Annotated in this window: 58 protein-coding genes (1 of these 58 only partly in view); 29 read left to right on the top strand and 29 right to left on the bottom strand. The window is 63.4% G+C overall.

The window, feature by feature from the left end:
- From FGU65_RS09970 to FGU65_RS09930, 9 genes are all read left to right on the top strand, one after another.
- Positions 1-1,107 carry the 3' portion of a tRNA uridine(34) 5-carboxymethylaminomethyl modification radical SAM/GNAT enzyme Elp3 gene (locus FGU65_RS09970; protein WP_301664314.1) on the top strand. 474 nt of this gene lie to the left of the window's left edge, so the window shows 1,107 of its 1,581 coding nt (coding positions 475-1,581); its start codon lies beyond the left edge, outside the window; its stop codon occupies positions 1,105-1,107.
- Positions 1,104-2,261, top strand: a complete 1,158-nt coding sequence (locus FGU65_RS09965; RefSeq protein WP_301664313.1) for a DNA primase small subunit domain-containing protein — start codon at positions 1,104-1,106, stop codon at positions 2,259-2,261. The genes FGU65_RS09970 and FGU65_RS09965 overlap by 4 nt, the downstream gene beginning before the upstream one ends.
- Entirely contained in the window at positions 2,251-2,895 is a 645-nt protein-coding gene (locus FGU65_RS09960) for a hypothetical protein (protein ID WP_301664312.1), read from the top strand. The genes FGU65_RS09965 and FGU65_RS09960 overlap by 11 nt, the downstream gene beginning before the upstream one ends.
- A gap of 38 nt (positions 2,896-2,933) precedes the next feature.
- Entirely contained in the window at positions 2,934-3,212 is a 279-nt protein-coding gene (locus FGU65_RS09955) for a 50S ribosomal protein L44e (protein ID WP_301664311.1), read from the top strand.
- Positions 3,213-3,216: 4 nt separating this feature from the next.
- Positions 3,217-3,405 carry a 30S ribosomal protein S27e gene (locus FGU65_RS09950; RefSeq protein WP_301664310.1) on the top strand — a complete coding sequence of 63 codons (189 nt, stop codon included), beginning with the start codon at positions 3,217-3,219 and terminating at the stop codon, positions 3,403-3,405.
- A gap of 8 nt (positions 3,406-3,413) precedes the next feature.
- The gene (locus FGU65_RS09945; RefSeq protein ID WP_301664309.1) at positions 3,414-4,193 is read left to right on the top strand and encodes a translation initiation factor IF-2 subunit alpha; all 780 of its coding nucleotides are present in this window, start codon (positions 3,414-3,416) and stop codon (positions 4,191-4,193) included.
- Positions 4,194-4,199: 6 nt separating this feature from the next.
- Complete coding sequence (locus tag FGU65_RS09940; RefSeq protein WP_301664308.1) at positions 4,200-4,361, top strand: RNA-protein complex protein Nop10; 162 nt, start codon at positions 4,200-4,202, stop codon at positions 4,359-4,361.
- Entirely contained in the window at positions 4,349-5,095 is a 747-nt protein-coding gene (locus tag FGU65_RS09935) for a proteasome assembly chaperone family protein (RefSeq protein WP_301664307.1), read from the top strand. The genes FGU65_RS09940 and FGU65_RS09935 overlap by 13 nt, the downstream gene beginning before the upstream one ends.
- Positions 5,096-5,829: 734 nt before the next feature.
- Positions 5,830-6,948, top strand: coding sequence for an endonuclease Q family protein (locus FGU65_RS09930; RefSeq protein WP_301664306.1), 1,119 nt, complete (start codon positions 5,830-5,832; stop codon positions 6,946-6,948).
- 85 nt (positions 6,949-7,033) lie between these two features.
- On the opposite strand, the gene FGU65_RS09925 is transcribed toward FGU65_RS09930, so the two are convergent.
- The gene (locus FGU65_RS09925; RefSeq protein WP_301664305.1) at positions 7,034-7,168 is read right to left on the bottom strand and encodes a hypothetical protein; all 135 of its coding nucleotides are present in this window, start codon (positions 7,166-7,168) and stop codon (positions 7,034-7,036) included.
- A gap of 233 nt (positions 7,169-7,401) precedes the next feature.
- On the opposite strand from FGU65_RS09925, the gene FGU65_RS09920 reads away from it, so the two are divergent.
- Entirely contained in the window at positions 7,402-7,932 is a 531-nt protein-coding gene (locus FGU65_RS09920; protein ID WP_301664304.1) for a cupredoxin domain-containing protein, read from the top strand.
- Positions 7,933-8,082: 150 nt separating this feature from the next.
- Positions 8,083-9,816, top strand: a complete 1,734-nt coding sequence (locus FGU65_RS09915; protein ID WP_301664303.1) for a CHASE4 domain-containing protein — start codon at positions 8,083-8,085, stop codon at positions 9,814-9,816.
- Positions 9,817-9,829: 13 nt separating this feature from the next.
- On the opposite strand, the gene FGU65_RS09910 is transcribed toward FGU65_RS09915, so the two are convergent.
- Positions 9,830-11,164, bottom strand: coding sequence for a cobyrinic acid a,c-diamide synthase CobB (locus tag FGU65_RS09910; RefSeq protein ID WP_301664302.1), 1,335 nt, complete (start codon positions 11,162-11,164; stop codon positions 9,830-9,832).
- A gap of 131 nt (positions 11,165-11,295) precedes the next feature.
- On the opposite strand from FGU65_RS09910, the gene FGU65_RS09905 reads away from it, so the two are divergent.
- The 5 genes from FGU65_RS09905 (at position 11,296) to pyk (ending at position 15,896) form a co-directional block, all read left to right on the top strand.
- A complete protein-coding gene (locus FGU65_RS09905) occupies positions 11,296-11,988 on the top strand; it encodes an energy-coupling factor ABC transporter permease (protein WP_301664301.1) in 693 nt (230 codons plus the stop codon).
- Positions 11,985-12,284 (top strand): energy-coupling factor ABC transporter substrate-binding protein, encoded by a 300-nt coding sequence (locus FGU65_RS09900; protein WP_301664300.1) that lies wholly within the window; start codon positions 11,985-11,987, stop codon positions 12,282-12,284. The genes FGU65_RS09905 and FGU65_RS09900 overlap by 4 nt, the downstream gene beginning before the upstream one ends.
- A 53-nt stretch (positions 12,285-12,337) precedes the next feature.
- Positions 12,338-13,126 carry a cobalt ECF transporter T component CbiQ gene (gene cbiQ / locus FGU65_RS09895; RefSeq protein WP_301664299.1) on the top strand — a complete coding sequence of 263 codons (789 nt, stop codon included), beginning with the start codon at positions 12,338-12,340 and terminating at the stop codon, positions 13,124-13,126.
- Positions 13,127-13,139: 13 nt separating this feature from the next.
- Positions 13,140-14,351, top strand: coding sequence for an energy-coupling factor ABC transporter ATP-binding protein (locus tag FGU65_RS09890; RefSeq protein WP_301664298.1), 1,212 nt, complete (start codon positions 13,140-13,142; stop codon positions 14,349-14,351).
- Positions 14,352-14,456: 105 nt separating this feature from the next.
- Positions 14,457-15,896 carry a pyruvate kinase gene (gene pyk, locus FGU65_RS09885; RefSeq protein ID WP_301664297.1) on the top strand — a complete coding sequence of 480 codons (1,440 nt, stop codon included), beginning with the start codon at positions 14,457-14,459 and terminating at the stop codon, positions 15,894-15,896.
- 48 nt (positions 15,897-15,944) lie between these two features.
- On the opposite strand, the gene FGU65_RS09880 is transcribed toward pyk, so the two are convergent.
- Positions 15,945-16,721: a hypothetical protein gene (locus FGU65_RS09880; RefSeq protein ID WP_301664296.1), complete on the bottom strand. Its 777-nt coding sequence runs from the start codon at positions 16,719-16,721 to the stop codon at positions 15,945-15,947.
- A 96-nt stretch (positions 16,722-16,817) separates the two neighbouring features.
- Positions 16,818-17,366 (bottom strand): diacylglycerol/polyprenol kinase family protein, encoded by a 549-nt coding sequence (locus FGU65_RS09875; RefSeq protein ID WP_301664295.1) that lies wholly within the window; start codon positions 17,364-17,366, stop codon positions 16,818-16,820.
- A 118-nt stretch (positions 17,367-17,484) separates the two neighbouring features.
- On the opposite strand from FGU65_RS09875, the gene FGU65_RS09870 reads away from it, so the two are divergent.
- On the top strand, positions 17,485-19,167 hold the full coding sequence (locus tag FGU65_RS09870; protein ID WP_301664294.1) for a cache domain-containing protein: 1,683 nt from the start codon (positions 17,485-17,487) through the stop codon (positions 19,165-19,167).
- Between the two features lie 78 nt (positions 19,168-19,245).
- On the opposite strand, the gene FGU65_RS09865 is transcribed toward FGU65_RS09870, so the two are convergent.
- Positions 19,246-20,757: a transporter substrate-binding domain-containing protein gene (locus FGU65_RS09865; RefSeq protein ID WP_301664293.1), complete on the bottom strand. Its 1,512-nt coding sequence runs from the start codon at positions 20,755-20,757 to the stop codon at positions 19,246-19,248.
- Positions 20,758-20,861: 104 nt separating this feature from the next.
- Positions 20,862-21,131 (bottom strand): hypothetical protein, encoded by a 270-nt coding sequence (locus tag FGU65_RS09860; RefSeq protein WP_301664292.1) that lies wholly within the window; start codon positions 21,129-21,131, stop codon positions 20,862-20,864.
- Between the two features lie 231 nt (positions 21,132-21,362).
- Between FGU65_RS09860 and FGU65_RS09855 the strand changes: the two genes are divergently transcribed.
- The 3 genes from FGU65_RS09855 to FGU65_RS09845 all read left to right on the top strand — a co-directional run bounded on the left by FGU65_RS09855 (position 21,363) and on the right by FGU65_RS09845 (position 24,317).
- Positions 21,363-22,061, top strand: coding sequence for a small multi-drug export protein (locus FGU65_RS09855; RefSeq protein ID WP_301664291.1), 699 nt, complete (start codon positions 21,363-21,365; stop codon positions 22,059-22,061).
- Between the two features lie 221 nt (positions 22,062-22,282).
- Complete coding sequence (locus tag FGU65_RS09850) at positions 22,283-23,776, top strand: CHASE4 domain-containing protein (RefSeq protein WP_301664290.1); 1,494 nt, start codon at positions 22,283-22,285, stop codon at positions 23,774-23,776.
- A 43-nt stretch (positions 23,777-23,819) separates the two neighbouring features.
- Complete coding sequence (locus tag FGU65_RS09845) at positions 23,820-24,317, top strand: hypothetical protein (RefSeq protein WP_301664289.1); 498 nt, start codon at positions 23,820-23,822, stop codon at positions 24,315-24,317.
- Here FGU65_RS09845 and FGU65_RS09840 read toward each other — a convergent pair.
- Genes FGU65_RS09840 through FGU65_RS09805 form a run of 8 tightly spaced genes read right to left on the bottom strand, consistent with a single transcriptional unit; the run spans position 24,314 to position 29,984 of the window.
- Complete coding sequence (locus FGU65_RS09840) at positions 24,314-24,886, bottom strand: cobalt-precorrin-7 (C(5))-methyltransferase (protein WP_301664288.1); 573 nt, start codon at positions 24,884-24,886, stop codon at positions 24,314-24,316. The two genes, FGU65_RS09845 and FGU65_RS09840, sit on opposite strands and share 4 nt — an antisense overlap.
- Positions 24,883-25,890, bottom strand: a complete 1,008-nt coding sequence (locus tag FGU65_RS09835; RefSeq protein WP_301664287.1) for a cobalt-precorrin-5B (C(1))-methyltransferase — start codon at positions 25,888-25,890, stop codon at positions 24,883-24,885. Before FGU65_RS09835 ends, FGU65_RS09840 begins: the two co-directional genes overlap by 4 nt.
- The gene (locus tag FGU65_RS09830) at positions 25,871-26,551 is read right to left on the bottom strand and encodes a precorrin-8X methylmutase (protein WP_301664286.1); all 681 of its coding nucleotides are present in this window, start codon (positions 26,549-26,551) and stop codon (positions 25,871-25,873) included. Before FGU65_RS09830 ends, FGU65_RS09835 begins: the two co-directional genes overlap by 20 nt.
- Positions 26,499-27,296: a precorrin-3B C(17)-methyltransferase gene (cobJ, locus tag FGU65_RS09825; protein WP_301664285.1), complete on the bottom strand. Its 798-nt coding sequence runs from the start codon at positions 27,294-27,296 to the stop codon at positions 26,499-26,501. The genes FGU65_RS09830 and cobJ overlap by 53 nt, the downstream gene beginning before the upstream one ends.
- Positions 27,265-28,137, bottom strand: a complete 873-nt coding sequence (cbiG, locus tag FGU65_RS09820) for a cobalt-precorrin 5A hydrolase (protein ID WP_301664284.1) — start codon at positions 28,135-28,137, stop codon at positions 27,265-27,267. Before cbiG ends, cobJ begins: the two co-directional genes overlap by 32 nt.
- Positions 28,134-28,850, bottom strand: coding sequence for a precorrin-4 C(11)-methyltransferase (cobM, locus tag FGU65_RS09815; protein ID WP_301664283.1), 717 nt, complete (start codon positions 28,848-28,850; stop codon positions 28,134-28,136). Before cobM ends, cbiG begins: the two co-directional genes overlap by 4 nt.
- Positions 28,843-29,460, bottom strand: a complete 618-nt coding sequence (locus tag FGU65_RS09810) for a cobalt-factor II C(20)-methyltransferase (protein ID WP_301664282.1) — start codon at positions 29,458-29,460, stop codon at positions 28,843-28,845. The genes cobM and FGU65_RS09810 overlap by 8 nt, the downstream gene beginning before the upstream one ends.
- Complete coding sequence (locus FGU65_RS09805; protein ID WP_367652377.1) at positions 29,451-29,984, bottom strand: bifunctional cobalt-precorrin-7 (C(5))-methyltransferase/cobalt-precorrin-6B (C(15))-methyltransferase; 534 nt, start codon at positions 29,982-29,984, stop codon at positions 29,451-29,453. The genes FGU65_RS09810 and FGU65_RS09805 overlap by 10 nt, the downstream gene beginning before the upstream one ends.
- Positions 29,985-30,172: 188 nt before the next feature.
- Here FGU65_RS09805 and FGU65_RS09800 point away from each other — a divergent pair, with 188 nt between their 5' ends.
- Together FGU65_RS09800 and FGU65_RS09795 are read left to right on the top strand one after the other, a co-directional pair.
- Positions 30,173-30,349, top strand: a complete 177-nt coding sequence (locus FGU65_RS09800) for a 4Fe-4S binding protein (protein WP_301664281.1) — start codon at positions 30,173-30,175, stop codon at positions 30,347-30,349.
- Positions 30,339-31,535 carry an NAD(P)/FAD-dependent oxidoreductase gene (locus tag FGU65_RS09795; protein ID WP_301664280.1) on the top strand — a complete coding sequence of 399 codons (1,197 nt, stop codon included), beginning with the start codon at positions 30,339-30,341 and terminating at the stop codon, positions 31,533-31,535. The genes FGU65_RS09800 and FGU65_RS09795 overlap by 11 nt, the downstream gene beginning before the upstream one ends.
- Here the strand turns inward: FGU65_RS09795 and FGU65_RS09790 are convergent.
- Entirely contained in the window at positions 31,524-32,192 is a 669-nt protein-coding gene (locus FGU65_RS09790) for a potassium channel family protein (RefSeq protein ID WP_301664279.1), read from the bottom strand. The two genes, FGU65_RS09795 and FGU65_RS09790, sit on opposite strands and share 12 nt — an antisense overlap.
- Before the next feature lie 59 nt (positions 32,193-32,251).
- On the opposite strand from FGU65_RS09790, the gene rnhB reads away from it, so the two are divergent.
- The 3 genes from rnhB to FGU65_RS09775 all read left to right on the top strand — a co-directional run bounded on the left by rnhB (position 32,252) and on the right by FGU65_RS09775 (position 35,390).
- The gene (gene rnhB / locus FGU65_RS09785; protein WP_301664278.1) at positions 32,252-32,878 is read left to right on the top strand and encodes a ribonuclease HII; all 627 of its coding nucleotides are present in this window, start codon (positions 32,252-32,254) and stop codon (positions 32,876-32,878) included.
- A gap of 55 nt (positions 32,879-32,933) precedes the next feature.
- A complete protein-coding gene (locus FGU65_RS09780; protein WP_301664277.1) occupies positions 32,934-34,301 on the top strand; it encodes a site-2 protease family protein in 1,368 nt (455 codons plus the stop codon).
- A gap of 336 nt (positions 34,302-34,637) precedes the next feature.
- Positions 34,638-35,390, top strand: coding sequence for a class I SAM-dependent methyltransferase (locus FGU65_RS09775; protein WP_301664276.1), 753 nt, complete (start codon positions 34,638-34,640; stop codon positions 35,388-35,390).
- A gap of 205 nt (positions 35,391-35,595) precedes the next feature.
- Here the strand turns inward: FGU65_RS09775 and FGU65_RS09770 are convergent, their stop codons facing one another.
- The 11 genes from FGU65_RS09770 to FGU65_RS09720 form a co-directional block, all read right to left on the bottom strand.
- A complete protein-coding gene (locus FGU65_RS09770; RefSeq protein ID WP_301664275.1) occupies positions 35,596-36,693 on the bottom strand; it encodes an SPFH domain-containing protein in 1,098 nt (365 codons plus the stop codon).
- The gene (locus FGU65_RS09765; protein WP_301664274.1) at positions 36,690-37,151 is read right to left on the bottom strand and encodes an NfeD family protein; all 462 of its coding nucleotides are present in this window, start codon (positions 37,149-37,151) and stop codon (positions 36,690-36,692) included. The genes FGU65_RS09770 and FGU65_RS09765 overlap by 4 nt, the downstream gene beginning before the upstream one ends.
- Before the next feature lie 46 nt (positions 37,152-37,197).
- Positions 37,198-37,815: a hypothetical protein gene (locus tag FGU65_RS09760; protein ID WP_301664273.1), complete on the bottom strand. Its 618-nt coding sequence runs from the start codon at positions 37,813-37,815 to the stop codon at positions 37,198-37,200.
- Positions 37,816-37,833: 18 nt separating this feature from the next.
- Positions 37,834-38,811, bottom strand: coding sequence for a phosphatase PAP2 family protein (locus FGU65_RS09755; protein WP_301664272.1), 978 nt, complete (start codon positions 38,809-38,811; stop codon positions 37,834-37,836).
- A gap of 28 nt (positions 38,812-38,839) precedes the next feature.
- Positions 38,840-39,478 (bottom strand): MarC family protein, encoded by a 639-nt coding sequence (locus tag FGU65_RS09750; RefSeq protein ID WP_301664271.1) that lies wholly within the window; start codon positions 39,476-39,478, stop codon positions 38,840-38,842.
- A 114-nt stretch (positions 39,479-39,592) separates the two neighbouring features.
- Positions 39,593-40,753: a hypothetical protein gene (locus tag FGU65_RS09745; protein ID WP_301664270.1), complete on the bottom strand. Its 1,161-nt coding sequence runs from the start codon at positions 40,751-40,753 to the stop codon at positions 39,593-39,595.
- A gap of 288 nt (positions 40,754-41,041) precedes the next feature.
- Positions 41,042-42,229, bottom strand: a complete 1,188-nt coding sequence (locus tag FGU65_RS09740) for an ABC transporter permease (RefSeq protein ID WP_301664269.1) — start codon at positions 42,227-42,229, stop codon at positions 41,042-41,044.
- Positions 42,230-42,284: 55 nt separating this feature from the next.
- Complete coding sequence (locus tag FGU65_RS09735) at positions 42,285-43,499, bottom strand: ABC transporter permease (protein WP_301664268.1); 1,215 nt, start codon at positions 43,497-43,499, stop codon at positions 42,285-42,287.
- Entirely contained in the window at positions 43,492-44,694 is a 1,203-nt protein-coding gene (locus FGU65_RS09730; protein WP_301664267.1) for an ABC transporter permease, read from the bottom strand. The genes FGU65_RS09735 and FGU65_RS09730 overlap by 8 nt, the downstream gene beginning before the upstream one ends.
- Positions 44,691-45,365 carry an ABC transporter ATP-binding protein gene (locus FGU65_RS09725; protein ID WP_301664266.1) on the bottom strand — a complete coding sequence of 225 codons (675 nt, stop codon included), beginning with the start codon at positions 45,363-45,365 and terminating at the stop codon, positions 44,691-44,693. The genes FGU65_RS09730 and FGU65_RS09725 overlap by 4 nt, the downstream gene beginning before the upstream one ends.
- Positions 45,362-46,480 carry a COG1361 S-layer family protein gene (locus tag FGU65_RS09720; RefSeq protein ID WP_301664265.1) on the bottom strand — a complete coding sequence of 373 codons (1,119 nt, stop codon included), beginning with the start codon at positions 46,478-46,480 and terminating at the stop codon, positions 45,362-45,364. Before FGU65_RS09720 ends, FGU65_RS09725 begins: the two co-directional genes overlap by 4 nt.
- Before the next feature lie 225 nt (positions 46,481-46,705).
- Here FGU65_RS09720 and FGU65_RS09715 point away from each other — a divergent pair, with 225 nt between their 5' ends.
- Positions 46,706-47,389 (top strand): helix-turn-helix domain-containing protein, encoded by a 684-nt coding sequence (locus FGU65_RS09715; RefSeq protein WP_301664264.1) that lies wholly within the window; start codon positions 46,706-46,708, stop codon positions 47,387-47,389.
- 79 nt (positions 47,390-47,468) lie between these two features.
- The gene (locus FGU65_RS09710; RefSeq protein WP_301664459.1) at positions 47,469-49,094 is read left to right on the top strand and encodes a putative manganese-dependent inorganic diphosphatase; all 1,626 of its coding nucleotides are present in this window, start codon (positions 47,469-47,471) and stop codon (positions 49,092-49,094) included.
- Here FGU65_RS09710 and FGU65_RS09705 read toward each other — a convergent pair whose 3' ends face one another.
- The 3 genes from FGU65_RS09705 to FGU65_RS09695 form a co-directional block, all read right to left on the bottom strand.
- Positions 49,095-50,435, bottom strand: coding sequence for an FAD-dependent oxidoreductase (locus tag FGU65_RS09705; RefSeq protein WP_301664263.1), 1,341 nt, complete (start codon positions 50,433-50,435; stop codon positions 49,095-49,097).
- A gap of 10 nt (positions 50,436-50,445) precedes the next feature.
- Complete coding sequence (locus FGU65_RS09700) at positions 50,446-51,411, bottom strand: hypothetical protein (protein WP_301664262.1); 966 nt, start codon at positions 51,409-51,411, stop codon at positions 50,446-50,448.
- Between the two features lie 96 nt (positions 51,412-51,507).
- Positions 51,508-51,990, bottom strand: coding sequence for a hypothetical protein (locus FGU65_RS09695; RefSeq protein WP_301664261.1), 483 nt, complete (start codon positions 51,988-51,990; stop codon positions 51,508-51,510).
- A gap of 584 nt (positions 51,991-52,574) precedes the next feature.
- Between FGU65_RS09695 and FGU65_RS09690 the strand changes: the two genes are divergently transcribed.
- Together FGU65_RS09690 and FGU65_RS09685 are read left to right on the top strand one after the other, a co-directional pair.
- Positions 52,575-52,982 carry a RidA family protein gene (locus tag FGU65_RS09690; RefSeq protein ID WP_301664260.1) on the top strand — a complete coding sequence of 136 codons (408 nt, stop codon included), beginning with the start codon at positions 52,575-52,577 and terminating at the stop codon, positions 52,980-52,982.
- A 305-nt stretch (positions 52,983-53,287) separates the two neighbouring features.
- Complete coding sequence (locus FGU65_RS09685) at positions 53,288-54,232, top strand: DNA adenine methylase (protein WP_301664259.1); 945 nt, start codon at positions 53,288-53,290, stop codon at positions 54,230-54,232.
- Positions 54,233-54,738: the final 506 nt, after the last annotated feature.

The following is a 54,738-nucleotide window of genomic DNA, read 5'->3' as shown; positions in this document are numbered from 1 at the left end:
GAATACCAGCACTGGTTCGTCGGCGCGGCCGTTCAGGCGATGAACGACTACCCGGAGGCCGGGACGCCGCCGCAGGAAGGGTCGGTCGACCTCGACGCGATCTTCACCGCAAACGAGACCGCAGGATCGCGGTGCGTCGCCACCACCTTCGAGACCCGGCCGGACTGGTGCCGGGAGGAGGAGATCAACCGGATGCTCGAGATGGGGGTGACCAAGGTGGAACTCGGCGTCCAGCACGTCGACGACCGTATCCTCGACCACAACCGCCGCGGCCACACCGTCGGGCAGAGCATCGAAGCGAACTGCCTGCTCCGCGATGCCGGGATCAAGGTCGGGTTTCACATCATGCCGAACCTCCCGGGCAGTACGCTCGAGGACGACCGGCGGCTCTTTGACGCGCTCTTTGACGACGACCGGTTCCGGCCGGACTTTCTGAAGATCTACCCGACTCTCGTCACCCCCGGCTCCGAGATTGAGAGCCTCTGGCAGCGCGGCGAGTACAGCCCCTACACCGAGGAAGATCTGATCGATCTCATCGCCTACGGCAAATCCCGTCTCCCCGAGTACGTCCGTCTCCAGCGCATCCAGCGCGACATCCCGGCGAAACTCATCGTCGCCGGTTCGCGGCACAGCAACTTCCGCCAGCTTGCGCAGGAACGGCTTGCCGCACAGGGAGGCCGGTGCCGCTGCATCCGGTGCCGGGAGGTCGGCCGCATGCCGGATCCCGAGGCGGTATCACTATCGACGCTGACCTACGCGAGCTGCGGCGGCACGGAGCGCTTCATCCAGGCAGGCTCTGCAGACGTGCTGGTCGGGTTCGCCCGGCTCCGGTTCCCGGGCAGAACCTTCCGCGCGGAGCTTGCCGGTGCGGCGCTCCTGCGCGAGCTGCATGTCTACGGCAGCATCGTCCCGCTGAGCGGCAAGGCCTCAAAGGAAGAATGGCAGCACCGCAGCTACGGCAACAGGCTTCTTGCTGCCGCGGAAGAGACCGCCCGGGATCACGGCTACAATCGGCTTGCCGTCATGAGCGGCATCGGGGTGCGCCCCTACTACAGGAAACAGGGATATCAACGAGAGGGTCAATATATGATCAAGACGTTAGCATGAAACCCGCCACGCTCGAATTTCTCAAACAACGGTTCACCGATTACTACAAAACCAGTTATATCTCCGTTCCATCATCACTCGAGCAGCGGGAGTGGGGTTTTATCTTCTTTGACACCTCTTCGGACGTACGGATGCGCAGGCACATGGCTTTCTCCGATCCGCGGGAACTTGCCGACTACCTGAAGAATATGGTTCCTGCCCACGTCTACTACTCCACCGCATACTACAGCACCCCGAGCGCGCCGACGATGAACGATAAGGTCTGGACGGGAGCCGACCTGATCTTCGACCTGGACGCCGACCACATCATGCGAGGGCCGTATACGGAGATGCTTGCACGGGTGAAGGAGGAGACCGAGAAACTGATCGCTATGCTGACCGACGAGCTCGGGTTCTCCCCGCGGGACCTCGCGGTGGTCTTCTCAGGCGGGCGCGGCTACCACATCCACATCCAGAGTCTCGCCGTCCGGGGATGGGGAAGTCAGGAGCGGCGCGAGATCATCGATTACGTCTGCGGCACCGGAATTGATCCTGCGGTGATGCTCACGCAAAGCGATGCGGCGCCTGCCGGATGGCGGCAGCGTTACCTCGACGCTCTCCGGGAGCACCTGCTCTGGCTCAAAAGCCTCCCCGAAGAGGAGGGGATCCACACGCTTACCGGCATCAAGGGCGTCGGAAAGAGAGGTGCTGCAGATGCAGCCGCGTTCCTCGCGGAGATCGACGATCTTGCACGCGACCTTGAGGAGTACCGGACCCGCACCCTGCTGGGGAGCCGCATGGTGAAGGCGATCGTCACGGAGGAGGGATCGGCCTTCGAGCAGCGGCTCCGGGAGAAAGGCGCGCACGCAGACGAGCCGGTGACGACCGATATCAAGCGGCTGATCCGGATGCCCGGGTCGCTGCACGGCGGGAGCGGGATGCGGGTCGTCCCGCTCAGCGCCGGGGAACTCGCCGGATTCGAGCCGCTGGAGGATGCAGTGGTCTTCGGCGACCGCAGCGTGAAGGTCGACATGAAGATGGCCATCACCACGGCGATGAACGGAAACACCTACCAGTTGCAGAAGGGCACAAACACCGTCCCGGAGGCCTTGGCGGTCTTCGTCTGCTGCCGGGGGATGGCAGAGATTGCAGGGGAGAAGGCCGATGGATCTTGAAAAACTCCGACAGATACTGCTCGACATGCAGCACTCCGGGCGGCTCTCCGATGTCCCGCATACCTTCTACGACGATACCCGGGAGTACCTCGACCTGCTGAAATCCGCCTACTACGCACTCGAAAAACCCCTGGAGACCGGGGAAGGCTACCGGATCATGGACGAGACCCGCAACGTCAACGACATCGTCCAGGAGATCTTCTCCATCAGGACACGGCAGATCCTCGACCTCGCGTTCCAGCAGTTCGACGGCCAGTACGTCGACCGGGACGAGAGCCGGAAGATGCTGCAGGCAGAGCGGATGATGTTCCAGCAGGTCGTTGACGCCGTCGAGCAGTGCAGGCGGACGCTCGTCTCCGGCGAGGAGTTTTCGACGGCAGGTGCCGCCGCGTCCCTCCTCCCGGCGGAAGAGCAGGAAGTGCACATCCAGGAGCGGAAAAAACCTGCAGCGCGGCAAAAATCTCCGGCCGCTCCCTACGCGCTTGTCCATATCGTGCAGGATATGGACTCGTTCATGGGTGTGGACGGTCGGGTCTACCGGCTGGAGCAGGGAGACATCATAACGATCCCGGAGCAGAACGCAGACGTGCTCTGTGAGCGCAACATAGCCTTAAATATTAGACTTAACAAGTAATATTGGTACTTCGTATCAATTTCACCGAGGATATTTCCATGAAAATGCCAGTAAAGTTTAAAACGTACTGCCCATTCTGCAGGAAGCACGAGATCCACGAGATCGAGAAGGTCAAGAAGGGCAAGCTCCGCCACTTCAACTGGATCGACCGCCAGAAGGCGCGCAGAAGCACCGTCGGGAACATGGGTAAGTTCAACAAGGTGCCGGGCGGCGACAAACCGACGAAGAAGGTCAATCTCCGGTACCGCTGCAGCGTCTGCGGAAAGGCACACCTGCGCCCGGGATTCAGGATTAGCAAATTCGAGCTGACGGAGTGAGCATATGGTACAGATGAACAGGGAGAACCGGAGCAGATTCTATCGGGTCAAGTGCCCGGACTGCGAAAACGAACAGATTATCTTTGAGAAGGCCAGCACCGTTGTGGACTGTGCCGTCTGCGGGCACATCCTTGCAGAGCCCACCGGCGGCAAGGCAAACATAAAAGCTGAAATACTGGCAGCACTTGAGTGAGTACCTATATGCGTGAGAGAGAATGGCCCGATGACGGCGAACTGGTCGTCTGCACGGTGCAGAACGTCAGGGATTTTGCGGCATTCGTAAACCTTGACGAATATGACGGACGACAGGGCCTCATCCCAATATCAGAGATAGCACGGGGCTGGATCAAGTATATACGGGATTACGTACGCGAAGGGCAGAAGGTCGTCTGCAAAGTGCTGAACGTCGATCCCGAACGCGGTCACATCGACCTTTCTCTCAAAGACGTCAACGAGCACCAGCGGCGCGAGAAGATCCACGAGTGGAAGAACGAGCAGAAGGCCGCAAAGTGGATCGGGTTTGTCACCGAGGCGACCGGTGTCGCACGGCAGACCCTCGAGGAGCAGTTCTACCGCGATTACGGGCTTTTATACCCTGCCTTTGAAGACATCGTCGCGACAGGCAGCGAGTCGCTCGACAAATTCAACTTCGACGCCGGGGTGAAGGAGTCGCTGAGCACCGTCGCCCACGAGAACGTCAAGGTCTCGAAGGTCACCATCACCGGCACCCTGGTCCTGACGTCCGCACGCCCCGACGGCGTGAACGTCATCAGGAGAGCACTGCGGAGTGCGCAGCCGAAGATGGACGAAGTCGAGATCGACTTAAATTACGTCGGTGCCCCGAAATACCGGATCAAGGTGACCGCCCCGGACTACAAGACAGCGGAGAAGGCAATCGAGAAGTCGGCGGCCGCTGCGGTCGGGGTCATGGAGCGGGCTGAAGGAACCGGCAAGTTCGTCCGAAAGCAGAAATCCGGTTAATCTGCCATGAGCAACCGCATCCGGCGCTGTGCACACGACCAAACCTATACACTCTCCGAAACCTGTCCGGTCTGCGGGCGTCCCACGCGGACGGCTCATCCCGCACGCTTTTCTCCGCAGGACAGGCATGGGAGATACAGACGGGTGATACGAGAATGGAAAATGTAACTGTCAATTTTTTACGGGATGACGACATCACGGCGCCGGTTCTCATCGAAGGGCTGCCCGGCATCGGGCAGGTCGGGAAACTGACGGCCGAGCATATCATGCATGAACTCGGGGCCGAAAAGATCGCCGAGATCTTCTCGCTCCACTTCCCTCCCCAGGTGATCATCGACGAGGAGGGCGTCTCCCACCTCGTCAGCAACGAGATCTACCGCTACGCCGGTGAGGATGCAACCCTGCTCTTTTTAGTTGGCGACTTTCAGAGCACGTCGGCGGAAGGGCACTATATTCTGACCGAGACCTACCTCGACATCGCAGAAGAACTGGGCGTCCAGCGGATATACACCCTCGGCGGCTACGGCGTCGGCCACCTCGTGGAGAATTCGAGAGTCTTCGCAGCCGTCAATATGCCCGAACTCATACCCGAGGTCGAGGCTGCCGGGGGATCGTTTGAGAATGCGCAGAACGGCGGGGTGATCGTCGGCGCCTCCGGCCTCCTCCTCGGACTCGGCGTGCACCGCGGCATCGAGGGGATCTGCCTGATGGGAGAGACGTCAGGCTACATCGTCGACCCGAAGAGCGCAGAAAGCCTTCTCCATGTCCTGAAAAACCTCCTCAATATCGAGATCGACCCGACACTCCTCCAGCAGCGTGCGGAGGATATGGAGCAGATCATTGCCAAGATCCGGGAGGCCGAAGAGATGAAGGCGGACGAAGAACTCAGTTACATCGGATAAGCGGCAAAAGGCCGGAAAACCCCTTTTTACCAAACAGCGTGCGGATATACGCTATCGGTCTCGTTTGCCGATTCTCACATCGACCATACCCAGGAGTGGCGGCACCGTGCCGGCCCTCGCCTGGGCGACCGGGGCGACGACCCGGTACGGAATGCCTTTCCTCGTGGGACGTGCCCGGACCTGTCGAACCGTGAACGTTTTGAGCCGGATACCGGGACGGCTTCTGCCTCCCGTCCGCTTTCGCGCTCTGAATTGTTCTCTCCCTGTTGATAGGGCTTAAACTCTCTCTTCAGGGACGGGGGAAGCGTACAGGTCACAGGAGAGCACCTCCGCAGCACGCCGGGATCCGGAAATCCGGACTCCGGTCGACCGGTCGAAGCCGATGTAAGGGGCAATGAGACAGCATACCATAGTACCTCCCCGCCAGGCACCCCCCTCACCCGGCGCATCTACCCCTGAATAACCGTGAAGATATTTATAGTTTACCTACACCAATAGCCTGCCGCACCGCCGCGCAGCAGAATACCACATCCTGATCCGGCCTGATCCGGGCAGGGATTCCTCCCGCGCCATAAACCGATCCGGACGTTCCGGAATAAGAGGTACGGAGCCGGCGTACGGCACCCTCGCATCCCCGGGCAGGAACTCCTGCAAAATATGGAAAGACTCACCAAAGCCGCCTTTGGCGACTGAAACATCTATGCACCCGCACGCCGAACCTGTAGGAGACAGCCATGCTCCTCTATGCCGATCTCCACATCCATTCACCCTACTCGATGGCCACGTCCCGAACGATGACGCCCGACGCGCTCCTCAACGCAGCGGGCAGGAAGGGGCTCGGCATCCTCGGGAGCGGCGACGCCCTTCACCCGGCCTGGCGGCAGTGCTGGATTGAGCGCCAGGAGGACGAGACGGAGATCGTCGTCGTTCCCACCACAGAGGTCGAAGACGCCGCCCGCATCCATCACCTGATCGTGATGGAGGATTTTGGCGGGTTCGCAGATCTTGCCGGCCTCCTCGCCGATCACAGCAGAAATCTCGTCACCGCCGGACGGCCGCGGATCAACCTCTCCGGCGAAGCAATCGCAGAGCGGGTGCACGACCTCGGCGGCCTCATCGGCCCTGCGCACGCCTTCACTCCCTGGACGTCACTGTACGCCCATGCCGGATCGGTGCGTGAATGCTACGGCACCGAGCCGATCGACTTCCTGGAACTCGGCCTCTCCGCAGACAGCTCCTACGGCGCCGGCATCGCCGATCTCGCAGGCGTACCCTTTCTCTCGAACTCCGACGCCCACAGCACGGCGCCGCACCGTCTCGGCAGGGAGTTTTCCGGCCTTGCGGTGGCGTCCCGGACACCCGCAGGGGTGCTCGACGCGCTCAGGCAGGGCAGGATCGCCATGAACGCCGGGTTCTTCCCGGAAGAAGGGAAATACAACCGCACCGCCTGCATCGCCTGCTACCGGCAGTACACCCGCCAGGAGGCGGAAGGGCTCGGGTGGCGGTGCCCGGCCGACGGCAAACGGATCAAGAAGGGCGTCGCAGACCGGGCGGCCGAACTCGCCGATACGCCGCCGCAGGAACGGCCGCCGTACCTGCACACCATTCCGCTCGGCGAGATCGTCATGCAGGTGCTCGGGACATGTTCGCCCACGACCCGGAAGTGCATCGCCCTCTACGAGACCCTGCTCGAGACGCTGGGAGACGAGATCGCGATCCTCGTCTCTATCCCGGTGCCGGAGATCGCGGCGGTGCACGCAGGCGTCGGGAGCGCAATCGGCGCACTGCGGTCGGGACAGTTGACCCTGCATCCCGGAGGCGGCGGCAGGTACGGCAGTTTCTCGTTCCCGTGACTTCCCGGCAGAGGCCGGTTTTTTGGGAGCGAGGATGATCTCATCGAGAGCCACGAGGCCGATCACTGTGGCGGTCGGGTGTGCCTCACAGGCTGAACCCGGCAGAGGAGATGCCGGAGAACCGCCGGGCACCGGGATGACGGGAGTGCGCCACCGAGCAACCGGCAAACCTTGTGCAGGCGATTGCCAGGTTCTCTGCCGCCACGAAGATATCCCTCACAATTACACCGTCACCCCAAAACCGCTCGTACAAACATTCGGCCAAAATAGGTCAGGGCTTATCCGGGTTCACTACCGGAGAGTGGGGCCGCGGAGCCGCCGGGCGCAGACCCCGGAAAGCCTCCATCGGGCGGCATAAGCCTGTGCAGCGGTGAGGCGTATCGGCAGAGGCATGCACCACTCAGAATTATCGACAGATAAGTATATTAACTGCCGAATATATCGGGAGCTCTCATGAAGCTAGGGTATGGTGTTCTGGTCATCCTGGTGCTCGGCATCTGCATCGCCGGATGTACGCAGCCTGTGGAGAACCTGACAGAAGAGCCCGGCGCCCCTCTGGGGCTCGGAAATGAAACGCCGACCGAAACCCCGATGGAGACGACGCCGATGGAGACACCGACTGAGACGGCAACACCGATGGAGACGACGCCGATGGAGACACCGACTGAGACGGCAACACCGATGGAGACCCCGGCGGAGAACGAGACGCAGTACATGGTAGCGATCCAGGATGGGAGCTTCGATCCGCCGACTCTGGAGGTTCCCCCCGGCAGCACCGTCGTCTGGACCAACGAAGGCACCATGAATCAGACCGTCACCGGCATCGGCCTTGAGACCAACTTCGACTCAGGGCTTATCGCCCCCGGAGAGACCTTCGATTGGATGTTCACCGCTCCGGGAACCTACAACTACACATCACTGACCACCGGGATGAGCGGCAACATTATCGTAGGAACTGCCGAAGAGACAAACCAGACAGCGTAGTACTCGATCACGCCACTTCCTTTTTTTCCGCCGTTTCCGGCATCCGATATCCGGAAACGGGAGCTTCACGTGCCCGGTGCCATTCAGAAGATATTTCCGCCTCCGGAGCGTTCCTGTACACAGGGCCGTTCGCCACGGAGGAGGATATCGGTGAAGATACGGGCAAAGACCATTCTCATCGTCGCCATCACCCTCGTCGGGCTGATCGCCGTCCTGTACGCCGCCTCCGACGCCTTTGTGCTGAAAGGGTTCGAGACGGTGGAAAAGGAAGACGGACGGCAGAACGTGGAGCGTATGGTTTCCGCCCTGCTCAACGACATCAATATGCTCGATTCTCTCACCAACGAGATGGCATCGTGGAACGAAACGGCCACTCTCCTCGAAGACGACGCACTCGACGATACCTGGACGAAGATCAGCGACCCGACATTCGAACGGCTCGGTGTCAACCTCATCCTGATCCTGGACGGGAACGGGGAGGTCGTTGCCGGGCGGGCATACGACCTCGGGCGCACCGAGGCAGTATCCCTGCCGGACGATCTCGCAGAACACCTCTCGGCGGGCCGCCCGCTTCTCAATACGACGGCGCATCCCTCCGGCACCATGGGTATCCTCGCACTTGCAGAGCAGCCGCTCCTGATCGCATCGCGCCCGGTGATCGGCCATTCCCCTGCGGGGGAGAGCACTATCGGAACGATCGTGATGGGCCGCTACCTCGACGAGAACGAGGTGACCCGCATCTCGATGATCACGTCCCTGCCGGTCGCTCTCTACCGCTATGACGCTCCCGACCTTCCGCCCGACGTGCTGGACGCACGCACTACCCTCTCCACCGGTCTGCCGACGTTCATCGAGCGGCAGGACGGCGACACGGTAGCCGGCAGCGTCCTGACCTGCATCAATCCGCTCGACGGCGATACCCTCTGCGGGTATGCCGTCATCGGCGATATCTACGGGAACCCGGCGTTCCTCATGCGGCTCGCGATCCCGCGCGACATCTATGCACAGGGGACGATCAGCACGGCGTATTTTGTCATCTCGCTCCTCGCCGTCGGCTTTATCTTCGGTGTTCTCACGCTCCTGCTCCTCGACCGGACGGTGCTCTCAAGGCTCTCGTTTCTGAGCACGACCGTGGGCACGATCGAGACGAACCGGGACTTCTCCACCCGTGTCGCACTGCCGGGCAGGGACGAGATCGCGTCGCTTGCAACGGACATCAACCGGATGCTCGACGCCCTTGAGACTGCGCAGAAACGGCTGAAGGGTCAGCTCGTCGAGAGCGAAGAACGCTACCGCCTCTTCTTCAACAGCGGAAACGACGCAGTGTATGTCTTCTGCGTGGACGATGCCAGGATGCCGGGAAGGTTCGTCGAGGTGAACGACGAGGCATGCAGGAGGCTCGGGTACGACCGGGAGAGCCTGCTCTGCCGCTCGCCGGACGGAATCGTCGGCCGCGATGAGGAGGAGATACACGGGAAGATGCAGGAACTTCTTGACCAGCGGCACGTCCTCTACGAGACGGTGCAGCAGACGCGCGACGGAGCCTGCATACCGGTTGAGATCAACGCCCACCTCGTCATGCACGAAGACCGCCCGATCGTCATCGCCATCGCCCGTGACATCTCCGAACGCAAACAGATGGACGAACTGAAACGGCAGGCGTTCGAGCAGATCCAGAAGAACTACGAGCAGTTCGCCATTCTGAACGACCAGATCAGAAACCCCCTGCAGGTCATCGTCGGCCTCGCAGCCATGGACGACGGCGTCCTCGGCGAGAAGATCCTGCAGAACGCCGACGTGATCGACGGGATCGTCGACGAACTCGACCGGGGCTGGATCGAGTCCGAGAAGGTACGGGAGTTTCTCAAAAGGTATTACGGGTGACGGCGGGGATCACTTACGAACGCCGGTAGCGCTCCGCCGCCCGGGTGATGGCCGCCGCAGAATCGTTCGTGAAGTACGCGTGGGTATACTGGCCGAGCGCGTTCTGCACGAAGAGGCCGTCGCGGCCGCCATCTATTCCTTTTCCCCGGGCGAGCGCCAGCGCAAACCGGGCGTCGCGGTCGCAGGCGACCCGCGAGTAGTGGAACTCGTGCCCCCGGTAGACGCTTCCGTGCCCGGACGCAAACGGCCCGCCGGTCACCCGCGCTTCGACGTAGCCGAGCCCCTGGAACCGACCGGTCATCTCGGTCACGGCGGGGAGCACCCCGGCCATGGGATACGCACCGTCATCGCCCTCAATCTTTTCTGTCAGGTAGACGAGGCCGCCGCACTCGCCGTAGACCGGCATGCCGTCGTCTATAGCGCGCTTAATCTCCTCCCTGCACCGGGACGCGGCGAGCGCTGCAGCGTGGAGCTCCGGGTAACCGCCGCCCAGGTAGAGGGCGTCGGCCGTCGGAAGACGGTCGTGCATCGGCGAGAAGAAGATCAGCTCCGCTCCTGCCGCGCGGAGCCGGTCGAAGTTGTCCTGGTAGTAGAAGCAGAAGGCAGGGTCTTGGGCGACTCCGATCGTCACCGCCGACTCGCGGCGGGGCGCATCCGGTGCCGGGCTCTCTGGGAGCGGCGGCGCGGACCGGGCGAGCGCGACGATCCCGTCGAGGTCGCAGGCAGACGCTGCGACCTCCCCGAACGCCGCCATCGCCTCCGTCTCGATCGCCATGGTGAGGCCGAGGTGCCTGCTCGCGACCGTCAGGTCATCCCTTTTCGGCAGCCACCCGAATGCCGGCACCGGCAGACCCGGCTCGATCAGGGCGCGGTGGCGCGGGCTTCCGACCTGATTGAGGACGGCGCCTGCGAGGTTGAGGCAGGGATCGAACCCGGCGTATCCCGAGATCAGGGCGCAGGTGCTCCGGGACATGCCCTTCACATCGACGGTGAGGAGAACCGGAGCGGAAAGGATCTTTGCAACATGCGCCGTGCTTGCCTCGTCGGTCGCATCAAGGCCGTCGTACAACCCCATGACCCCCTCGATAACGGCGATATCGGCGCCCCTGCACGCAGCCGCGAACGTCGCCATGACCCCGTCCTCGCCCATCAGGTATGGGTCGAGGTTGCGGGACGATCGTCCGCAGATGGCGGTATGGTGCGTGGGATCGATGAAGTCGGGTCCCACCTTGAAGGGCTGCACGGTGTAGCCGCGGGCGGTCAGTGCGGCCATCAAACCGCTTGAAAACGTCGTTTTACCGCAGCCGCTGTGCGTTCCTGCGATCACAATGCGGGGTATGTCAAGCATCACGTAGCAATACTGTTGAATACCGGATCAAATAAATATGACTTAACACAACCGAATAATACCAAATAAAATTTAACTAAATCCAAAAAGGTTGCATAACGCAACGGCACCACCCAAAGGAAGCGTGATCCATGCACATTATGGAAGGATTCTTACCAAGCCCCTGGTGGGAGATATGGTTCCTCCTCTCGATACCATTCATCGTCATCGGGCTCTATCAGATAAACAGGCTCGTGAAAGAAAACCGTGAGACGCTGCCGCTTCTCGCCGTAGCAGGGGCATTCGTCTTTGTCCTCTCATCGCTCAAACTGCCGTCGGTGACCGGGAGCTGCTCGCACCCCACCGGAACCGGTCTTGGGGCCATCCTCTTCGGCCCATTCATCGCATCGGTTCTCGGGCTGATCGTCCTCATCTACCAGGCGCTCTTCCTGGCGCACGGCGGGCTCACCACCCTCGGGGCGAACGTCTTCTCGATGGGCATCGCAGGCCCCATCGTCGCCTACCTCATCTACAAAGCCGGGACGCGGGCCGGGATCAACACCTACGTGACCGTCTTCTTCGCCGCCGCGCTCGCCGACCTCTTCACCTACGTCGTCACCTCGGTCCAGCTCGCGCTCGCCTTCCCCGGAGAGGCAGGATTCTTCACGGCGTTCCAGGCGTTCGCCGCGATCTTTGCGGTCACCCAGGTGCCGCTGGCCGTCATCGAAGGCGCCGTCATCGCCCTGGTCTTCAAGTACATCGTCCAGCTCAAACCCGAAATCCTCACAAAGCTGAACCTGCTTCCGGAAGCGACCATCCGGAAGCTCCAGGAGGCGGCGGCATGAAGTACGCGCTCGAGATCGCCGTCACGGCGATCATCGTCATCTTCGCCGCAGTCTTCCTGGTGCAGAACGCGGCCATCCAGGCAGACCTTGCCGAAGGCGAAGAGGCCTGGGGGGGAGCGGACGGGAGCGCCGCGGAGCTCATCGAGTCCTCCGGCTACGAACCCTGGACAAGCCCCCTCTGGGAGCCCCCGAGCGGCGAGATCGAGTCGCTCTTCTTCTCCCTGCAGGCCGCCATCGGCGCGATCGTCATCGGCTACTTCTTCGGCTACTGGCGCGGCAGCAGAAAAACCGCGTAATTTTTTCCCTTCTTGCGCCGACACTATAGGAACCCGAACGAGGGAGATGACCGATGACCATGCACCGGCTGCTCGAAGACTTTGCTCAGGAGAACGCGCTGCGGGACGTCAACCCGGGCGTAAAGATACTCCTTGGTCTTGCAAGCATCCTCCTCTGCATATCGTCTCCGGGACCGGTTACACCCCTGTTCATTGCAGTCTCCCTCTCGGCGGCGACGGTCGGGCTCGCCCGCATCCCGCCCCGGTTCTACGCCCGCCTGCTCCTGGTCCCGGCATCGTTCGCGGTGATGAGCATCGCCGTCATCCTCTTTCTCACCGGGGGAGGTGCGGTGCTGGTCAGCATTCCCCTCCCCATCTTCACCCTCACCGTCACCACCGGCGGAGCGAACCTTGCCTTCCTCCTGGTCGCCCGGGTTCTCGGCGGCATGTGTTCGCTCTTCTTCATATCGCTGACCACGCCGATGACAGATATCTTTACGATCATGCAGCGGCTCCGGTTTCCGACCGTCTTCATCGACCTTGCAATGCTCATCTACCGGTTCATCTTCGTGGTGATCGACGAGGCCGGACAGATCTACCGGTCGCAACGGATGCGTCTCGGATACGGAACGTTTTCGGAGTCGATCAGGTCGTTTGGGATGCTCGCGGGAGCACTCTTCCTGCGGACCTGGGAGAGCGGCGAGCACCTGGTGCGGGCCATGGACGCCCGCTGCTACGACGGCAGGTTCGGACTTCCCGATGAGGCGCCCCCGGTATCCCCCACCTGGGCGCTCGGGGTCGTGCTGTACCTGGGGCTCGTCGCTGGCATCTCCTGGACGACCGCAACTATCACACTCTGCTGACAGGACACATACCATGGAAGGAATTCTGGAGATACAGAACGCGCGATACCGGTATCCGCACGGGCCGGAGGCCCTCCGGGGCGTCAGTATCCGCATCGTGCAGGGCTCGAAAGTCGCTCTCGTCGGCCCGAACGGCGCCGGCAAATCGACACTCTTCCAGCTCTTCAACGGGATGATCCGGCCGGATGCCGGCACCGTCAGCTTCGGCGGGGCGCCGATCGAGTACACGGCAAGAGCGCTGCGAGACCTCCGCCGGCGCGTCGGCCTCGTCTTCCAGAACCCCGACGTCCAGATCATCGCCCCGACGGTCTACCAGGACGTCGCCTTCGGCCCGGTGAACCTCGGTCTCGCCCGGGACGCCATAGACCGTGCGGTCAGGGATGCGCTCTCCGCCGTCGGGCTCGCCGGCTACGAGAAGCGCCCGCCACATCATCTCTCGGGCGGCGAGAAGAAGCGTGTCGCGATCGCCGGCATCCTCGCCATGGAGCCCGACGTGCTGGTCTTCGACGAGCCGACGAGTTCCCTCGACCCGGCGAGCTCCGAGGAGATCATGGAGCTCCTCGACGAACTCGCCACGGACGGCAGGACGATCATCATCTCGACGCACGACGTCGAACTCGCCTACCGGTGGGCGGATCACGTCATCCTGATGGAGCAGGGCATGGTTCTTGCGCGGGGCTCACCCGAAGAGGTCTTCGCGGATCATGCGCTCCTGCGTGCGGCACGCCTCAAACCCCCCCGGATCCTCGATCTCTACCACGAACTCGTGGCGAGGGGCATCGTCGAGGACCGGACGCCGCCGAGAAGCGTCCTTGCGTTCACGGACTGCATCGAACAGCACCTCCACGGCAGCAGCCTTCGGACCGCCCGGGAGGCGGCAGGAACGGTCTACATCTGCAACGTCGATGCCGTCGACGGCGATGCGGTGCGCCGGCTCATCACGGAGAGACCGATCGGGCACACCGGGGCCATGGGCACCAGAGCCAAGGAGTTTGCGAACCGGGAACTCATCCTCCTGGACTTCACCTACGGTGTCATCGACAAGTGCATCCTGAAAAGCCTTATCGGAGAGAGTTCGCTGATCCTCTCGTCAGGCGGGATGATCGATCATACCCACCGGCGGATCGCCGAGTACAGCGCCGAGAGCGGAAGAGCACTCATTGCCGTCACTGTCCCCGAGCCCATGCCGCCCGGATCTGCAGGCAGGCTTCCCGGGTACCTGTGACGGGGCATCGAGCCTCGATGATCCTTTTTCTGCGAGACCCGTCCGGAACACCGATAGGTTCTTGACTGCTACCTGCACTCTCTCCCAGTAACAGGGTGATACGGAATGCTCCTTCCTGACCATAAGACGAAGATTGTCTGCACGATCGGGCCGTCGTCCGAATCAAAACCTGTGCTGCAGAAGATGATGCAGAGCGGCATGAACGTCGCCCGGCTCAATCTGGCTCACGGCGACTTCGACGAGCACAGGCGACGCATCAGGACCATCCGCAGCGTGGCCGAGGAACTCAAGGTGCCCATTGCCATCCTCCTCGATCTGCCGGGGCCGAAGATCCGCATCGGCAGACTGCCGCGCGAACCGATCATGCTGAAGCCCGGAGACATGGTGACCCTGACGACGGGAGCGTCGACCGATGAGCCGGGCGTGATCCCCGTCGACTTTGAAGAATTTCCATCGCTCGTGTCCGAAAACAGCACGATCTACCTTGCCGACGGATTCATCCAGCTCCGGGTTCAGAGGATGATCCCGGACGGAGCGGTATGCATCGTCGTCATCGGGGGGCTCCTCTCCTCGCACAAGGGGATGAACCTGCTCGGGGCAAGCCTCGCCGTCGAGACGCTCACCGAACGCGACCGGGAGGGGCTTGCCTTCGGCATCGCCGAAGGCGTCGATGCATTCAGTGTCTCGTTCATCCGGCGGGCGGAGGACGTCCGGCAGGCGCGGGAGTATGCGGAATCCCTTGCCCCCTGCGTCCGCATCATCGCGAAGATCGAGCGGCGCGAAGCGGTCGAGAACGTCGACGAGATCCTCGCCGAAGCCGACGGCGTGATGATCGCCCGCGGCGACCTCGGCGTGCAGATCCCGATCGAGGAGGTGCCGGTGGTGCAGAAGCGGATCATCCACCAGGCCAACATCAGCGGACGCCCGGTCATCACCGCCACCCAGATGCTCGAGTCCATGACCGAACATATCCGGCCGACCCGGGCGGAGGTGACCGACGTCGCCAACGCCATCCTGGACGGAACCGACGCCGTTATGCTCTCCGGCGAGACGGCGATCGGCTCCTTTCCGGTCGAGACGGTGCAGATGATGGCCGGCATCGCGCGCACAACCGAGGAGCAGCGGCGTGCACTTGCCGGAGGGGGCACCTGCGAAGAGTACTTCCGGCGGGGCAGAGGACGGGCGGGGATGGCGGTCGGCGACGTCGTCTCCTTAAACGTCATCGAAGCGCGGGACGCACTCCGGATACAGTATATCATCACGCCGACCAGGACCGGGAGCACGCCTCGCCGGATATCGCGGTTCAAACCCGAGGGATGGATCCTCTCGTTCAGCAGAAATTTCCGGACGCCGCAGTTCCTATCGTTCTCGTACGGGGTGCAGCCGTTCTTTATCCAGAGCGAGCGGGAAGACTGGCACGAGGAGATCATGGAGTTTCTCAAAGCCTCGGATGTGATCGCACCGGGGGATCGGGTTCTCTTCACCGAAGGTGTCTCCCCCGGGGAGGCGGGCACCGATTCGCTCACCATCCTGACGGTGGAGTGACGGGGATCTCAAAAAAGAGGATACCGGGAGTCAGACACGCCGGTTCGTCTACTTCCAGAGCCACCCGAAGAGGCCGCGGGCGGAGAACTCCTGGCCGGCGAGGCCGGCAAGCCGCTGCTGCTCCTGCTCGAGGCTCTGGATCTGCTCCTGCAGCATCACCCGCGTTGCATCGTCGCAGGTGCCGTTTTCGCTGATACTGGAGAGAACCCGGATCATCTCCCGGTTCCGCTCGATATGCTGCCGGATCAGGCCCGCCGCCTCATCGTCACCGCCGAAGAGCATCCGCATGATGCTGTTTCTCGACCGGATCCGCTCCTCCGCCTGCTCGGTCGCATTGACCGAATCGTTCAGGCTGCGTGCTATTGCCGAGACCTGCGGCCCGATACCGCCGGTCCGGTTCTCCATGGCAAGGAGACTGTGGACGGCATACCGCACCGGATTGACGTGGCTCTTCGTGAGCGACCGGTTCGCCTGCTCCTGCTGGTGCTCCTGCTGCCGCTCTGCGATCCGGAGATGATGCTCGTCCGTCTTCCGGTTCTGCGATCCGTTCAGGAACGGAGCCAGCGGATCGTCGAACGTCTCGTTCGTCGCCGGTGTCGTGTTCCCCTCCGGAGTCCCGTTGATCACTTCGGCCATCAGCATGTGCTGCACCGCAGAACCGGCCTGTCCGGGGCCGTTCTCCTTTCCGTATGCCTTCCCGACGGCGTTACCCTGCCCGTCCGCATTGCCGGGCCCGCCTCCCGCATCACTGCCCCCTTTCTGGGCAGATGCAGGCACGGCGAGGAGGAGAAGGCAGACCATGCATACTGCAATCATTTTCTTCATTTTGCATTCACCTGCTCTCCATAAGCCTCAGGCACGGTCATTTAAACAATTATTGAACCTGCGGGTTCAATCCACGAAATATCGGGAGAAACACCCTCACACAAAGAGGGTCAGGACAAGACAGGCGGCGACCGGCACGACGAGGTTGTCGTCGACCGGGGTTGCAAACTCGACGAGGCCGGCGACGACGGCGGCCGCCAGCGCCGCTCCCGGCGGCACGAGGAGGAGGAGCACCACAAACGTCACCAGGATCCCGGCAGCGGAGCCTTCCAGCGACTTTTTGTTGTAGATCCGGTGTCTCCCGTAGCGCACGCCGACGATCGTCGTCACGCTGTCGAGCAGCGCAAGCACGACGAGGGCGGGAAAGACCACGTCGGTCGGGAAGAAGATCAGGCAGAAGAGTGCCCCGAGAGCGAAGAAGAGCGCGCCCTTGCCCGGGACGGCGTCGCGCCGCTCCAGCCGCTCGAGGATCTGCGAGATGCCGGGGATGGTGTAGCCCCGCTGGACCGCGTCGGAGAGGATGAAACCGGCGAAGAGCGCAATCATGAGAACCGAGATGGTGATCGTACTGTCGAAGAGGAATACAAACCCTGCAATGCCGAGGCCGAAGACCAGGTGGACAAGCTGCCGGGAGGACTCGTTCATTTAAGATATGTGCGCTTTCGTGGGGATTAAACCCTGCGGCATCTCCGCCGCCGCCCGGAGTGCCGCCGGGTCCAGAGGATTCCGGCGCGTTTTTATCCGCCTGCGGTCATCTCTCCGTATGAAACTATCAGCCGGAGCCACGGCCGTTCTCGCGATGATCCTCTGCCTCGTTGCGGCAGGCTGCACGGGCACCACAGAGGAGGCGGCGGCGGTGAACGAAAACGGGACTGCATCGACGGAGGAGCTCGTCGCCTTCGTCGAGCAGGCCTACGAGTTCGCCGGGGTACATGGAAAAGAAGCAGCGATCCGGGAATTCAACGACCCGGACGGCAAGTTCGTCCGCGGCGACCTCTACATCTTCGCCTACGACTACGCAGGCACCACGCTGGCGCTCCCCCACCAACCCGAGATCGTCGGAACCGACCGCCTCGATCTCCGGGACGCAAACGGTGTCCCGTTCATCCGGGAGATGATCGCCGCGACGAAGAACGCAAGCGGGTTTGTCCGCTACCACTATCCGAACCCGGCGGCGGACTTCGCCATCGAACCGAAGCTGAGCTACGTCATGCGCGTCGACGACACCTGGTGGCTGGGCTCCGGCATCTACGGTGAGGAGGCAAAATCCTCCTCCCCGCAGGTCGAGGCGGAGATGCATGCAAAGCAGGAGATCGTCCGGTTCGTCGAGGACGCTGCGGCGTATGCACGCGAAAACGGCAGGGAAGAAGCCCTTGCAGGGTTCATGGATAGAAACGGCCCTTTCGTCATGCGTGAGGTCTACATCTACGCCCTCGACTTCAACGGCACCTGCCTCGCCCTCCCCTACCAGCCGGACCTCGTCGGGACCAGCATGCTCGACCTGCAGGACACCTACGGCGTCAACGTCACCCGGGTGGAGATCGACCTTGCAGAACAGGGCGGCGGGTTCATCTTCTACCACTACCCGAATCCAGCCAACAACCTCACCGTCGAGCCCAAGATGAGCTACGTCCGGAAAGTCGACGACACCTACTGGATAGGGGCCGGGATCTATCTCTCGGACCTGACCGGGAACGGGCTTGCTCTCCGGAATGAGATGCAGGCGCTCCTCGCCGGGATCGAGACGGGGACAAAAGAGGCACTTACGGCACTGGACGCCAACGTCTCGGACGCTGCCCGGCATTTCACCGCTGCCGGCATGGAAGGAGAGGGAACGGACGGCGTGCTCACGTACCTCGCCGCCTCGACGCCTGCAGCGGTGGACGCCGTTACCATCGGACCGGACGGCAGGATCCTGGCGGCCATGCCCGAGGAGTACCAGGGGAGCATCGGCGCCTATATCAGCGAACAGGCGCATATCGTCCGCGTCCTGGAAGACGGCGAACCGGCAATGAGCGGGGTCTTCACCATGGTGGAAGGGTTTGACGCGGCCACAATCGCCTGGCCGGTCACCGCACCGTCAGATGAGGTTCTCGGCGCCGTCTCGCTCGCGTTCAGGCCAGCCCTGCTCCTCGACGCCGTCATTGCCCCGGCAACGAACGGTACCGGTGCGGTGGTGACGGTCATCCAGACGGACGGGCGGGTGCTCTACGACCCCGATCCGGGCGAGATCGGGAAGATGACCTTTGACGACCCGATCTACGCGGACTACCCGGACCTGCAGACGGTTGCACGGCGGGTCGCCGCCGAACCTGCAGGAGCCGGGGGATACGAGTTCCTGGCGACCGGAAGCACAGAGCCGGTGCGCAAGGAGATCATCTGGGGAACGGTCTCTCTCCACGGGACGGAATGGCGGATCGTGGTCACCGAGGAAGCGGCATCCTGACCCGCCGCACGAAAAATCGCTTTTTTTCAGGTTCACCGGAGAGATTGGTCCGGCATGCAGAAAAGGGTCGGGGAGCAGTTACGCTCCGGCGATCTCCCCAAGACCAAACCGCCACCCGGTCAGGGGGGAGGTCGCAAAGATCACCTGCCGCTGCTCCCCTTCGGACGTATACGTCACGGTGCCCTCGTTCTCCGCACGGATCGTCGCCATCGCTTCTGCGGCAGACGCGCTGTCTTCCTGAGCAGAACTCTGGGAGATACGGGCTTCCTCCGCGTGGAGCGCATACGCCCCCTGCAGGTCGAGCGCGAAGAAGAAGAACGGCTCATGGATGTCCAGCGCCTCGCGCATCTCGACGGAGAACTCATCCAGGTACACCGAGGCGCCGAGCACCCCCGTCACCGCACCCTCCTCCACCACCGGAACCGCGACGATGGCGGTGCTCCTGCCGGTCGAGTGGCTGACCACCACCGTGCCGATCGAGACGTTGCCCGCGAGCACGTCCGGGAAGTACGGCCGGCTCATCAGGTTCGAGGCCGCCAGCCCGTCGACCGTCGTATAGTAGGTCCCGTTCGGCAGGGAGTACCAGAGACGCGCGGAGGAGTCTACCTTCTCCGCTTCGGAGAGAAGCGGGGCTATCCGCTCCCAGTCGGCCGACCGCACCTCGTCGGTCGTCGCCAGAGCCTCGAACACCCGGGCGATGCAGGAGAGCCGCTGGTCGGTATACGCGATCATCGATGCGAGCACAACCTCGCCGGGCACTTCAAGCGTCCCGGAGTACGCAGGCAGGTTCCCGGTCCCGGTCTTTTCGCCCTGGTACTCCGCGAGGATGGCGTCGTAACTGCCGTCCCGCTTCATCGCGCTCAGCGTCGCCTGCCAGGCCTCAACCACGGCGGCGGGCGTCCGGTTGTTGAAGGCGATGTAGAGCTCGTCCTCTTTCACCGGGTAGACCGGCATCAGCGACGCAGGGTCGATGCCTGCGGCGAGCGCGGTCTCGGAGGCAGTGTTGCTGCTCCCGAGCCAGAGATCGACCGTGCCGTTCATCAGGGCCCGAACGGCCGCGGTGTCGTCCGCGTAGAGGGCGAGGTTGGTGACGCCGTTCTCGACCAGATACTGGTGGCGGACGTCGTCCTGCACCACGCCGACCGCCCCGGCCTTCCGCACGGCATCAAGGCTCACGGCAGATATCGCGCTGCCGTTCTTTGCGTAGAAGACGTACTCGTAGGTGCCGATAGGCCCTGCCCAGAGGAAAAGCGGTTCGCGTTCGGCGGTTCGGACGATGGGGTACAGCCCCGTATCGGGCTCGCTCAGTGCCGCCCGGTATCCCTCTGCCCACGGCGCCACTTCGATCGTTACGTTCTCGTTCAGACGCCGTGCGATCTCCCGGGCGATCTCGGTGGACTGTCCGGTGACCGCCCCATCCTCATCCACGAAACTGTAGGGCGGAAAGTCCTGAGCATAGAGATTGAGGCTTACATCTCCGATACTCTCCGGCTCCGCACCGGTAGACGTCGACGAAGACGTAGTGCAGCCCGGGCAGAAGAGGCAACCGAGGATGCAGAGCCCTACAAGCAGCAAAAGCGTATGTTTCATCCTAAAAAACACCTCGCGCGGCAACGAGGCGGTACGGCATATGCCCCGTCCCAGATAAACCATTTACTCAGGCCATATTAACATATTTCGATGTCGGAAGGCACTTACCCGCCCTTCACCCGCTGCTCCTCCAGAAACGCCGTCGCCTCCCTGTCGGATATTGCGTAGGTGGCCTGCGCCTCGAGGGCGATGACACGGAGAATGACGGCAACCTCGTCGAGCCTGCGCTTGTGCTCTCCGCGTACGTGCCGCCGCACCTCGTGCAGGCGCTCGAGCGCGGCGGCGACGTTGCATATCGTGCAGAGTGCGCTCTCCCGCGTCCCGATCTCCACGGCAGGGAGAGCCCGAACGGGATCGGATTCTCCGGCATTCATAGTTCAGTCATCCCTGGTACACTCTTGATGCGGCATTGGGTTTGAAGGTATCTCATTCCCGGCCCTGTGGGAGCAGAGCACCCCGCGCTCCGGAGACGGGGACGGCCATCCGCGAGGCATGGGGCCGGGGCTGCCGCAGGAGATCCGACCTCTTCAGCATCGCTTATATGCTGTCAGACTGCACCTGATCATTCACGACAAACCTGTCGGCACACCCAGGGTCTGGTCACTATGGAACTATCAGGAAAGGCGGTATCGGCGTATCTCCAGGCCAGAGGGCCCGTTGCCTATGCGGCCACGAAGTTCGTCCTCCCGCTCGCCATCATTCCCCTGATCCTCGGCCTGCTCTACCTGACCCTGCCGCACGGAGACTTCCTCTTCTTCGCCGGCCTCTCTGCCGGATACTTCATCCCTCCCTTCGGGAAGGAGTCGATCATACCGATCGCCATTCTGGCCGGCCATCCCTGGTGGCTCATCGTCACGCTCCTCGTCGCGCTCGACGCAGCGGTCGCTCTCTTCATCGTCTGGAACTTCGATCTCGCACTGAAGATACCGCTCATCGGCGGCCTGCTGGAGCGGGGGCTCACCATGATGAGCACCTACACGAGGGAGCATCCCGGGCTTCGGAACGTCTCCACCATCGGCCTGTTTCTCTTCGTATTCTTCCCGTTCCAGGGAACCGGCGCGATGAACGGCTCGATCCTGGGCCGCCTCCTCGGGATGGACGCACAACGGGTCTTCGCCTGTGTCATGGCCGGGTCGGTCACCTCCTGCCTCATCATCGCCCTCGGCACCGACGTGATCCTCGACCTCTACCGGGATAGCCCCCTGCTCGGCATCGCCGTGCTGCTCCTCGCCGCCCTCGCCGCCGCCGCTGCATACCTCGGGTGGCGGCGGCACCAGCGGCGGCTCCGGGAGCGGGTGCGGTAAGATAGCATAACGCCCCTCAAAAACGGCACCCGACGTTTTTTCCTCATACCGCACACTATTAGCATAAAATTCGAAGAATCCCCCGTTCCGTCCGCCGAATGTTTTGATACATTAATATGGGCAAACACCCACTATCTGGTACGAAAAACCGCGGCCGTTCCCGGGCTCCGGAAGAGTCGGCCGCCGCCGGACAAGAGAACCAGTCGCTCGTGGTCGCCCCCATGAATCTTCTTACACGCACCCTCATCATCATCGCCCTGGCACTGGCCTGTCTGATGGGAACCCTGATTCTCGTATCGGACACGGTGCTGCTCGAGAGTTATGCCGCCCTCGAGCAGCAGGAGGTTACGAGCCAGGTGCACCGGGCGGCGAGTGCGCTCGAGAACGAGATCGCCACAATCGACACGATAAACGAGGACTGGGCCGCGTGGGACGACACCTACGCCTTCATCGACGACGAAAACGACGAGTACATCGCGTCGAACCTCGTCGATGCGACGTTTACGGGTCTCGGGCTGAACCTGATGCTGTATGCGGACACCTCGGGAGAGATCGTCCACAAAGCCTACTTCGACCTCGCCGCAGAAACCGCCCTGCCGCTCCCGGACGAGATCGCCGGGCAGCTAACCGCCGAACCGCTTCTCACGCATCACCCGGACCCGGAGAGCAGCGCCGCGGGCATCATCAAGCTTCCCGGCGGCCTTATGCTGATCTCCTCACGACCCATCATCACCAGCAACGATGAAGGGCCGGTTCGGGGAGCCCTTATCATGGGCAGGTTCCTCGACGACGATGTGGTTGCGGATATTGCAGAGACGACGCACCTCTCCCTCCGGCTCCTCGACCCGGGGAGTCCCGGCATCCCTGAAGACGTCGTCACCGGCCTGCAGGAGGCAGGGGCCGTCGCCGTGCACCCGGGCGGCCTGAACGCGGTCTCGGGATATACCCTGGCATCCGACCTGCACGGCACCCCAGCGGCCGTCCTTGCGGTTGATATGCCGCGAGCCATCTTCCAGCAGGGGATCGCGACCGTCACGTATATGGTTCTCCTGCTCCTGATCGCCGCCGTCGTATTCGGTCTGGCAACCATCTACCTCCTCCAGAAGAACATCCTCTCGCGGGTAGCCCTCGTCGACAGAAACGTCACTGCCATCGGTTCCTCGGGGGATTTTTCGTCCCGGCTCAGGAGCGAGGGAGACGACGAGATCACCGGGCTGACGGATGCGATCAACGGGATGCTCGGGACGCTCGAACACTACCACCACCACCTCGAAGACCTCGTCCGGGAACGCACCGCCGAGGTCTCGGCGGTGAACGCACACCTCAAGGCCGAGATCGCTGAGCGGCGCCTGGCCGAAGAGGAGCTTGAAAAGTACAAGGAGCACCTGGAGCGGAAAGTCGAGGAGCGGACACGCGACCTGTATGCCGCAGCCGAACTGCTCCGCATGGAGATAGAGGAGCGAAAAGCCCTTGAAGCCGAGAGGACGAAGGCGTTCGAGCAGATCGAACTGAACATGGAGCAGTTCGCGACGCTCAACGATCATATCAGGAACCCCCTGCAGGTCATCGTCGGGATTGCAAGCCTTGACGAAGAAAATGCATCCTCGACGCGCATCATCGAACAGGCGATGACCATCGACGAGATCATCAAACAGCTCGACCGGGGATGGATCGAGTCCGAGAAGATCCGGGCGTTCCTGAAGCGGCACTACTGACCGCACCGAAAAGTCAACAACCCCTGCGGGCGATGGAACCGCGATGCCTGAACTTGACCTCTACTTCGAGAGCAATACACTTCTCCGCGCCGTCGCTCCCATGCTCGGGATCGTCCCGGCGTTCTTCCGATTGGCCGTCCGGACGGGGAAGCCGAAGACTGCCTACTACTGGCCGGACGATCCGAACTGGTCAGACTTCCCGTTTCCTGCCCATGACGGGGTAGTCTACGTCTTCTGCGGCGACGGCCTTGCGTCACGTGCCGCCGGCGGGGCGCTCCATCTCCGTGCGGCGGTCAAGGTGATGAAGGGCGAACGTGCAAGCCCCGAACTCGTCGCACTCCGCATCTGGCACGAGCTCCTCCACGCCGTCGGCCAGCCCGCGGACGATATGATACCGCGTGCGGAAGAGTGGCTCCCACCGGAAGGGCTCGCGGCGTTCCGGGCGGAGCGGGCGCGGAGAAGAAGCGTGGACACGAACTACTGGCAGCAGCAGTTCTACCACTGGCTGACGGTGCGGGCGATCAGGGAGGAGACCGCCTAAAAGTCCCCGGCAACCACGACAAAGAGACCCGCCCGGACATCGGGGAGGTGCCCGGCCGTCCCGAGAGCGATCCGCTCCTCCGGGTAGCCGAGATCTTCACAGACGGCGACCTTCGTCGCGGGCGGCAGCGCCCGCCCGAGTTCCTGGAGCGAGAACGCCGGATCGGCGATGAGAAAGACGATCTTCCCGCGGTTCACCTCCCGCCCCGCCTCTTCGATCGCGTGTGTATGGTCTCTCCCGTGAGCGGCGACGACGGCCGCCCGGGTGAGCGGGAGGCGGAGGCGGGCGAAGGCCACCTGCAGCGAGGAGATGCCGGGCACCACCCTGCCGGGGAGATACCCGAGCCCCGCAAGCATCGGGTCGCCGGTCGAGAGGACGACGGCGTAGTCCGGGAGCTCCCGGAGTTTTCTGTAGTCGGTGATCGTCCGGAGATCGCAGCCGTCCGGGATATGGGCACGCACAAGACCGATCGCACGCTCCGACCCGTAGACGAGCGTCGCTTCCCGCAAAACCGCGATCGCCGCTTCGGTGATCATCCCGGGCCCGCAGCCGGTGCCGACGATTATCATCCGCTCTCTCCGATGATCCGCCCGTCGCGGCCGACGAGCACGACCCGGACGTCCGGGCATCGCTCCGCGAATGCCGCAAGTTCCCGCTGCATGATCTCCTCCCATGCCGGCGACGCCGAGAGATCCTCGACCGTCACATACCCGGTGCCCGTCAGGACGTCCGGGTTGATAAACTTCATGATCAGGCCGGGAAGACCGCAGAGGACGACGTCACCGTGTGCACGGGCAAGCGCTTCACTGATTTTGCTGCCGACCAGCACCGCCTCATGCTCCGGGAAGTAGAGGCGGGAGTAGCGCAGTCCGATTCTGCCGGTCGTCAGCACCGCCCGTTCCGTGCGGGCGACCCGGTCGAGCACCGCTTCGGTGAGGTGGTCGTCCCAGGGCTCGACGAGCCCGGTCGAGCCGAGGACGGAGATGCCGTTCACGACCCCGATCCGGGGATTGAGCGTCAGATGCGCCGTCTCCGCCCCGCGGGGAATGCTCAGCACGACGGTCACGCCTGCAATACCGGTCGTCTCAACTGCCTCGCGGATCGACCGGTCGATGCATGCCATCGCCGGTTCGCTGATCGCCGGATCGCCGGCGGCGTGCCGCGCTGTCTCCCGGGAGAAGGTGCCGATCCCCTCGCCGGGGACAAAGTGGGCTCCCGATGATGCAGGAACGGCGTACGCGGCGAACTCAAGCCCTGCCGTCACGTCACCCGCATAATCCCCGGAGTCCTTCCGGCAGGACGACCGACCCCGGTGGGCGTCCACACCGAGGGTCACGGTGAGCCCGCAAGGCACGGTCACGGCGACCTCCGTGACCTCGCCCTGCTGCAGGGAGAGGACGGCCGCCTTGCACGCCGCAGCCGCCGTCGTCCCGGTGGTGTAGCCGCGCCGGAGCACCGTGCCCGATGCGGTGAGCACACAGAGGCCCTGCTCCACCCGGGGCAGCAGGTCGGGCTGCCGACAGGCCGCCACCCATGCGTCGGGATACTCGAACTCAGTTACCGGGTCCCGCATCGGTGCCACGCTCGGCATAGATGGTGATAATCTCGTTGCACGCCGCGACCGCCACCGGCGTCCCACCACGTGTCCCCGCGTTTGAGACCGACGGGATGGCGAGCGTCCGGATCTCCTCTTTCGACTCGGCGGCGTTCACGAACCCGACCGGCGTGCCGATGACCAGCGCAGGCCGGACACCCTCCCGGATCATGGCGCAGACCAAGAGCAGCGCCGAGGGTGCGTTGCCGATGACGACGATGGCGCCGGCAAGCCGGTCTTTGAGTGCCAGAAACCCGGCGGACGTCCGGGTGATCCCCCGCTCGTGCGCGAGATCCTCGCCAAAGTCGAGGGCGCAGATGACGGGGCTTGCATGCCCTTTCTTCAGGATGCCGGTCTGCACCATCCGGATATCCGTGATGACCGGCGCTCCCGCCGCGAGCGCAGCCACGCCCGCACCGACGGGGTCCTGCGCAAACCGCATCAGGTCGGCCATCGCAAAGTCCCCGACCGCGACCGAACAGCGCTGCCGGATCCGATCCTCCGGCGTTCTGTCCCCGAGCGTGCTGCGTGCCAGAAGCCGGCTCTTTCTCGATATTGCGTATGCCTCGGGGGTGACCGCACCGAGATCAGTATACGTATTTCCGGTGGTATCCCCGTGGCGTGATGATTCCTCTGACATCCGCGTCCCTCCTCCATAGTCTGCTCTCTTCGCCGCCGACGATGGCGATCGACCGCATGTCGACGAAATCAAGCCGGTCTTCGAACGCTTCCAGCGTGGTCACCAGAATCTCTTCACCCTTCCGGAAGGCGTTCTTCACCACGCCCACAGGGGTTGTTGGTGTAGCATGGCGGCGTGCGATGGCGACGGCTTTCGCAAGGTTCTCGGGCCTGCCGTTGCTCCGCGGGTTGTACAGGGCGACCGGCACGCCCATCCGAAACGCGAGGTCGAGCCGTTCTTCGATAACCTCCCAGGGGGTGAGCAGATCCGAGAGGCTGAGCGTGACGAAGTCCCCGGAGAGCGGCGAGCCCAGCCGCGATGCCGCCGAGAGCGCCGCGGTGACGCCCGGAACGACCTCGACCGGGACGGACGAGCCGGAGCGCTCCACGACCTCGAGGACGATGCTCGCCATGCCATAGACCCCGGCGTCCCCGCCGCTCACCATCGCGACGGTCTCATGCTCTGCACGTTCGAGCGCCTTCTTCGCCCGCTCGACCTCCCGGCCCATCGAGCTTGTGATCACCTCTTTTCCCGCGAGCAGCGGCTCGACGAGGTCGAGGTAGAAGGCGTTCCCGATGACAGAGTCCGCCTCGGCGAGCGCTTTAAGAGCCCGGGGCGTCATCTGCTGCAGGTCTCCCGGTCCCGTACTGACGATGTAAAGTCTTCCTCCCGTTCTATCGCGCGACTGCAACGGTAACACTTCCATATATCTGTTTTGCAAGTATCAGTTCTCTTCGCTTCGAGGCGGCGAGCGCACAGGGCTCGGCAACGCCGGCGAGCCCGATCAGGGACGCCCGCGAAGGCCCGATCTCCTGCTCGGCGTTGATCGCCGCATCGTCGATGAAGACCAGGTTTCCCCCAAGCTCCCGGACGGCCTCGCAGAGCCCCGCTTCGTAGCGCTTCTTCGCCGTCGTCGCGTAGACCAGCACCTCGTCCTCCGCAATGCCGGCGGCGGCAAGCCCTTCCCGGATAGCGGCGGCGACCTCCGCGGCCGCGACGCCCTTCCGGCACCCGACGCCGACGGCGTATTCGCCCTTCCGAACGAGCAGGGAGACGCAGGGGCCCGCGATGACGAGCCCCGGGCCGGTGATCGTGTAGAGGGGGAGATCGGCGTCGAGGAGCGCGGCGTTGACGCGCCGGGTCGAGTCGCGGTTGACGACCTCGCAGCCCTCGGCGCGGGCAATCCCCTCCACTGACTCGCGGCCGAGCGCCTCGGTCGCGGTGGTGATCACCGGCGTGATCCCGAAAACCTCAAGCTCCCGGGCAAGGTCGTTTGCGCCGTGGTGCCCGCCGAGAATCGGGACGGCGTAGCGGAGGTCCGGGCCGACGACCACGACCGCCGGGTCCTGCCACTTGCCGGCGAGCAGGGGGGCGACCTGCCGCACCGCGATCCCGGCCGACATCAGGGCGACGATCCGCCGGTAGCGGGCAAACGCCGCCCGGAATGCATCCGGAGTATAGAGAACCACGTCGGCGCCGAGGCCGGCGGCGATCCTCCCTGCATCGGGTTCGAACCGTTCCAGGGCGATGACGGCGGTATCGGTCATGAATAGAGTACCGATCTGCCGAACCCTGAGGTCGCCGGGTCGACAACGCCGCCGATGACGATCAGGGCGGTCTTCTCGATGCCGGCGTCCCGCGCTTTTGCGGCTATGTCGGCGACGGTTCCCCGGACGATCTTCTGGTCGGGCCAGGACGCGTGGTAGACGACCGCCGCCGGCGTCTCGGGCGGGTACTCCACCTTCGCGAGCACCTCCTCCAGCATCTCGGTGCCGAGGAAGACCACCATCGTCGACCCGTGCCGGGAGAGCTCGGCGATCTGATCCTTCTCGAGCGTCGCCCCGGCCGGCCGGGCGATGATGAGGTTCTCCGAGACGTCGCGGAGGGTCAGCTGCGTCTGTAAGGCGGCCGCCGCCGCGAAGAGCGAGGAGACGCCGGGGACGATCTCGGCCTCGATCCCGCGGCGGGAGAGTTCCGTCATCTGCTCGACGATCGCGCCGTAGAGTGCGGGGTCGCCGGAGTGGAGCCTGACGACTTTTTTCCCGGCGGCCACGTGCTCCGCCATCGCGTCGACGAGCTCGGCAAGGCTCATCCCCCAGCTGTCGAGTTTGACGGCCGCGCCCGACCGCTCCACGAGCTCCGGGTTGACGAGCGAACCTGCGTAGATGAGGACGTCCGCCTCCTCGAGGAGACGCATCCCCCGGACGGTGATGAGATCGGGCGCTCCCGGACCCGCACCGACGATGAAGACCTTACCCATAGGACCGCCTCGCGAACATGATGCTGAAGTAGTCGCTCGTCACCGGCAGGTCGGCGGTGCGGTAGACCCGCTGCCCGTCCAGGAACATCCGCTCGACAAGGACGAAGTCGGTATACCCGTCTTTCCGGAGCTCCTCTGCCATCTCTGCCGGCCTTCTGACCTTCATGAAGATCCGAGAATCCGGATCCGGGCCGTCGGAGACCACGAACCCGCCGGCCACCGGGACGCCGGCCACAGCGGCGAACGCGGTGATCGAGCTGATCCCGGGATCGGTGGCGAAGGCGATGCCCGGGTGACGGTCGTCGATGATCTCGCAGAGGCGGGAGAAGGTGGAGTAGAAGTTCGGATCGCCGATGATCCCGAAGACCGCGAGCCCCTTCTCTGCCGCCGGCGCGATCCGGTCGGCGTTCCGCTCCAGGCACTCGCGGATATAGCCCTCGTCGCTGGTCATCGGAAAGTCCAGGATCTCCGCGTCGCCGCGGTAAGGCCGGACAAGGTCGTAGGCCATCCTGCCCGGGACGAAGACCGCGTCCGCCTCGCGGAGCCGCCGGACGGCACGCAGGGTGAGGAGCTCGGGGTCGCCGGGCCCAAGCCCGACGCCTACGAGCACGCCGCCGCACCCCCGACGATGATGTAGACGGGGTTCTGCGGCCGGAACATCACGCCGCCGCCGAGCTCCGCGGACCGGGAGACCTGGACGTGGACGGCCTCCCGGAAGATCCCAAGGCGCTGCATGCAGGAGACGGCCTCGGCGAGCGTCTCCACCAGCACGGCGTTCACCACGATCGTCCGCCGCACCTTCCCGGCGAGGAGGTCGAGCACCTCGGCGAGGCGCTGCGAACCCCCGACGAAGGCGCAGTCGAGCGTGCCGGCGCCGGCCAGGAAGTCGACTGCGTCGCCCTCGAAGAACTCGATCTCCGCGACCCCGGCGTCCGCAGCCGTGGCTCGCGCATACGCGATAGCCTCGGGCCGCCGGTCGACCGCATACACAAAAGCACCCAGGCCCGCTGCGGCGACGGAGACCTTGCCGGTACCGCACCCGATATCGGCAACGACGTCTCCCGGCCGGATCCCGAGTTTCTGGAGGGAAACGGCCATGACTTCATCCTGTGTAGGTCCTCCCTTCAATCCCATAGCATCCCTTGCATAAAATAAATTAAAATTGCGTTAACGATTGATTCTTTGCATTATTGAACGCGGGAGCTAATATGTCTACTGATCCGGCGGAGAATGCGCTTCCACCCCCTGTTCCTCCAGAGGAGCATCTCCTTTGTGAGACGCAAAGTAAAGGGTTTTAGAACTGCAACGACAACATGTAAACGATGCTCACAATAAACCGCGATATATGCGGATACTGCGGGTGCTGCGTCGCCGTCTGCCCGGAGGGCGCGCTCGAGCTGATCGACGCCTACCTCAGCCTCGAAGGCGACTGCATCTCCTGCGGCATCTGTGCCCGGGCATGCCCCCTCGGAGCACTGGAGGTCGTCCATGAAGAATAGGTACGACGTTCTCGTCGTCGGCGGAGGGCCTGCCGGAGCGCTCGCGGCAAGAACCGCCGCAGAGGCCGGACTCTCGGCCTGCCTCGTCGAGAAACGGCCCGCCATCGGCACGCCGGTCCGGTGTGCGGAGGGGATCGGCAAGGAGCTCTTAAAAGACTTCATCGAACCCGACGAGCGCTGGATCGCCGCCGACATCAGGCGCGCCCGGATCATTGCCCCAAGCGGCGACACCATCAAACTGGAGCAGCACCAGGCCGGCAACGAGGTCGGCTACGTCATCGACCGGAAGGTCTTCGACCGCGAACTCGTCTGGCGCGCCGCGGAGGCAGGCTCCGACGTCTTCGTCAAGACCCGGGCGGTCGCTCCCATCATGGAGAACGGCGCCGTGAAGGGTGCCCGCCTCCTCGCCTGCGGCCAGCCCGTCGATGTCCGGGCGGACGTGGTCGTCGCCGCTGACGGCGTCGAGTCCAAGTTCGCGCGCTGGGCCGGCCTCGACACGACCGTGCCCCTCGGCGATATGATGAGCTGCGCCCAGTACCTCATGACCGATATCCCGATCGACGCGGAATCGACCGACTTTTACCTCGGCAGGGATATCGCACCCGAGGGCTACCTCTGGGTCTTCCCGAAGGGCGACCGGACCGCGAACGTCGGTATCGGCATCTCGGGCAGACAGAGCAGGGACGGCAGCAGGGCACGCCATTACCTCGACCGCTTCGTCGCCGAGAACTTCCCGGACGGCAAGGTAATCGAGCACATCGTCGGCGGGGTCTCGGTCTGCAAGCCGCTGCCGTGCACGGTCGCGGACGGCCTGATGATCGCGGGCGATGCCGCACGCGTCGTCGACCCGATCACCGGCGGCGGCATCTTCAACGCGATGTTCACCGGCAGGATGGCAGGACAGGTCGCGTCGGAGTGCATCTCCGCCGGAGACTGCAGCGCCGGCGCGCTGATGAAGTACGACGAGGCGTGGCGCGTCTCCCGCATGGGCAAGACGATCGAGCGGAACTATAAGGTCAAGGACTACTTCGTCACCCTCGACGACGCGAAACTCAACACCCTCGCCGCATCACTCGCCAATATCGATATGAAGGAGTTTAAGGTCTCGACGCTCATCATGGAACTGATCAAGCGCAACCCGAAGATGCTGATGGAACTCCGGGCACTGAAAAATTCACTCGCCTGAGCGCTTCAGCTGCCGGTTGAGCAGTTTCAGCGTCTCATTCTCGGCCTCTTTTTTCGTGAACACCGTGATGACATCCCCGGGGCGGATCCGCACCGTTCCGCTCGGGATGATCAGGTCGCCGCCCGCCCGCCGGATGGCGATGAAGACGAAGTCGCGCACGTCGAGCTCCCGGATCTCGTGGTCGACGATCGGCGCCTCGTCTTCCGCAACAATCTCAAAGATCGTCCCGCCCGGGATGGAGGCCAGCTGCTGCATGTTGGGGTTCTTCGCCCAGTAGTACATCCGGGTGGCCACGAGTTCGTCCGGGTTTTCGCTGATCTTCACCCCGACCTCCTTGAAGAGTTCGGAGTGCTCCTTCTGGTTGACGATCGAGACGACGTTCATGACGTTAAAGCGTTTCGCCAGCCAGCAGGTCATCAGGTTCACTGCATCGTCGCTCGTCGTCGCAACGAGCGCGTCCGCCCGCTCGATACCGGCGTCCTCAAGGACCGACTTGTCGGTGGCGTTCCCGGTGATGGCAAGAACATCGTAGTGTTCGAGGATATCGCTTGCGCGTGCTTCATCCTGGTCGATAACGACGACGCTGTCACCGGCTCCGACCGCAATCGCAGTAAGATTCCGCCCGATACCACCGAGTCCAACGATGATTGTGTACATTCCATCTCGATTCCATCATGAGCATTAAAATACCTTCCGAAAGAAACGACTGATGTACTGTGATATGCGGGGTTGACGAGGCAGGAAAAGGCTCGGTGCTCGGCCCGATGGTCGTCGCTGCCGTGGGGTGCCGGTCGACGGACGACCTTGCAGCGCTGCCGATCAAGGACTCGAAGGGGCTCTCGGCGCGGCAGCGCGAGCGCCTCTACGATGCGATCGTCGGAGACTGCGCCATTGCCGTCATCACCATCGATGCAGACGAGATCGACAACGTCCGGAGCAGGATGACCATGAACGCCTGCGTTGCGGAACTGCACGCATCGGCGCTCTCCGGCCTGAAGCCCGAGTGCGCCTACCTCGACGCCTGCGACGTGAACGCCGAGCGCTTCGGCAGGACGGTGGGCGGCCACCTCTCCTTCCCCTGCCGGATCGTCGCCGAGCACCATGCCGACGCCGTCCACACGATCGTGGGGGCGGCCAGCATCGTCGCCAAGGTCACCCGCGACCGGGCTGTCCGGGATCTTGCAGAGCAGTACGGCGAGATCGGGAGCGGCTATCCTTCCGACGCAAAGACGATCGCGTTTCTGAGAGACTACATCCGGGTTCACGGCCAGCCGCCCGGATGCGCCCGGAAGACCTGGAAGACGGTGGCGAACCTCTACCAGAAGAGCATCCTGGACTTCTGAACGGCGAGGGAGATCCGGCAAGGGTTTTATGATTTCCGGAAGCCTACTCTAAGTGATGAGCTGGCTCCAGATACTCCTGCTGCTGCTGGCAGCATACGCCCTTATTGCTTCCTATATCAAGGAAAAGGGGCTCTTTGCGGATCATATCATGTTTTTTGGCCCAATCATGGCGATCAAGACCGAGAAGGTCGGTTTCTTCGACTGGTTCATCCGCTTCAAGAGGATACTGCAGGGGTACGGCACGCTCGGGGCGGTGATGGTCGTCTTCATCGCGGGATTCTTTACCCTGCTCCTGCTGCTGGCGCTGCCCGGGTTTTTGACCAACACCCCGAGTGCGGAGGGGATTCACGGCATTCAGAACGTCCTCGCCCTCCCCGGGGTCAACGATGCTATCCCCTTCACCGTCGCCGTCTGGCTCGGGCTGGTCGCGACGATCGTCATCCACGAGTTCGGGCACGCGATCCTCGCCCGCGTCGAGGGGATGCGGGTGAAGAGCATGGGGCTGTTGATCGCGGTCATCCCGCTCGGTGCGTTCGTCGAGCCGGACGAGGAGGACGTGGAGCAGGCGAAGGGCATGCCGAAGATCCGGATGTTCGGCGCCGGGATAGCAAACAACCTGGTGGCCGCCGTCGCCTGTTTCGTCGTCATGTTCCTGCTTCTCGGGACTGCGGTGCCGTCGGGAGCGCCGCTGATCGACGGGGTCTACGTAGACTACCCTGCTGCCGATGCCGGCGTCCCGGGGCTTTCGGTGGTGACGGCGGTCAACGGCGTGCCGGTCGCAACCCAGGAAGAGGTGTCGGCGATCATGGATCGGACCAGCCCCGGTGATGAGGTCGCGCTCACCGTCGAAAAGGACGGCGTCCCGGAGACTTATACGATGACGCTCGCCGAGTGGCCGGAGGCGCTCGCAAGCGATCGGGACTCCGGCTTTCTGGGCGTCTACTACTACAACGGCGCGGCCGTCCAGGCACGCCTGGACGCCATCGCGGGGATGGGGCCGCTCGCACCCCTGGTCATGCTGATGGCGCCGTTCGACGCCTTCATCCCGAACGCGGAGACCGGGGCGGTCGATACGCTCGGTCTGAGCGTCCTCCTCGTGGATACGCCGAAGACGATTGGATGGGACGTTCCCTTCCCAGGGTTCTGGGCGATCATCCAGATACTCTTCTGGACGGCGTGGTTCAACTTGGCGGTCGGCACCTTTAACGCGCTGCCGTTCGTCCCCCTGGACGGCGGCTATATCATGAAAGAGGGGATCGAGCGCATCTTCGAGCGGCGCGGATGGTCGCAGTACGCACCGCGGGTCGTGGCGTCGATCAGCATGTTCATGATCCTCATCATCGTCCTCTTCATGACGCTGCCCACCATCAAGGGCATCGTGGTGCCGTTCATCACCGGGACGCTCCTGCCAGCGCTGTTCTGAACGCGACCCCCTTCTAACCCGATTCTTTTTGGCCAGGCCCGGGACCTGCGAAGCAGTACTCGTGCGAAGACCTGACAGGGTTTTGTGCCACAGGCGACCTCCGACCCCGGGAACCATGACGGCAATCGCACCGGAGAGAAGAAAGGAGGTTTTCGAAAGACGGATACCGGCCGGGGGAGAGTCCCAGGAGAGACCTTTCAGGCCCGGTAATTCTCTCATTTTCAGATCGTCCTCACGACGATCAGCATACCGCAAAACAGACCGGTATAAGGAGAACAAGCGTATCTGTGCCGGGACGACCGCAAACTACATGCAATCCTGCAATTGAAATGATATATGGAAGACAATCCGGTTTCTAAGATTTTTGAATCGTTTCCCAGGCAGGGGGCGGGGGATGATGACCACACACAAAAGGCATTTTCCATGATCACAGAACCGCCAACAGGAGGTGGTGAGATCCTGGATGTTGGTTGCGGGAAGGGCGTACAGACGATGGCCCTTGCCCGCCTGTGCCCGTCCTGCAGGATAGTAGCGACAGATATTCACCAGCGTTATCTCGATGCGGTGGATGAAAAAATTGCAGCCGGAGGTTTCTCCGGGAGAATCAAAACGGTCCGTGCATCTATGGACGATCTTCCCTTTGACGAGGAGTCGTTCGACATTCTATGGGCTGAAGGATGCGCATCCATCATAGGCATCGAGAATGCCGTCAGGTACTGGAAAAAACTCCTGAAACAGGGCGGATACATGGTGATCTCGGATATATTCTGGTTTACAGAGACCCCCTCCGATGAGGCGCGGGAATTCTTCGCCGAGTTCCATCCCGCAATGATGATCGAAGAGAAAGGATCTGAGATCATCCGGAATGCCGGACTTGAGATGGTCGGATCCTTCAGGCTCCCTTCACGGGTCTGGGAAGAGAGTTTCTACGGTAACCTGAGGGAGAAGTTTGGAGAGCTCGAAGAGGAATATGCAGATGACGAGGGCGCTCTGATGGTCATTGAGGGGTTGAAAAGGCAGACCAGAATCTTTGAGAAATACCCGGATGAGTTTGGGAATACGTACTATGTGATGAGAAAACCGTTGTGAAATCAGATTAAGGCACTTCTCATCTTTTCACGTTTCATAGACATACAAGGCGTCACCATTCTCAATTCTTCCAGACCCGGCAATCACGATACGATTCAAAATCGCTGTGATCTCTCTTCGTATCAGGAGGATTGGGATGAAGAAGGATCCGATCCAAAATCACTCTCAAAAAGCCGCGAGAGGGGGATCGCCCTCTCCGTCCGCATCAGGGCTGCTCTTCTCCCTCTTTCGTCTTGCGCATCGCCGGGCTCATGGCCGGGCCGAGCTCGCCGGAGATGTCCGTCTCGATGCCCCGTGCAGCCTCTTTGACAACCGCGATCTCCTCTTCTTTTGGGATCTCCCCGAGGATGCTTTCGTCGGTCACGGCCTTCCCTTCGGGCACCTCCCCCATCTCCTCGGTCGCCCCGAGGTACGACGCGACCTGCTTCACCAGGCTCGAGAGCTCGAACGGGAAGATGATCTTCGTCGCCTGGCCGTCGGCCATCTGTTTGAGGGCATCGAGCGAGAGGACGGTGATCGCCCGCCGGTCGAGGGGCTGGGCGCCGACCGAGATGATCCGCAGCCCCTGCGCCTCTCCCTGCGCCCGGAGGATCTGGCTCTGCCGTTCGCCCTCGGCACGCAGGATCTTGCTCTGCCGCTCACCCTCGGCCTCGAGGATGATGCTCTGCCGGCTTCCTTCCGCCCGCAGAATGGCGGCGCGCTTCTCGCCGTCGGCACGGAGGATCGCCGCCCTCCGCTCGCGCTCGGCGGCGGTCTGCTCGGTCATAGCCTGCTTGACGGCGCCGACGGGGTCAACCTCTTTTATCTCCACCCGCTCGACCTTGACACCCCAGGCATCGGTCTCCCGGTCGAGGATGTCCCGCAGGCGGGCGTTGATGACGTCGCGGTTGTAGAGCACCTCGTCAAGCTCCATATCCCCGATGATGCCGCGCAGGCTCGTCTGGGCGAGCGCCACCGTCGCCGCCCGGTAGTTCATCACCTCAAAGAACGCCTTCTCCGGGTCTATCACCCGGACGTAGACGATCGCGTCGACATTCGTCGGCGAGTTGTCCTTGGTGATCACCTCCTGCGAGGGCACGTCCATCACCTGGGTCCGGAGGTCGAGCTTCTCGACCACGGTGATCAGCGGAACGACCCACCGGAACCCAGGGTTCATCCTGCCGATGTACTGCCCGAGGCGGATCTCCAGACCCTGCTGGTACGGCTGCACGATCACCACGCCCTGGGCGAAGATGACGATGATGACGATAATCAGAAAGATGGTGATTATCCCGGTTATCGGAAACTCTCCCGTAGGAATCATAGGCTCTCCTTCTCCTCAACAACGATATGCACCCCTTCCGATCGGAGCACGATAACCCTTTTCCCCACCGGGATGGTGCCGCTCTCCGACCGGGCGCTCCACTCGCTGCTCCCGATCGTCACCTTGCCGGCGAGGGTCTCTTCGTCCACCGTCCGGACGACCATGCCCTCCCGGCCCGCCAGGGAGTCGCGGCTGATCGTCGTCGGCATTCTATCCGGGGTCAGCCGCCCGTACGCCCAGACTGTGATCAGGGCGGTGCCGATGGCGGCGATCACGCCGACGATCAGCCCCCAGACGGAACTGAGGATATCGACACCGAGCAGCAGAAGAATGCCGAGGATGATCAGCACCGTGGCGGGGACGGCGATAAAAAAGCCCGGTTGATACACTTCGATCAGCAGCAGGACAGCTCCCAGTATGATCAGAATCCAGCCGAGAGCGACACCCTCTATGAGCATGAAGGAGGATACGGTTCCTCTCTATAAATACTATCCCGGAACCGGACTAGCCGAGATCCATCACCTGCGTAACCCCCGGCGGCACGGTGCGCGACACCGGCAACGGCTCGCTCCCGGGCGGCGCGATGGTGACGGTGAACTGCTCGTAGGGTGGGAGCGCAGTGCCCGGGTAGACCAGTACCTCGAACTGCTCGCCGGGTTCAAGGATATCGTCGTCGTCCGCCTGCTGTCCCGGTATCCGGTGGAACCTGCGGAGGACCGTCCAGTTCTGCGGGCGGACCGGGACGGCGCTTGTGAGCGGCAGGACTTCCCGGCCGGCTCTGGTCGCGAACGTCACCGTTGCCCTGCTCATATCGACCGCCCCCATGTCCCCGATAAAGAGCCCTATCGTGAAGGAGACCGAGCCCATCCGCCCCGGGTCGGGCTGGTCGCACCAGAGAGAGGCGTCGCCGACGTTCCCGTTCACGCAGGCGTATCCGTAGACGCTGCCTTCGAGGCAGAGCATGCCGCCCGTCTCTTCGAGGCCGGCGACGACCACCCCGCCGGGAACGGCCGGCGGCGCAGCCAGATGCTGCATCGCAAGCGCCACGACGATACCCGCAACGATAACGGTCAGGATCGCTTCGAGGACGGTCACGCCGCTCTCATCCATACCGGTCTTCATCCTACCTATCTTCCGTCTTCATCCTTCTTCCCGTTTTGCCAGGTTCATCCGGTAGAAGACCTCCGGAGCGCCGAACGAGACCCACCCGGCCGCCACCGTCGCCCGGAGGTAGGTGAGGGCGTATGCGGCAAAGCCGTCGCCGTCCGGCACAACGAGCCCGAACCCGAGCCAGATGGCTCCCGCAACGGCGATCCCGAAGAGATACCGGAGGAGCAGCACCCCGGCCCGGGCATCGGCACTGCACATACTGCCGCGGTGCGACTGGAGGGCGGCGCCCGCTGCAAACCCGAAAAGCATGCCCGTCGCGATCAGGCCGTCCCGGGGATAGAGCGGGTCGATCGGCTCGCCCGACCGCGCAAGCGCCTCCGTGACCCATGCCTGCGGGAGGTGCCAGTCCCCGAGGCTCGCGACGGCGGCGAGCGAGAGCGCCAGCAGCCCGAGCGAGGCCAGCGCCGCCGCAAGCACCTGCCGCTGCACCGGCAGGCGGGCGAGCCGGGCGGCGGCCGGCTCTTCGAAGCGGAGGAAGACCGCCAGGACGGCAAGCCCGACCACCCACCCGGCGACGGTGTCCATCGGGAAGTGCACCCCTTCATAGACCCGCGAGACGCCGATGAGGACGACCAGCACCGCGGCGAGGGCGGTCACCCACCACCGCCGGGCCTTTGCGGCGATATAGCCCCAGAACGTTGCTGCCCCCTGCGCATGCGCTGAGGGGAGGCCGAACGAGGGGTAGGTGTTCAGCACCGCGACCTCCCCGCTGACCCAGTAGGGACGCGGCAGGTGGAACGCGATCTTCAGGGCGTCGTTCAGGCCGGCGGTGAGCCCGAGGAGAAGGCCGATGCGGAGGCCGAACCGGGGATCGCGGCACCAGTAGAAGAGCGGGATAACGAGGAGATAGAACTCCGGCAGCCCCAGGAACGAGAAGATGCGCATGGGAATGTCAAGCCAGGCAGCCTGGCTCTGGAGCGCCTGAATGATCCCGATCTGAACCTCCATCCACCCGTTCACGCATATCTTCCTCTCATCATAGATTACTCACTATCTGCGGCAGCGCTTCGGCGATCCCGCTGATGATGAACTGCACCGCAAGCGCCAGAACGATGATGGCCATCAGTTTCGGGATGACGTTGAGCCCTTCCCGCCCGATGTAGCGAAAGATCTCAGGGCCATAAAGCATCCCTGCGTATGAGATGGCGATCGCGAGCAGGATCGCCCCGACGACCACAGCGAGCTGGAGCGGGCCGTTCGAACCGGAGGCGAGCAGGATGACCGTGGTGATCGTGCCGGCCCCGCAGGTGAGCGGGAATGCCAGCGGCACGATGGCGATGTTCTCGAGCTCTTCCCCCGAGTAGGTCTCCTTCCGGGGTTTGAGCATCTCCGTCGCGGTGCTGACGAGCAGAATACCGCCGGCTATCCGGAACGCCGGGACGGTGATCGAGAAGAACGAGAAGAGGAGCTGCCCGGTGAACGCAAAGAAGACCATAACGATCAGCGAGATCTTCAGCGCCTGTCGGATCACCTTCCGACGTTCCGACTCATGCATTCCCTCCAGAAGCGCCGTCGAGACCGCCGTCGTCGATGCGGGGTTGATGATGGCGATCAGCGAGGCGAAGGAGACCAGGGCGAATTCAAGCAGCCCTTCTGTCCCGGATATCGTTGCCATACCCTCCCATCTCCGTGAAACCCGGCCGGCGGACCCTCCGGGGATGCCGCCGGTCGTCCTGTCGGATCTGGTACGGCGATTTATAAGAAGTACGCGGGTTCCCGCCCGGCCGGGTCAGGAGCGCTTCTGCATGGTCGCGAAGGTATCCAGGAGCGATTTTGTGATCTCACCCCCGATCGCTGGCCGGGTCGACTCGAGCCAGATGAAGAAGCCGGCCATATGCGGCGTCCTGCGGCTCTCGAACTTGAATCCGCCCGATCGGTCGGGGACCATCTTGAGGTACTCCCGCCGATCGCGCGCGCGCAGGTAGATGATCGGTTTGTACTCGGGAAGGTTGACCGCCAGCACGACCTTTGAGAACTGTTTTGCGATCGCGTCCGGGTCGTAGCCCTTTCCCTTGATCCGGATGGGATGGTGCTGGTCGAGCATCCGGATGGCGGACGGGTAGAGCCCGCCGAAGAGGACCTTCTTGACGATCGGCGGGATCTCGTCGGCCGCTCTGAGCGCCTCGATCCCCCCGTCCCCGGTCACGGACGCGATGATGCTCTGGAGACGCTCGTCGTGGAGCTGTTTGTAGTCGAACGGCCGGCGGGGCGCAATCTCCGCGATGGGGATCATCTTCGGGTTTTTGATCCGCTGCTTTGCCGGGACGCGCCGGAGATCCCGCGGCCGGATAAGGGATTTGAGGTTCTCGCAGGACGAGGTCGTCAGGAGCACGTTGTCCGGCTCTTTCATGAGCCGCCGGACAACCGCCGTCCGCGAGATGTCGACGGATGAGATCAGCAGGAACGGCACGTTCGGCTGGCCGTAGAGGTAGCCGAAGAGGCGTTTTTTGTAGTGGATCTCTTCCTCGAGTTCCTTGAGGTCGGCGGGGGAAGTGATGATCTCCCCGAAGGCAAACGTCCCGGCATGGTCGATCAGCACCAGGTCGACCTCGGCGAGGTCCTGGCCGTTGCCCCGGACCTTGATATCGCCGATGTTCGAATAGAAGAGCCCGTTCTGCCCGAGCTGGGCACGTTTCGGCCTGCCCGGGGCATCCGCCCCGCGCATCACGACCGACCGGATCAGGTCGGACTGCATGGAGAGGTCAATGACCATCTCGTAGATGATCGCCTCGTACCACCGGCCTTCGGCGGTCCGCATCTGGGGGATATCTTCGGAGAAGAGTTTTTTCCTGTCTGCGGGCCGGAGGTGGCGCAGCGCCCGCATGACGATCTCGCGCGTCGGCTCAAAGGTGCCGAAGGTCTTATTCAGCCAGGTGATCATCTGCAACATATTCTACCTGCATTCCGTCCGCTCGGGCGGTTATTTTCGGGCAGCGATATCGATGGAGGGGATTATCGTTCGCGCGTGATGCCGCAAGGCGGTCCTGGGGGCGAAGCGCGACGTCGTCACCGGCAATGACGCACGGTGGATCCGGGAGTATGCGTGGTGCCAAAGCCGCCCGGGGGCCTGTCCGCATCTCCGGGCGGTCCGGCATGATGCCTCCCAAGTACCAAAGTGGCGTTCATGTATTAAAAAACCTTACCGGGACGGGAGGCGTTAAAGAGATTCGCCGCCCGGCTACTCGAACCGGAGCGCCTGGATGGGATTGAGACGCGAGGCTTTCCAGGCCGGATAGATCCCGGAGGCGATGCTCGTCGCGACCCCGAAGCCCATGCCGTAGAGGATGTAGACAAGGCTTGAGGGGACGAAGAGGAACTCGGGGCGCTGGAGGACGACTGCGTTAACCAGGTAACCGGTGCCGATGCTCATCACCCCGCCGATGATGCTGCCGATCAGCCCGAGGATCAGGGCTTCGTAGAGGAACATCCGCAGCACGTCCTGCTGCCGGGTGCCGATGCTCCGCATCACCCCGATCTCCCGCGTCCGCTCCGAGACCGACATCATCATGACGTTGAGGATGGAGACGCCGGCGACGACGAGCGATATGCTCCCGATGGCGAGGGTGAAGACGGTGATCTGCTCGAATACCTGAAAGAGGCTCTCGAGGATCATCCGCGTGTCCAGGACGTCGACGACGGTCTCCCGCCGGTTGAGCGTCTCCTCGATCGCCGCCTTCACCACGTCGATGTCGCCGACGTCCCTGACCTTCACGATCACCTGGTCGTACTCCTCCTCGTCGTAGACATCGCTGTACCAGGCGTGCGGAACAATCAGGGCAAAGTCCGGGTTGATGTCGAACCCGACGCCGCGCTCCTCGATGACGCCGACCACCCGGAGCGTATTCGAGGCGTTGCTCCCGACCTGGACGCGGGTTCCCGGCTGCATGCCGAATTCCGCTGCAAGAGCGCTGCCGGCAAGCGCACCGCCGGTGCTCCGTGGGTAGATACCGTCCGCAAGATCGAGGAGGGCCGGCATCTCTTCGACCGGCATGGCATAGATCACCGCCGCCCCCGTCTCGCTGCCGACGGCGATCGCATCACCGCCCTGCGCGAGGGGGATCACCGTATTCGGGCCGACCGCCCGCTCGATCTGCCCGACCTGCCGCTCCGAGATGGTATTGCTCGTGACGGCGCCCCCGCCGGGAGGACCCGGGCCGTTTCCGGCGGCGGCGGCGCCGGTGTGCGGGGTAACGATGACGGTGTCGCCGACGTCCGAGATCGTCTCGGTGATCGAGAGGACGAGGCTGTTACCCAGGATCCCGAGGGAGGCGATCGCGATCACCCCGATGACGATCCCGATGACCGCAAGGACCGACCGGAACCAGTGGAGCCTGATGTTCCGCCGGGCGAAGTCGAAGAAGATCATGCCGGTCTCCGGAAGGGTGAGGGGGCGGCCGGAGGGATAACCCTTCCGCCGCCGATCACTCGTAACGGAGGGCTTCGATCGGGCTCTGCTGCGCCGCCTTCCAGGCAGGGTACAGCCCGGCAATGACGCTCGCGGCGATCCCGAAGAGGACGCCGAAGACGATGTAGCCGATCGCGGCCGGAGAGAGGATTGCCGTCCCCCCGTCCGCCGCGACGAACCCGGTCAGGAACCCGGCGACCGATGCGGTGACGTAGTAGCCGACGACGACGCTGACGAGCCCGCCGACGACGCTTCCGGCGATGCCGAGAATAAGGCTCTCGTAGAGGAACATGACCATCACCTCCCGCTTCTCCGCCCCGATGCTCCGCATCAGCCCGATCTCCCGCGTCCGTTCGGTGACGGAGATGATCATCACGTTGAGGATGCTGACGCTCGCGACGAAGAGGGATACCGCACCGATCCCGATGAGGAAGACGCTGATGGCGTCGGAGGTCTCGTAGTAGATCTCCAGGATCTCCCGCGAGTCCAGGACGTCCACCTCTTCCTCCCTCCGGTTGAGCTGCTGCTCGATGGCGGCCTTCACCTCCCCGACCTCGTCGAGGTCGCCGACCTTCACCACGACCTGGCTGTAGCCCTGCTCGTCGTGCCGCCCGGCGTACCACGCCTCGGTGACGATGACGGCATAGTCGGGGTTGATATCGATCCCCATTCCCCGTTCGGCGGCGATGCCGACGACGCGGACGTTCTCGCCTCCGACCTCGATCCGGCTCCCGGGGTGCAGGTCGAACTCGTCCGCCAGCAGCGCGCCGACCATCACGCCCGACGAGGTCGTCTGCGGATAGAGGCCCGCCTCTTTCTCAAGCAGGAAGGGAATGTCCTCCGCCGGCAGCACGTACACCTGGGTATACCCGCCCGTATCGCCGACCGTCACCCGTTCCGAAGCCCGGATCATCGGGATGACCCGGTTCTGCCCGACAGCTTTCTCGATCTCCGCAACGTCCCGCTCCGACAGCCGCGAGGCGAGGGTGTTCCGGGGGTCGAACGGGTCGCCGCTGGACGCCGCGAGGTGCGGGGTGACGAGGACGGTGTCGCTGACGTCCGAGACCAGGCCGCCGAAGAGCGCCGAGAGGCTGCTGCCCATGATCCCGAGCGAGGCGACCGCGATCACCCCGATGACGATCCCGACCGTGGCGAGGCTCGAGCGGACGGCGTGCCGCCGGAGATTCCGCACCGCGAGGCTGGCGAGGATCGTCCGGTAGCCGTCAGTCATGGCGCATCGCCTCGATCGGGAGTTGCTGCGCGGCCTTCCAGGCCGGGTAGAACCCGGCGGCGATGCTCGTCCCTATCCCGAAGAGCATCCCGAAAACGACGAACCCGACGGCCGTTGCGTCAAAGACGGTGAAGTTCTCGCCGAAGGTCGTCCCGGCGGTGAAGACCTCGACCGCGGCGACGCTGATGACGTAGCCGCCGACAGCGCTGAACGCCCCGCCGATGACGCTCCCGACGATGCCGAGGATCGCGGCTTCGTAGAGGAAGAGCCGCAGCACCTCCTGCCGCCGGACGCCGATGCTCCGCATGATCCCTATCTCGCGGATCCGTTCGGTCACCGAGATGTACATGACGTTGAGGATGTTCACGGCGGCGACGATCAGGGAGATCCCCCCGATGCCGAGGAGGAAGACGGTTATCTGCTGGTAGATCTCCTCGTACTGCGCTAAAAGATCCCGTGAATCGACGATGTCGACCGTCTCCTCGCGGCGGTTGAGCTGGTTGTCCACCGCATCCTTCACGGCGTCGATCTCGGCGATATCGCCGACCCGGACGACGACCATGGAGTACTCGTCCTCCGCGCCGAAGTGGTCACGGTACCAGTCCGCCGGCACGACGATGGCGTAGTCGGGGTTGATGTCGAAGGCAAAGCCCCGTTCCGCCAGGACGCCGGTCACCCGCATCTCCTCATCCCCGATCGTGATCCGTGCCCCGGACGCGATGTCGTACTCGTCTGCGAGATACGTCCCGACGAGGGCGCCCGGCTGGTTCGCCCTCGGGTACTGCCCGCCCTCGAGCTCGAGGAGCACCGGGATGTCCTCGACGTCGAGCCCGATCACCTGGGCATAGCCGCTCTCGCCGCCGCCGAAATCCACCTCGTCCGCCCCCTGCAGTACCGGAATCACCCGATGGGGGCTCGCCGCCCGCCGGATCTCGTCCACCTGCCGGGCAGGGATCGCGGCGTCCACCGCCGTCCGCGGGTCACCCGCGAAGGTGTCTCCAAAAGGGGTATGCGGCGTGATCACAATGGTGTCGCCGACGTCGGTGATGAGGTTCGCGACGAGGAGGTTGATGCTGTTGCCCATAATCCCGAGCGAGGCAATCGCTATCACGCCGATGACGATCCCGATGATCGAGAGCGCCGAGCGTATCCAGTGGCGCCTGAGATTCCTGACCGCAAAATTGAAGAATATCATACCAGTCTGCCGTCCACGATCCGGATATGGCGGTGAGCGTATTCGGCGACCTTCGGGTCGTGGGTGACCATCACGATAGTCTTGCCCTCGCCGTTCTCCAGGCGGAGGAGGTCCATGATGGCGGTCCCGGTCTTCGTGTCCAGGTTGCCGGTCGGTTCGTCGCAGAGGAGGAGCTCGGGCTCGTTGACAAGCGCCCGGGCGATGGCGACGCGCTGCTGCTGGCCGCCCGAGAGCTCGCTCGGTTTATGGGAGAAGAGCTCCTCCTCAAGGTCCATCGACCGGAGGACGCGGATCGCCCGCTCCCGGCTCTCGCCCCGCCGCTCGGTCAGGACGACCGGAAACTCCACATTCTCGAGCGCCGAGAGGAGCGGGATCAGGTTGAACTGCTGAAAGATAAACCCGATGTGGTTGCGGCGGAGCCGGGTGAGGACGTCGTCGCTCATGCGGCTGATCTCCTCGCCGTTGATGAAGATCCGCCCCGAGGTCGGGACGTCCAGGCAGCCCATCAGGTTGAGGAGGGTCGATTTTCCCGACCCGGACGGCCCCATCACCGCGACGAACTCACCGGGCTCGACGGTGAGGGTGACGTGGTCGAGCGCGACGACGTCCCCGCCGGGGAGTGAGTAGACCTTCGAGACGTCGTCGAACCGGATGACCGGCTCGTCGCTCATCCGCGTCTCCGCCGGAGGAGGTAGTAGCCGGCGGCCGCGGCCGCGATCACCACCACAAGGGCGACGACGATCGGCAGGAGCGGGAGATCTCCTTCGTCCTCCTCTGCCGTCCGGTTCTCGAGCGCGACCATGCTCTGTTCGGTGAAGAGGTTGCCGTCGTCGTCACGGTACTCGACCACGAGCGGCACCTCCGAGACATTGCCCGCCGTCTCGAAGGTCACCTCGAAGCTCGAAAAGTCGTCGGGGTCGAGCGTCCCGACGACGTAGACCCGGAACGGATCGGTCGGCATCGCCGGAGCGGCGCTCGTCACGATCACCGACCGCGCCGTCTCGAGGCCGGCGTTGGTCACGTCGCCGGTCACCCGCCAGATGCCCGCCTCCTGTATCACCTCGATGCCCGTCAGGACGGGATCGGCACGAATCTTTCCTTCGCCGAGGGTAAGCGGCAGCGCCAGGGTCGTCTCGTGGACGTTCCGGCCGTTCTGGTAGATCACGCGGAACGTGAGGTTCGTCTCCTCCTGCGGAGTGATGTTGAAGAGCGCCACCGCCGCCTGGTCGGGCGCGAGGGTGCCGATAAACGCGCTCGAGGGGATCGCGGTAAACCCGGAACCCTCCGGGACGACCCGGACGCCGGTCACCGCGGTCGACCGGGGGTTGCCGACCCTGACCGCAACGTCCGCCTCCCGTCCTTCCGAGAAGGTGTCGGGCCGATCGACCACCGCCGCCTGCAGCGGTGTGCTCTCCACCCGCACCGGGACCGGGTAGCGGAGGCTGCCGTCGTCCCGGAACTCGAGAACGAACCGCGGGTAGTAGGTCCCGTCGGGGGCGTCCGCCCGGACGGTGAAGGTGAACTGTTTGGTGTTCCCGGCACCGATGTCCCCGACCGAGGGGTAGGGATCGCTCAGCACCACGACCTCGTCGCCGTAGAGCCGGGCGCGGCTGATCGGCACGGGCTCGAGCCCCGTATTCTGCACGGTCACGGTGAGGATCCCTTCGTCCCCCCGCATCAGCACCGCCGGGTCGAGAGAGACCGACGTCACCGTCACGTCCGCCGGTGCCGCGAGCGCCGGAGCGATCAGCAGAAGAACGGCGCAGACTATTGCATATATCGCCATCCTGATTCTCCCGCCGCCCCTCGTTTTACGTATTCCCTTCTGGTCGTTCATCGGATCACACTCTGCATTCCTATCCTCCCCTTGTCCTGCCGCCTGATAGCCTTTTGCAGGCTGCACGCGGGGGGGCGAGGTCATCTCTCCAGACGAAGTATTGCTCTCCCGGCTACATGAGGATTGCCCCGTACATGTACGGGCACTTTATGCTCTGCCGTCTATACCTGATCCATGCGCAAACTGATCGTCGAGATCCGCCCGCGGGTAACCGTTCCCGATGCCCCGCCGGAGCTGCAGGAGAAACTGCGGGAGTGGACGCGCGTCTTTGAGAAGATCGAGTCGGTGACGCTCCTTGAGATCCTGAAGGTGGACTTCGAGAAGGGGCTCAAGCTCGTCCTCTGCGAGATCACCGTCGCGGACGGCTGCTCCATCGACGAGATCACCATCCCGGGAGTCATGGAGATCCTGCACGTCGTCAGGGTGCAGGGCAGAGTCCACACCTGCCTCATCCGCGGCCAGGCGCATGACGAGTTCTTCCGGCAGAAGATGCAGGAGTTCGATCTCGACCTGATCTGGACGACGCCGATCAAAAAATCCCCGACGCACGTCGTCTACTCCTGCATCGGCGATGATGCAAACCTGCAGCGGTTCCTTGGCCTGCTCGCGTCCTACGGCGAGATCCTGGACGTCACCTTCCAGCCGGTGACCTACGACGGCCGCGACATCCTCGGGATGCTGACCGAGAAACAGCGCGGCATGCTCCTTGCCGCGAAACGCTGCGGATACTACGAGTATCCGCGGAAGACGAACGGCGGCGCGCTCGCGGAGGCGGCCGGCGTCAGCAAGGCCACGGCCATCGAACACCTGCGGCGTGCGGAATCACGGATCATGGCGATCCTCCTGGCCGGGTACTGATCGGCCGGGGCAATATCTTTTGGGCGAGCGCAGCGTACCACTATCCAAACCTGCCGGCCGACCGGCACCGCGAGGAGGAATACGCCTGACGAAAATCTATATCATCGGACACAAGCAGCCGGACACCGACAGCATCTGCAGCGTCATCGGGTATGCGGAGCTCCTGAACCAGACCGGGACCGGGACCTACGTCCCGGCACGGTGCGGCGAGGTGAACGCCGAGACACAGTTCGCCCTCGCAACGTTCGGGGCGGAGCCGCCGCTCTACATCGCAAGCATCGAGCCGACGGTATCGGATATGCCGCTCGATTCCCGGAGCGCCAGGCAGGACGTGCCGACGATCGACGTCGCCGCGATGATGGACACCTACGATATGCGGAACGTGCCGATCACCGACGAGGCCGGCGTCCTGCTCGGGCTCGTCAGTGAGTACGGCCTGGCACGCTCGTACGTGCGGAAGAACACCGGCGAGCAGCTCTCTCTCGTCCCGATGAAACTCGAGACGCTCGCCCGGATTCTGGACGGCCGGATCGTCACCGCCGACCGGGAGACGATCGGTGGCGGGAGGGTGTACACGGTCATCGATGCCCTCCACGTCACGCTCTCGCGGATGACGCCGAACGATATCGCGATCGTCGGCGACAACGAGCCCGCCCAGCTCGCGCTGATCTCCGCAGGCATTGCCGCGATGATCATCGCCGAAGGAGCCCCTGCAGGGGAGCGGGTGATCAAGGCCGCAGAGGGACGCGGCGTCTCGATGCTCGCAACGACGCTCGACGCCTTCTCGGTCGGCAAGATGATCAGCCTCTCGCTGCCCGCCCACCTGATCATGGAGAAGACCGATCTCCCCATCGTCAGGATGGAGGACTCCCTGGAGTACGCCAAGGAGATCGTCTCGACCTCGAAGTTCAGGACGGCCTGCGCCGTCGGGCCGGACGGCAGGCATATCGGGCTCGTCTCCCGGACGACGCTGATGCAGTCGGTGCAGAAGTCGGTGATCCTCCTCGACCACAACGAGTACTCCCAGGCGGTCGACGGGATCGAGAGCGCCGATATCCTGGAGATCGTCGACCATCACCGCCTGGGCGCGATATCGACCCTCAAGCCGGTGAAGTTCCTGAACGAACCGGTGGGCTCGACCTCGACGATCATCACGAACAAGTTCATCGAGGCGGACCTGGAACCCTCCGCTTCGACCGCAGGCCTCCTCCTCTCCGGCATCCTCTCCGACACCATGGTGATGAAGCTCTCCACGACGACGCCGGCGGATACGAAGGCCGCCGGGTACCTCGCCGGCCTGACGGGGTACGACCCGGTCGCGTACGGCACGGAGCTGATCGGGAAGGGGATGGAGCTCGGCTCGCTCTCGCCGGAGGAGCTCCTGACCCGGGATATGAAGCGCTACAACCTCTTCGGCAAGACGGTGATGATCGCCCAGGTGATGGTCTCGACCTTCGACTACTCCGAGAGCCACGCCAACGAGGTCCTGCAGACGCTGGAGCGGCTGCGGGCGTCCACCGGCGTCGACTGCTTCATCGCGCTCTTCACCAACGTCTTCGCAAACGCAAGCGACCTCTTCGCGGCGGGCGAGGACACCTGTCTGAAAAGACTCGACCTGCAAGACCAGCCGCACCGGCTCGAGGGCGTCATGTCCCGGAAAAAAGATTTTCTGCCCCAGTTCGGGCAGATGTTCAAGAACGCCTGATCAGGGCTCGTCGCCATTCTTTTTTCGCAGCAGCCCGGCCGCGTAACGGCTGAGCCAGTAGACGCCGTCGGTCGAGGGATGGATCTCGGCGAAGTCGTCGAAGTCGCCGACGCGGATCCCCTTCTTCATCAAAGACCCGATATAGGAGATGAGGAGCGACGCGCCGGGCGCCGCCGCCGAGGCCCCGACAAGGCGGCCGGTCTCCGGGTCGACCCGGATCTGCGCCATGCCGGTCCAGCTGCGGGGGACGTCCCAGAACGAGCCCGGGCCTGCCGGAGCGGGGGAGGAGAGAGCAAGGTCGTCGTCGCCGTCCACCGAGACATAGGCGAACTCGTAGCCGAGCTCCAGCGCCCGGGGGACGCCGGTGTAATCCATGACCGTGTCGCGGCCGAGAATGGTGTCAGCGGCGACGACGCCCTCACGCCGCGCCACCGGCGTGAGGTAGGGGGGGCCGATGACGTCGCCGGCCGCGTAGACACCCGGAACATCGGTGCGCATCCGGGCGTCGACGATGACGCTGCCGTCCGGCTTTTTGCCGATGCCCTGCAACATCTCCGAGCGGGGCGCAAGCCCGGTCGCGAGGAAGACGGCGTCGACGTCGATGGTGTCCGTGCCGGCGGCCGTCCGCACCGCGACCGACCGGACGCGCCCGCCACCCTCGAGGCTCTCGGCTGCCGTCTGCTCGCGGATATCCATGCCGGCGAGATCGCGGAAGGCGGCGGCGCGGAGTTTTTCGTTGAGGTCGCCGAGGAACCGCGACCTGGCGAGGACGGTGACCTCCGCGCCGAACGCCCGGAAGATATGGGCGAACTCAGCCGCAACGGTGCCGCCGCCGATGATGGCGATCCGCCCCGGCACCTCGGGGAGGAGACGGAGGGTTTCGTAGGTGTAGACGCCGTCGCGCTCGATCCCGGGGATCGCCGGCAGTACCGCACGCGATCCGGTGGCGGCGATGACGGCCTCGGCCGGGATCCTCTCGCCGTCGACGAAGACCGTTGAGCCGTCGATCGAGCCTTCGGCACCGTAGATCACCTCGACGCCCGTACTCCGGGTTTCTTCGTCGAGGACGGCGGCGAGCTTTTGCTGCACCTCCCGCATCCGGGTCATCAGCGTCGGGAACGAGACCCGCGGCGCCGCGTCGAGGATCCCAAGGTCGTACATCCGCCGCGAGCGCTCGACCGCTCGCGCAGCGTCTGCGAGGGCGCAGACGACCATACAGCGGTCGTGCAGGCACTGGCCGCCGATCGCCCGCTTCTCAATCAGCCTGACCTCGCGCCCCGCCTGCCCGAGCCGCATCGCCGCGATACGCCCCGCCGGTCCTCCACCGATAACGACGATCATGATTCCCTGCTCACAACAGCTCGACGCCCTCGTCCATGGGCGTGGAGAGCACCTCGCCGGTGAAGGCGTTGACCTCCACGATCCTGCTGCCGCCGCGGATCTGCCAGACCGGGACGTAGATCAGCCGGACGTCGACGGTGATGTTATTTTTGTCCGGCTTGAGGACTTTCTCCTCGTAGAAGATGGCGTCGCCTTTCGCCTGCCGGAACCGGACCTTCTGTGTCAGGTTCTCGATTACCTCCCTGCGCAGCCGCTCCTCCGCCTCGTCCTTCTCGATATGCGGCCGGAGCACCTCGGAGCCGAACGGCACGGCCGAGGTTTCGACCCGGTCGGCCTCCATCTCCATCCGCAGGCCGTTGATGCCGTTCAGGACGCCGGTCTCGTCGGCCTCGAACGAGACGTATTTGTCCTTGATCTGCCGGTCGCCGGTGCTGGTGCAGCGGTAGTGCCAGTGCGGGATGAACCGGCATTTGGCCGCCCCCTTCACCCCGGCGATCCCGACGGCCCGAGTCTCGCTGACCTGCACCGGCAGGTGCGGGATCTCAGGGCCGCTGAGCTCGTCCTGCGGCTGCGGCAGAGCCGCAGCCGGACGCTGCCGCTGCACCGGTTCAGGCTCCGGTGCCGCAAGATCGAGGGCGAGCCGCCGGCCGAGGACGTAGGCGCGTGCGGCCTCGCCGGCGCAGCGCGCCAGGTCGTCCATGTCCCAGCAGGTGCAGCTCCCTGCAGCGGCCGCGCCGTCCGCCGAGAGGAGCAGTTTTCCGCAGACTATCTCGCCGTCGCCGGACCGGAGGCGATAGGTGGTCTCATCGAACTCCTCGATCGCGTCCGGGTCGTCGGAGCAGAGCACGACGAGGGCGTCGTCGCTCCCGACGGCAGAGAGGTCCAGGGGATCGTCTTCTTCGTGCACATCGTATGAGGCGGCGGTGAGGATCTGTTTCAGAACGCTCCGCGCCTTATCCCGCATCCCGTCTTCCATCGATGGTACATTGTCGCGGTATGATACAACTATTTTTCTTTTGGGTTCCGGCGGGGAGGAGCGCTGCGGGAGAGAGGGGATTTGCAGAAGAGACGGTTACGACAGCCTGCCGCGCTCCCAGAAGAACGGCTCTTTCGGGTTCCGGCTGTAGCGAGTGAAGGCGCCCGGGGAGAGGGCGGGATATTCTGCGTCCTTCAGCGGGATGACGAACATGCACTCCGGTTCGTCGGAGAAGCCGCCGAGCCCGACGACGACGAAGACCGGGACATACCGTTCGTGGGCAAACGCCCGGCAGCGTTCGAGCTGCTCCGGGTCGGGCCACTCAAGTATGCCCTCCGGGTCGAGTTCCGAGCGGTACTCGCACTCGACGGCGAAGAGCTCCCCGGTCCGCCGGCACCTGAAGACGAGGTCGGGGTGCGGTGCGTTCGCGGCGGAGGAGTCGCCGTTCCTCCCCACCACCGCATACGAACGTGGGTCGAAGAGCCTTGCGACGTAATTTTCGAACCGTTTCTCTTTCCACTCCGGTTCGTCGGAGAGCCGCACCTTCAGCTCACCCTTCAGTCCGTCCAGCAGGCCCATACCAGCTCCTGATCCGGGGGTTTTGTTCCAGACGGGATAAGGGTTGCGATATTACTGCGAGAGATATCGGGGCGGGAGGTCCCTCGCGCACCGCAGTTTCGGTCATCTTCCGTGGCCGCCGGCCCCGACTGACCGCAGGGTCTTCCCGCTCGCCACCCGGATCCCCGGGAGCTGGGGAGCAATGCCCTGACCGCATCCGAACCCGTCAGCAGAACCCGGTTGCCGGGCGAAGGAGCCGCACCGAAAAGCCGATACACCGGGTTCCCCGATACCAGGCCTCCAACGGCAAGCAGTCCGGCCCGCCCAATCCTGCACCCCCCAAACCAGGATGCCGGAATCACTGCACGATCCTTTAAACCACGATCGTGCCCGGGTTGGCCAGCGCAAAACCCGTCACGTCAGTGCATCAACGCATCCTCCACGGCAAAAACGCCCGGCGGCTCGGAAAAACGTTCACGTCCCGGGGCTGAGCACGTACGCCGGGGAGACGGCGAGCGTCCCGACCAGAGGAACACTGCATTGAAGAGCGATGCCACCTATAGGAGAACGGCTTCGTCTCCATTTCGTACAGGAGGGGTGAAAGCATGAACAGACTGGAGTACATAAACCCGGCCGGTATGACAGCGCCCCGGGGGTACTCGCACGCAGTATCCGTCAGCGGGGATCACACGACGGTGTATATCGGCGGACAGAATGCCGTCGATGAGAACGGGCTTCTTGTCGGTAACGGCAATCTCGGAGAACAAACCGGGCAGGTTCTCGACAATATCGAAAAGATCGTGAATAGCGCGGGCGCACGGATCGGGAACGTTATCAAACTCACGATATATGTTCGCCAGGGCCAAAACCCACAGGAAGGGTTCCAGGCCTTCCAGAAAAAGTGGCCTGCAGATACCGGGTACCCTGCAATAACCGTGCTGTTCGTTGCCGGACTTGCCCATCCCGACTGGCTCGTTGAGATTGACGCTGTTGCAGTAATCCCCGCCTGGTAAGACCGGGGCGAACGGACTAAACTCCCCCGGTTCTCCCCGGCACCGCGCCCGGATGCCGTATCCGATCGTCATCCCCATCCCGGCGGGGATCCGCATCGCTCCCGGGCTCTGCAGCCTCCGGCAGCGCAAGTGCGGGCACGACGGAGGCCGGGTGAGGCCGGTCGCGGAACCGGCGTTCAGTGATACCTTTCCCGTGGAACCTTCACATTCCTTTTTTGTTTCAGACCGCATACCGTACAGCCAGATAGCCCGGTCGATTATACGCAGTGTCAATCAATCAGAGTATCGTACAGAGGTTCAACGGGATGAGAGTTCAGAGCGCCAGACCGTTTTTGAAGTGGGCGGGCGGAAAAGGCCAACTGCTCAGGGAATTTGCCGTCCGGCTCCCGCGGGCGGTGAAAGAAGGCCGTACCGATACCTATGTTGAACCGTTCGTAGGCGGGGGAGCCGTCTACTTCTGTATCAATAATCACTATGCATTCGACGAGTGCCACATCTTTGACATCAACGAAGAACTGGTGCTCGCCTATACCGTCGTCAGGAACGACGTCGAGGAGCTCATCGAGGTTCTGAGAGATACAGAAACCGCATACCTGGAGCTGGATACAAAAAAGCGGCAGGAGTTCTTCTACACTGTCCGCACCAGGTACAATGGATCCAAAGCCTCAATCCGGTGGGACAGATATGGCAAGCCCTGGATCCAGAGAGCGGCGGATCTCATCTTCCTGAACAGGACCTGCTTCAACGGACTGTTCCGGGTCAATTCAGAGGGCGGGTTCAACGTCCCCTTCGGCCGGTACAAAAATCCCCAGATACTGAACCAGGAAGTGCTGCGGAGCGACTCCGTTCTCCTCGAGAATACAAGCATTCATCTCGGTGACTTCGCAGATTCTGCCCGATACGTCGATGCAAACACCTTCGTGTACTTCGACCCGCCATACCGGCCGCTGAACCGGACGTCACGCTTCACCTCGTACTCCAAAGACGGATTCGGAGACGACGACCAGAGACGCCTCGCCAAATACTTCCACGAGCTGGACGCACGAGGGGCACAGCTGATGCTGAGCAACTCGGACCCGAAGAACGAGGACCCGAACGATCACTTCTTTGAAGACCTCTACCCGGAGTATACCATCGAGCGGGTCTCCGCCCGCCGTATGATCAACTCCAACGGGGAGCGGCGGGGCGAGATCAACGAGCTCATCATTACCAACTACAGTACCGACAGAAGCGGCCCATCGGTGTGCTGATGGAAAACAGCAGCGGGGCGTGGGAAAACGTCGTTGCAAACCGCATTCTTCTCCGTATGGCCGGCCGGCAGAGGCTCTCCGCCCCGAAGCTCCGGCGCTCTACTCCGCTCGCCGCCTCGTCCCGGCGGGGATACGCATCGCTCTCAGGGTGTGCGGCCTTCGGCAGTGCGATTGCGGGCGGGGCGTGGGGGCTGGCGGCTCTGTGGGATGGGCGAAGGGGGAGATTGAGAGAGGCTATAGCAAATTTATAGAGAGAAATTCATGAAAATCTGCCGAAAAGAACTGATCAAACATCAATGTTGGTTTCCAGGCGTGGAATGGAAGAGGAGGTGTAAAGTTTGCTGCTCTGAAAAAGGTAGGAGTTACGCAGTTGGAGAAACCTCCCCATTCTCTTTCCTTTCCCCGTTTTATCCCAGCGCATACCTCGGATTTCTGATGTAGGTTTTTATCGCCTCTCGATGGATCTGTGCTTTCGCTTCAAACCATGACACTCCGGTTTTGATCCT

The organism is Methanoculleus frigidifontis (assembly GCF_030464345.1).
Lineage (GTDB): Archaea > Halobacteriota > Methanomicrobia > Methanomicrobiales > Methanoculleaceae > Methanoculleus_A > Methanoculleus_A frigidifontis.
The sequence above is the reverse complement of the archived record's forward strand: the minus strand, read 5'-3'. Positions and strand labels throughout refer to the sequence as shown.

What these genes read in the sequence shown, in the direction of transcription:
- FGU65_RS09800 (WP_301664281.1), top strand. Translation starts at nt 30,173, where the DNA reads ATGCTCACAATAAACCGCGATATATGCGGATACTGCGGGTGCTGCGTC.
- FGU65_RS09890 (WP_301664298.1), top strand. Translation starts at nt 13,140, where the DNA reads ATGGAAGGAATTCTGGAGATACAGAACGCGCGATACCGGTATCCGCAC.
- FGU65_RS09765 (WP_301664274.1), bottom strand. Translation starts at nt 37,151, where the DNA reads ATGCTCATAGAGGGTGTCGCTCTCGGCTGGATTCTGATCATACTGGGA.
- cbiQ (WP_301664299.1), top strand. Translation starts at nt 12,338, where the DNA reads ATGACCATGCACCGGCTGCTCGAAGACTTTGCTCAGGAGAACGCGCTG.
- FGU65_RS09750 (WP_301664271.1), bottom strand. Translation starts at nt 39,478, where the DNA reads ATGGCAACGATATCCGGGACAGAAGGGCTGCTTGAATTCGCCCTGGTC.
- FGU65_RS09715 (WP_301664264.1), top strand. Translation starts at nt 46,706, where the DNA reads ATGCGCAAACTGATCGTCGAGATCCGCCCGCGGGTAACCGTTCCCGAT.
- FGU65_RS09920 (WP_301664304.1), top strand. Translation starts at nt 7,402, where the DNA reads ATGAAGCTAGGGTATGGTGTTCTGGTCATCCTGGTGCTCGGCATCTGC.
- FGU65_RS09950 (WP_301664310.1), top strand. Translation starts at nt 3,217, where the DNA reads ATGGTACAGATGAACAGGGAGAACCGGAGCAGATTCTATCGGGTCAAG.
- FGU65_RS09780 (WP_301664277.1), top strand. Translation starts at nt 32,934, where the DNA reads ATGAGCTGGCTCCAGATACTCCTGCTGCTGCTGGCAGCATACGCCCTT.
- FGU65_RS09855 (WP_301664291.1), top strand. Translation starts at nt 21,363, where the DNA reads ATGGAACTATCAGGAAAGGCGGTATCGGCGTATCTCCAGGCCAGAGGG.
- FGU65_RS09830 (WP_301664286.1), bottom strand. Translation starts at nt 26,551, where the DNA reads ATGTCAGAGGAATCATCACGCCACGGGGATACCACCGGAAATACGTAT.
- FGU65_RS09875 (WP_301664295.1), bottom strand. Translation starts at nt 17,366, where the DNA reads ATGAACGAGTCCTCCCGGCAGCTTGTCCACCTGGTCTTCGGCCTCGGC.
- cobM (WP_301664283.1), bottom strand. Translation starts at nt 28,850, where the DNA reads ATGGGTAAGGTCTTCATCGTCGGTGCGGGTCCGGGAGCGCCCGATCTC.
- FGU65_RS09845 (WP_301664289.1), top strand. Translation starts at nt 23,820, where the DNA reads ATGCCTGAACTTGACCTCTACTTCGAGAGCAATACACTTCTCCGCGCC.
- FGU65_RS09900 (WP_301664300.1), top strand. Translation starts at nt 11,985, where the DNA reads ATGAAGTACGCGCTCGAGATCGCCGTCACGGCGATCATCGTCATCTTC.
- FGU65_RS09860 (WP_301664292.1), bottom strand. Translation starts at nt 21,131, where the DNA reads ATGAATGCCGGAGAATCCGATCCCGTTCGGGCTCTCCCTGCCGTGGAG.
- FGU65_RS09835 (WP_301664287.1), bottom strand. Translation starts at nt 25,890, where the DNA reads ATGCGGGACCCGGTAACTGAGTTCGAGTATCCCGACGCATGGGTGGCG.
- FGU65_RS09870 (WP_301664294.1), top strand. Translation starts at nt 17,485, where the DNA reads ATGAAACTATCAGCCGGAGCCACGGCCGTTCTCGCGATGATCCTCTGC.
- FGU65_RS09740 (WP_301664269.1), bottom strand. Translation starts at nt 42,229, where the DNA reads ATGATCTTCTTCGACTTCGCCCGGCGGAACATCAGGCTCCACTGGTTC.
- FGU65_RS09960 (WP_301664312.1), top strand. Translation starts at nt 2,251, where the DNA reads ATGGATCTTGAAAAACTCCGACAGATACTGCTCGACATGCAGCACTCC.
- FGU65_RS09965 (WP_301664313.1), top strand. Translation starts at nt 1,104, where the DNA reads ATGAAACCCGCCACGCTCGAATTTCTCAAACAACGGTTCACCGATTAC.
- FGU65_RS09910 (WP_301664302.1), bottom strand. Translation starts at nt 11,164, where the DNA reads ATGCTTGACATACCCCGCATTGTGATCGCAGGAACGCACAGCGGCTGC.
- FGU65_RS09955 (WP_301664311.1), top strand. Translation starts at nt 2,934, where the DNA reads ATGAAAATGCCAGTAAAGTTTAAAACGTACTGCCCATTCTGCAGGAAG.
- FGU65_RS09775 (WP_301664276.1), top strand. Translation starts at nt 34,638, where the DNA reads ATGGAAGACAATCCGGTTTCTAAGATTTTTGAATCGTTTCCCAGGCAG.
- FGU65_RS09760 (WP_301664273.1), bottom strand. Translation starts at nt 37,815, where the DNA reads ATGAAGACCGGTATGGATGAGAGCGGCGTGACCGTCCTCGAAGCGATC.
- FGU65_RS09700 (WP_301664262.1), bottom strand. Translation starts at nt 51,411, where the DNA reads ATGGAAGACGGGATGCGGGATAAGGCGCGGAGCGTTCTGAAACAGATC.
- FGU65_RS09685 (WP_301664259.1), top strand. Translation starts at nt 53,288, where the DNA reads ATGAGAGTTCAGAGCGCCAGACCGTTTTTGAAGTGGGCGGGCGGAAAA.
- FGU65_RS09695 (WP_301664261.1), bottom strand. Translation starts at nt 51,990, where the DNA reads ATGGGCCTGCTGGACGGACTGAAGGGTGAGCTGAAGGTGCGGCTCTCC.
- FGU65_RS09720 (WP_301664265.1), bottom strand. Translation starts at nt 46,480, where the DNA reads ATGGCGATATATGCAATAGTCTGCGCCGTTCTTCTGCTGATCGCTCCG.
- FGU65_RS09690 (WP_301664260.1), top strand. Translation starts at nt 52,575, where the DNA reads ATGAACAGACTGGAGTACATAAACCCGGCCGGTATGACAGCGCCCCGG.
- FGU65_RS09840 (WP_301664288.1), bottom strand. Translation starts at nt 24,886, where the DNA reads ATGATAATCGTCGGCACCGGCTGCGGGCCCGGGATGATCACCGAAGCG.
- FGU65_RS09905 (WP_301664301.1), top strand. Translation starts at nt 11,296, where the DNA reads ATGCACATTATGGAAGGATTCTTACCAAGCCCCTGGTGGGAGATATGG.
- FGU65_RS09935 (WP_301664307.1), top strand. Translation starts at nt 4,349, where the DNA reads ATGGAAAATGTAACTGTCAATTTTTTACGGGATGACGACATCACGGCG.
- FGU65_RS09725 (WP_301664266.1), bottom strand. Translation starts at nt 45,365, where the DNA reads ATGAGCGACGAGCCGGTCATCCGGTTCGACGACGTCTCGAAGGTCTAC.
- cbiG (WP_301664284.1), bottom strand. Translation starts at nt 28,137, where the DNA reads ATGACCGATACCGCCGTCATCGCCCTGGAACGGTTCGAACCCGATGCA.
- FGU65_RS09735 (WP_301664268.1), bottom strand. Translation starts at nt 43,499, where the DNA reads ATGACTGACGGCTACCGGACGATCCTCGCCAGCCTCGCGGTGCGGAAT.
- FGU65_RS09730 (WP_301664267.1), bottom strand. Translation starts at nt 44,694, where the DNA reads ATGATATTCTTCAATTTTGCGGTCAGGAATCTCAGGCGCCACTGGATA.
- FGU65_RS09865 (WP_301664293.1), bottom strand. Translation starts at nt 20,757, where the DNA reads ATGAAACATACGCTTTTGCTGCTTGTAGGGCTCTGCATCCTCGGTTGC.
- cobJ (WP_301664285.1), bottom strand. Translation starts at nt 27,296, where the DNA reads ATGGAAGTGTTACCGTTGCAGTCGCGCGATAGAACGGGAGGAAGACTT.
- FGU65_RS09745 (WP_301664270.1), bottom strand. Translation starts at nt 40,753, where the DNA reads ATGTTGCAGATGATCACCTGGCTGAATAAGACCTTCGGCACCTTTGAG.
- FGU65_RS09945 (WP_301664309.1), top strand. Translation starts at nt 3,414, where the DNA reads ATGCGTGAGAGAGAATGGCCCGATGACGGCGAACTGGTCGTCTGCACG.
- FGU65_RS09940 (WP_301664308.1), top strand. Translation starts at nt 4,200, where the DNA reads ATGAGCAACCGCATCCGGCGCTGTGCACACGACCAAACCTATACACTC.
- pyk (WP_301664297.1), top strand. Translation starts at nt 14,457, where the DNA reads ATGCTCCTTCCTGACCATAAGACGAAGATTGTCTGCACGATCGGGCCG.
- FGU65_RS09705 (WP_301664263.1), bottom strand. Translation starts at nt 50,435, where the DNA reads ATGATCGTCGTTATCGGTGGAGGACCGGCGGGGCGTATCGCGGCGATG.
- FGU65_RS09790 (WP_301664279.1), bottom strand. Translation starts at nt 32,192, where the DNA reads ATGTACACAATCATCGTTGGACTCGGTGGTATCGGGCGGAATCTTACT.
- FGU65_RS09850 (WP_301664290.1), top strand. Translation starts at nt 22,283, where the DNA reads ATGAATCTTCTTACACGCACCCTCATCATCATCGCCCTGGCACTGGCC.
- FGU65_RS09930 (WP_301664306.1), top strand. Translation starts at nt 5,830, where the DNA reads ATGCTCCTCTATGCCGATCTCCACATCCATTCACCCTACTCGATGGCC.
- FGU65_RS09880 (WP_301664296.1), bottom strand. Translation starts at nt 16,721, where the DNA reads ATGAAGAAAATGATTGCAGTATGCATGGTCTGCCTTCTCCTCCTCGCC.
- FGU65_RS09795 (WP_301664280.1), top strand. Translation starts at nt 30,339, where the DNA reads ATGAAGAATAGGTACGACGTTCTCGTCGTCGGCGGAGGGCCTGCCGGA.
- FGU65_RS09770 (WP_301664275.1), bottom strand. Translation starts at nt 36,693, where the DNA reads ATGATTCCTACGGGAGAGTTTCCGATAACCGGGATAATCACCATCTTT.
- FGU65_RS09755 (WP_301664272.1), bottom strand. Translation starts at nt 38,811, where the DNA reads ATGGAGGTTCAGATCGGGATCATTCAGGCGCTCCAGAGCCAGGCTGCC.
- FGU65_RS09805 (WP_367652377.1), bottom strand. Translation starts at nt 29,984, where the DNA reads ATGGGATTGAAGGGAGGACCTACACAGGATGAAGTCATGGCCGTTTCC.